Here is a 56699-nt window from a genome sequence, read left to right as displayed (position 1 = left end):
TCCGGATAGAGGTTGTACGCCTGCCAGGTGATGTCCGGCAGCAGCAGCAGGAGGTCGGCGGGGTGGTCGTCGCGGACCGTGAACGGCACGTGGGAGCGGTAGCCGTCGGCGGTGGTCAGGACGGCCACGTAGGCGCCGATGCTCCAGTAGGAGGGCACCTGGAGGCGCCAGGACAGCCACCAGTGGTGACAGGAGACCGTGCGATCGGCGGCCAGCGGCGGGGGCTGGACGATACCGGAGAGGCGGGGGCTGGTGGTGATCTTGGACGCGCCGTCGCCGCTGTAGTGGCCGATGCGGTAGATGTCCACGCTGAACTGCTGCGGCGGGTCGACCGTGACGTGGAAGTCGATCGCCTCGCCGGGCGCGACCGCGCCGTTCGAGGTGAAGCCCTTGATCTGGCGGTGCACATCGTCCGCGGAGCGGGGGCCGGACCCGGACGCGCGCGGCGCCGGGACGCGTGCGCGGTCGCCGCCGGTGAGCTGCTGCGGGCTGGGGTCGACGTACCACGGCACGACGTGGCCGGTGTCGTCGAAGTACGTCTCACTGCCGCGCAGCCAGGGCACCGGGCCCTGACCGAAGGGGTCCGTGACGGCGTGCGCGAGTGCTCCGGACTCCCAGCGGCGGATGTGGTCCGAGGCCATGGTCGCTCCCCTCCCTCATCAGGCCCCCGTGCCTGTCTCGCCGGTGCTCACTGGTCTCGCTGTGCTCGGTGTGCTCGGCCGTACTGTCGTATGTCGCGTGCCCTTGCCAAAGGCGTGGTCGGTCCCAGCACATCACATAACGCACGGGGACGGTCACTAGTCGTTGTGAATTGACCTGAACTGGAAGTCGCTTTTCCGGTACGGGGGCGGCTCGGGCGGACCGGCTCACCGTCCGGTCAGACGAGGCGTACGGGCTTCTCGGGGCGTATGCCGGACGCGGCCAGCCAGTCGCGCAGGGGACCCGGGTCCCCCTCCTCGATGAGGGTGAGGACCTTGGGCGCCAGGTCGGCGGCCCGCTCACCGCCCAGCAGCAGGGAGGGGCCGTCCAGCCAGTCCAGGGCGGGGACGGCGCCGGCGGTGTCCACGGCCGCGCAGCACACCATCGCCGTGACGTGCTCGGCGAGCAGTTCGCGGGCGGTGCGCTGGGGTTGCAGCGGGAAGGGGGGCAGCCCGCAGGCGAAGTCGTCCCACTCGGCACTCTCGGGCGTCCGCCGTCCCCCGGCGTCTCCGTCCACCACGGCGGCCTCCTCCCGGGCCAGTTCGGCGCTCAGCCCGGCGGCGAGAGCGGCACTGCGCTCGGTGGTGGGGTCCTCCTCTTCCCCGGGTTCCCCGAAGGGGAGCGGGGGCCCGGGCTCCGGAGTGACGGGGGCGGTGTCGGCATGGCCGGCGGCCCGGGGACCGGAGGGGCCGGGGACCGAGGCGCGCGTGGCACCGGGAGTGGAGCCGTCGGCTCCGGAAGCACCGGCCGCGGTGGCCGGGGCGTCCGCAGCCCCTGTACCGGCGGCGTCAGCCCCGGAAGCCATCGCGTCGGCCGCCGTGGAAGGGCCGCCGGACCCGGCATACGGGGCGCCCGCCTCCGGGTCGTCGTCCACCGTGCCCCAGACCTCGCCGTCGGCCGTGGCGGTGAGGTGGTCCAGGACCCGGGCCAGGGTGGGGCCGCCGGGGTCGGGGGTTTCGGGGTCCAGGGAGGGGCGGACGCCCAGCGTGTCCAGGACGCGGTGCAGACGGGCGGCTTCGGCGCGCCAGGTGCGGTCCACGACCTCCTCCGGGTACGCCTGCCAGTCCACCGGCGCCCAGTCGGGGCCCGGCTCGGCGGGACCCCCGTGGAAGAGCCGGGCGGCGAGGAGGGAGGTGGCCTCGTCGACCACGCCGGGCTCCTCCAGGAGATCGCACGCGGGCCGTTCGCCGAGCCGGGAGGCGAAGCCCTCGGCGAGCCGGTCCCGGCGGGCCAGCTCGGTGAGCGCCGCCACCACCCCCGCGTCGAGCCGGGACGGCCAGCGCCCCATGCGCCAGGCCGGCAACGCCACCCTGGTCAGCAGCCGGTCCCAGCCGGCGTACGCGAGACCGACCTGTTCCTGGGCGACGATCCGCAGGCCGTAGTCCACCGTCTGGGCGCGCTCGGCGGCCGCCGCCGCCACCCCGCGCTCCATCTGGGTGGCGTGTTCCCGGCAGCCGCGCAGCAGCAGCCGGGCCACCCAGCCGAGGGCGGCGCACACCCCGCGGGTCAGCGGACCGCGGCCGCTGTCCGAGGCGACGGCCACGGCCGCGTCCAGCCCGCGCACGAAGCGGCGGGCGGCGGCTATGTCCGGGTGCGCCGAGGGCCCCGTACCGGCGATGACCGGGGCGAGGACCGCGCGCAGCTCACCCACGCGCATCCACCACAGGAACGGGGAGCCGATGACGAGGACCGGTGCGACCGGGGTCCGGCGACGGCCGGGGTCCGCTATCTCGTCGGGCGCCGGACGCGGGGGCGGCCCGTGGGCCGAATGGGCCCGGTCCTCCAGCCAGCTGTCGCAGTCCGGGGTGAGCGCTATGGCCGAGGGCACCGGCACGTCCAGCCGGTCCGCGAGGTCGCGCACCATCCGGTACAGGTCGGGGGCGGACCCCTCCGGGATCGGCACCGTGGGACTCATGGCGGGGCGGGCCCGGGCCACGACCACCGCGATACCGGCCGCGGCCAGCAGGACCAGCGCCGCGAGCACGCCGACGACCCAGCGGGCGGCGTCCCAGCCCGGGCCGACGAGACGGCCGGTGGAGACGCCGGTCAGCAGGATCACCTCGGTGCCCGCGGGCAGCAGTGCCACGGCCAGCGCCCGGCCCCGGACCCGCAGCACGGCGACGGCCCGGGAGCGCGCGGCCTGCGCGCCCGCCTCCACACCGATTCCGCTCACGTGCCGATCTCGCCCCCTCCCTGGCGATCGCGTGCTGCCCTGGTCTTGCTCACTCCCCCACTGTGGCACCCGCCACTGACATCGCAATGCCGGTGGGCCAAGTGCCGGAACGCTTGCGCGGCACCCTAGTTGGGGCCCCGGCCCCCGTCAGCCATATGGGCGATTGCTCACTCGATGGAATGGCTTTGGTCAGAGCTGGGTGACAGAAAGCAAAGATGAGGCCCCGGATCGCCTCCGGGGCCTCAAGGGGGTGCGAGGGGCGGTACGAGGGAGCCGTACCGGCGTGGTCACGCCTGTGTCCGCGCCTCCTGGGCGGCCTTCGCCGCGATGTCGGTGCGGTGCTGCGAGCCGTCGAGCCGGATCCGGTCCACCGCCCGGTACGCCCGCTCGCGCGCCTCGGACAGGTCCTGGCCGGTGGCCGTGACGGACAGCACGCGTCCGCCCGCGCTGACGACCGCGTCGCCGTCCCGCTTCGTGCCGGCGTGCAGCACGTACGCGTGCGGGGCGTCCTCGGCGGCCACCTCGTCCAGACCGGTGATCGGGTCGCCGGTGCGCGGGGTGCCCGGGTAGTTGTGCGAGGCGACGACGACGGTGACGGCCGCGTCCTCGCTCCAGCGCAGCGGCGGGAGGTCGGCGAGGTTGCCGGTGGCGGCGGCCATCAGGACACCGGCCAGCGGGGTCCGCAGCCGGGCCAGCACGACCTGGGTCTCCGGGTCGCCGAAGCGGGCGTTGAACTCGATGACCCGGACCCCGCGCGAGGTGATCGCGAGACCGGCGTAGAGCAGCCCGGAGAACGGCGTGCCCCGGCGGCGCATCTCGTCCACGGTCGGCTGGAGCACCGTCTCCAGCACCTCGTCGACCAGCTTCGGGTCGGCCCACGGCAGCGGCGAGTACGCGCCCATGCCGCCCGTGTTCGGGCCCTCGTCGCCGTCCAGGGCACGCTTGAAGTCCTGGGCGGGCTGGAGCGGCACGACCGTCTCGCCGTCGGTGACGGCGAACAGGGACACCTCGGGGCCGTCGAGGAACTCCTCGATCACCACGCGCTCGCACCCGGCCGCGTGCGCCCTGGCGGCCTCGACGTCGGGGGTGACGACGACGCCCTTGCCGGCGGCGAGACCGTCGTCCTTGACGACGTAGGGGGCACCGAAGGCGTCGAGGGCCTCGGCGACCTCCTCGGCGGTGGTGCAGACGTAGGACCGGGCGGTCGGCACGCCGGCCGCCGCCATGACGTCCTTGGCGAAGGCCTTGGACCCCTCCAGCTGCGCGGCCTCCCCGGAGGGGCCGAAGACCGGGATGCCCGCGGCGCGGACGGCGTCGGCGACACCGGCGACCAGCGGGGCCTCCGGGCCGACGACGACCAGGTCGGCACCGAGGCCGGTGGCCAGCGCGGTCACCGCGGCACCGTCGAGCGCGTCGACCTGGTGCAGCTCGGCGACCTCGGCGATGCCGGCGTTGCCGGGGGCGCAGTGCAGCGCGGTGACGTCGGGGTCGAGGGACAGGGAGCGGCACAGGGCGTGTTCGCGGGCGCCGCTGCCGATGACGAGGACCTTCACGGGGTCAGCCTAATGGCAAGGTCGCCGAAGCCCGGGCGCCGGGTTTGTTGGACTTTCCTCCAAAGGGAGCCCGTTCCCGGCCGTTCCCCGTGCACCGCGGCCCTCACTCGTTGGAGAACTCCTCGACCACCGTGGCCCCCAGCTCCCGCACGATCAGCTCGTGGCCGGAGAGCGCCGACTCGTCGAGATCGGGGTCGTCGTCCTCCGGGATGTCGTCCTCGGGGGAGACGGGCGGCGGCTCGGGCGCGGCTGCGGGCCGGGGTGCCGGGGCGGGCGGGGCGGGGGTGCCGCTCTGCGGGGCGGCGGAGGGCGGCGGGGACGGCTGGGAGGCTCCGGGGCGGGGTGCGGCGGGGGCGCCGTAGCCACCGCCGCCGGGGGAGCCGCCGTGGCCACCGGCGGGAGGGCCGCCGTAGCCGCCGCCTCCGCCGTAGCCGCCCGCGACCGGTGGGGCGGAGCCGCCGCCCGACGGGTCGACGACCGCCTCGATCTTCCACTGCACGTTGAACTGCTCGGCCAGTGCCTGCCGCAGCACGTCCTCGCTGCCGCTGCCGGAGAAGTTGTCACGCGCGCCCGCGTTCACGAACCCGAGCTGGAGGGTCGTGCCGTCGAAGCCGGTCACCTGGGCGTTCTGGCTGAGCAGGATCCAGGTGAAGCGGCGGCGGTTCTTGACGGCCTCCAGGATGTTCGGCCAGAGCGCGCGCGGGTCGAGGCCGCCGACGGGGGCGGCCGGGGCCGAAGCCTGGGGCGCCGGGGCCGGGGCGGCAGGCGGCGCGGACGGGGCCGGCTGGGGCTGGGCCGGGGCCGCGCGGCCGGGGCCCTGTCCCTGCCCGGCACCCTGGCTCGGCCCCTGCCCGGCGCCCGGAGTGGTGGCCGTCGGCCAGCCACCGGGGCGTCGGCCGCCGCCGGCGGGTGCGGCGGTGGGCCAGGCGCCGGGAGCGGGGGCGGCCGGAGCCTGGGCGGCGGGAGCGGCGGCGGGCGTGGGCGCAGGGGCGGGGGCGGGGGGCGCGGGCGCCGGAGCCGCCGGGGCGACCGCAGCCGGCTCACCCGGTCCCGCCGGACCGGAGGGGCCGCCCGGACCGGCCGGAACCGCGGCGGGCGCACCGGGCCCGGCCGGTCCCGCGGCCCGGACCGCCGCGCGAGCCGCCGCGGGCCCTCCACCGGACGGCACGGACGAGGCACCGGCACCCGGACCGGCACCCGGTGCGAGAGCGCCGGCGTGGGCCTCGGGACCGGGGACGTACGCCATGGCCGGCGCACCCGCGCCGGCGGAGAAGCCGACACCGCGCTCCAGGCGGTCGAGCCGCGCCATCAGGGACCGCTGGTCGCCGTAGGCGGCGGGCAGCAGGACGCGGGCGCAGATCAGTTCCAGCTGGAGGCGGGGCGAGGTGGCGCCGCGCATCTCGGTCAGGCCCTCGTTGACCAGGTCGGCGGCGCGGCTCAGCTCGGCGGCGCCGAAGGTCTCGGCCTGGGCCTGCATCCGCTCCAGGACGTCGGCCGGGGCGTCGATCAGCCCCTTCTCCACGGCGTCGGGCACGGCGGCGAGGATCACCAGGTCCCGCAGCCGCTCCAGCAGGTCGGCGACGAAGCGGCGCGGGTCGTTGCCGCCCTCGATGACCCGGTCGACCACCTCGAAGGCGGCGGCTCCGTCACCGGTGGCGAAGGCCTCCACGACGGAGTCGAGCAGGGAGCCGTCGGTGTAGCCGAGGAGGGAGGTGGCCATGGCGTACGTCACACCGTCCGCCCCGGCGCCGGCGAGGAGCTGGTCCATGACGGACATGGAGTCCCGCACGGAGCCGGCGCCCGCGCGCACGACGAGCGGCAGTACGCCGTCCTCGACCGGGATGTCCTCCTTCTGGCACACCTCGCCGAGGTAGTCCCGCAGGGTGCCGGGCGGCACCAGCCGAAACGGGTAGTGATGGGTCCGCGAGCGGATGGTCCCGATGACCTTCTCGGGCTCGGTGGTCGCGAAGATGAACTTCAGGTGCTCGGGCGGCTCCTCGACGACCTTGAGCAGCGCGTTGAAACCGGCCGACGTGACCATGTGGGCCTCGTCGATGATGTAGATCTTGTACCGGCTGCTCGCGGGACCGAAGAAGGCCTTCTCGCGCAGCTCACGGGCGTCGTCCACACCACCGTGAGAGGCCGCGTCGATCTCGATGACGTCGATCGACCCGGGTCCGTTGCGCGCGAGGTCGCGGCAGGACTGGCACTCGCCGCAGGGCGTCGGGGTGGGACCTTGCTCACAGTTCAGGCAGCGGGCCAGGATGCGCGCGCTGGTCGTCTTGCCGCATCCGCGCGGACCGCTGAACAGGTACGCGTGGTTGACCCGGTTGTTCCGCAGCGCCTGCTGCAGCGGGTCGGTGACATGCTCCTGCCCGATGACCTCGGCAAAGGTCTCCGGGCGATAGCGGCGGTACAGCGCGAGAGACGACACGCATACGAGGTTAATGGGGCCCACTGACAACCGGCCCCGCCCGGGATCCACGCCCGCGGGCCCGGAACGCAAGGGCCCCCCACGCACCCGCCAGAGCCGACCTACCCTTGCTGCCTTCCGGCCCTGGGGGAGTTCAGTCAGATAGCGCCGCGTGAGGGGCTGTGCCCCACAGTACCCGATGGCGGGCACCGGTCCGAACCCGGCCGGCCCCGCGACCCCACCCCGGGACGGCCTGCGGGAACGAGTTCGCGAGCACTCCCCTCGGTCATGTAATGTTTCCGGCGGAGGATTCGCCTAGAGGCCTAGGGCGCACGCTTGGAAAGCGTGTTGGGGGCAACCCCTCACGAGTTCGAATCTCGTATCCTCCGCCAGTGCCTCACCGGGCACGATGTCGAAGGGCCCCACCGTTCGCGGTGGGGCCCTTCGACGTTGTCCGTCCCAGTTCGTTTTCCGGAGCTCCCACAGCGTGTCGCCGACCTGCTGCGCGACCTTGCGGCCGGCTCGTACGCCCACGTCCCGCAGAAGCCTCTTCCAGACGTGGAAGTCGGTGTTCGTATCCGCTCCCGCTCCCGGGCTTCCTGATGCCGGCGGAGAATTTCGATCAGCGGATCAGGCAGACCGATGGTGCGCCGCCCGTCCGGTGCGGCCCGAGCGCCTGCCCCGGGCGGACGCCCGCTGCCCGGCCTCCGGATGCGGCCCCTGGGGCGGAAGTGCACTGTGGTCTTCGAGGTTCTTTCGCTGGAGGTGAGGGCCTTGGGGCGTTCGTTGCCTGTGGTGGCCGCTGCCGTGGCCCTGGCGGTCGCCGTCGTCTCCGTGGGCGGTACGGCGTCCGCGGTGCCGGCCTCCGCCGCGGCGAGCCCGTGCGCGTCCCAGGACGCGTATCCGCCGGGCGGCGGCACCAACCTGGGCGGGGCCCCCAACCGGTTCACCTACGCGGACACCCCGTACGCCGGCGCCCGCTTCGACGGGTGCGCCAACACGCTGCGGGTGTACTACGGGGGCTATTCCAGCCCGCGCTACTCCTACTACGAGGTCCGGTACACGTATCCGTCACGGCTCGGCTGGTACAGCTGGCAGCTGCGCATGGGCGAGTACCGGGTCGCCACGGTCGACGCGCCCGCGCGCGGCGACTGGAACTTCAAGGTCAGGGCGTGCGCCGGCGCCGTCGACGAGGCGGGGCCCGGCAGCTGCACGGGCTGGTCCCCGCAGCTCTTCCTGCACACCCCCTGACCCCGCCGGCCCCTCGCCCCTACCGCGTCACCCGCACCGGTGCCGACACCGTCACCTGCTCCAGGTCCGACACGCGGACCGTCGCCTTCAACGTCCAGGTGCCGGGGAGGGGCACGGTGAAGGCGGGGGCCGACCAGTAGCCGCCGCGGTCGGTGAGCCCGGTGTCCAGGGGGCCCAGGCGCCGTGCCGGGAGCGTGAGGGTGACGCGGAGCTCGGGGACCGTGGCGAGGCCGCCGTCGGGGCCGTAGATCACCGCCTGGAGCGAGTTGGTGCCGACGCGGCCGGGGTCGAGGGTGATCTGGACCTTGCCGTGGCCGCCGGGGGCACCGGTGTCGAAGGGGATCGTGAGGACCGAGGCCGTCTGGACGCCCGCCGCGGCGGAGGGCGCGGCCGGGGCGGACTCCGTCGCCGCACGGCCGGGGACGGTGCTGGTCAGGAGGGTGGTCAGGGCAAGGACCAGCGCGGCGGCCACCGCTTCGAGGAGGACCGAGCGGCGCAGGAGGTGCAGGGGCGGGGCCGGGGGTGGTTCCGGCGGGAGGGCGGGGAGTGCGGGGCCCGTGGCCGGTTCGGGGACACGGGCGCGGACGGCGGCCTGCGCCGGCCGGGTCAGGCGGGCCGTCCAGGCACGGGAGCAGGCCGCCGCGAGGAGCAGCGCGGTGACCGCCGCCAGCTTCGCCAGGAGCGTGCGGCCGTACGTCGTGCCGATCAGCGCCTGCCAGGAGCCGAGGCCGCGCCAGGACTGGTAGACGCCGGTGACCACCAGGACCACCACCGACGTGAACGCCAGCCGGGAGAAGCGGGCCGGGACCGAGGCCGGCAGGGCGGTGGCCGTTCGCGGGGCGCGCCGCAGGGTCCACAGGAGCGCGGCCAGGCCGCCCAGCCAGGCCGCCGTCGCCAGCAGGTGCAGGGTGGAGGAGACGATCGCCGCCGGGACCTGGATGCCCGCCGAGGCGTGGTCGGACGCCGACCAGGTCAGGGCCAGGGCGACGGCGAGGGCGGTGGCCGCACCGAGGGTGGCGCGGCGCGGGAGCCTGACGCGGCGGGTCCTGAGGAGGGTCACGGTGGCCGCGGCCAGGAGCAGCAGGGCCAGGCGGAGGAGCAGGAGCCGGCCGGGGCGGGTCGTCGCCGTGTGGGTGAGGGCGGAGAGGGAGAAGGCGGTCGTCGGTGAGGCGGCCTCCTCGTAGGGGGCGCGCAGCAGGTACACGGCGAGGGTGGAGGCGACGAGCGTCACCGCGGCGGCCAGGGCGGGGGTGCGCAGGTGGGCCGTCGTCGGCGGGCGGCAGTAGGCCACGAACGCGGCGGTGCCCAGCAGGAGTGCCAGGGAGAGGTAGGCGAGGTAGCGGGCGATGGTGTGCAGGGCCGTGGTGGCCCCGTTCTCCGCGCGCTCCCGGGGCAGGGCCGCCGGGGCCGCCGTGCGTTTTCCCACCGAGAAGGTCAGCGCGCCGGACACCGGGTGGCTGTCGGCCGACACCACCCGCCAGGCGACCGTGTACGTCCCGGTGGCGAGCCGGGCGGGGAGAGTGACGCGGGCGGTGTCGGAGCGGCCGGCGGCGTGGCCGGCGGGGCCGGTGCGCAGGCGCCGGTTCCCGGGGTCGTACACCCGGAAGGAGTCGGTGAGCAGGCCGACCGACTCGGTGAAGGTGAGGGTGACGTGACGGGGGGCGGTGCGCAGGACGGTTCCGTCGGCGGGGTCCGTGGCGCGCAGGACGGCGTGCGCGGAGGCGGGCGTCGCCGTGCCGAGGAGGAGGGCGGGGAGGAGAGCGGGCAGGAGGAGTACGAGCAGGAACGTCCCCGCCGGGCCCCGCGACGGGCCGCGCCCTCCTCGCGGTCGCCGGCCGCCGTCCCGGGCTCGCGCACGGTCTTCGCCGTGGGCTCCTTCGTTGTCCGCGTCGCGCAGCACCGTCAGCCTCCGTTCCCGCCCGTGCACCCCTGCCTCCCTGTAGGTACGGGGGGAACCGGCCGCGTGCTCACCAGGCCGGACGGACCCTGCGCCGGGTAAGGCGATCGGCTCGCCGGGCGGCGTCACCCGGGGAAGGCCGCCGCCCGGTCCAGGAAGGCGAGTTGCGCGTGCTTCTCCGGCAGGTACACGTCGGGCAGGTCGACCTCGGGGAGGACGACGACCGGGCCGCGTTCGAAGCCCTGGCGTTCGAAGCGGGCGATCGCCTTGGCGTTGCGCACGTCGGGGTCGATCACGATCCGCCGGCGGTCCAGGACCAGCAGCACGTAGGACGTGATCGCCGTGAGCAGGGCGGACGTCCAGCCGGGGCGCGCGCCGGCGGGGCCGGCGGGGGCGAGGAGGAGGTGGACGCCGAGGTCGCCGGGGCGGACGTCGTAGCACTCGCCGACCCGGTCGGCGGACGGCTCGTACGTCTGGAGGAGCGCGGCCGGTTCACCGTCCACGGTGACCAGGTGGGCGTGGTGGGTGTCGAGCGTGTCCATGTGGGCGTAGATCTCGGCGACCTGGGCCCGGGTGAGGCCGTTCATCCCCCAGAACACGGCGCGTTCGTCGCCGGTCCAGGCGTGGACCAGGTCCGCGTCGCCCTCCGGGTCGAGGGGGCGGATGCGCACGGTGCCGTAGCCGTCGACGTGCTGGACGTGCGGATCAGTCATCGGATTCCTCGGTCTCCTGGGTTTCCTCGGGCGCGTTGGCGGGTTCGGGCGTGAGCCGGGTCCAGTCGGTGACCACGGGGACCAGTTCTCCGGCGGCCCACAGCGGGAGCTGGTCGCGGTGGTGGGCGGCGCCGGGTACGCCGTCGGCGCCGAACGGGACCACCCAGCGGCTGTGGGCGCGGTCGGCCAGGTCCCAGACGAAGCGGGCGGCCGGGCCGCGGGCGGCGCGGTCGGTGAGACCGGGGACGGCGGAGGTGCACAGCACGCAGTCGTGGTCGCCGGCGAGACCGGGTCCGTCCGCGCCGGGTCCGGGGGCCCGGCGGAGCGCCGTCCAGGGGGCCAGGCGGTGGGTGGCCGACCAGGGTCCGGTGGGGGGCGCGGCGGCGACCTCCTCCAGGGCGCTGCGGACGGCTGCCGCGCGGTCGATCCCGTACAGGTCCCCGGCGCGCAGGAGGTGTTCGAGGGCGTGGCCGACGCGCGGGACGAGGGCCAGCCAGGGCAGCAGGACGTCCGGGTAGGCCGGGGGCTCGGCGAGCGGGGCGAGGACCGGGTGCGCGGCGAGGTGCCGTACGACCGCGCCGCGCACCGCCGCGTACGCCGCCGCGTCCGTGCTGTCCGCCGCCATCCGGCGGTCCCAGGCGAGCAGACGGTCCCGCAGGGCCGCCGCGGCCGGGCCGAGGCCGGTGAGGGCGGCGAGGTGGTCCAGGAGGGCCGCGGCGGAACCGAGGTGGGTGTCGGTGTGGATCGCGGGCATGCCGTCGGCGGTCCAGGTGGGGCGCGCTTCGAGCAGGGCGCGGATGCGGGTGGCGCGGTGGGGCGGGGCGAACTCGACGCCGAGGGGGGCGGCGAGGCCGCGGGCGTTGGCCATCACCGCGATGCCGTTCTCGGTGGCCGGGCGGGCGTACGGCGTCTCGTGCGCGCCGCGCCATTCGTGGCCGGGTTCCCAGGCGGGGACCGGCTTGAGGCGGTTGGCCCCGGCACGCAGCGGGACGTGGCCGGCGACGCGGTGCAGGGTGCCCCCGGCGGTGTCGGCGGCCTGTACGACGTTGACCGGCTCCCGCCAGGCGTCCAGGGCGGTGTCGACGTCGGCGACCGTGCGGGAGCGGAGGAGGGGGAGGAGGGCGCTGAAACCGAGGTCCTCCGTCACGCGGGGCGGGTAGCGCAGGGCGAGTGCCTCGGCCGCGCCGTCGGCGTCCTCCGGTCCACCCGCGGGGCCCGGCCCGGCGGGTCCACCGGTCCGGCGCCCGGACGTACCGGCCGGGGTGGTGGCGTGGGCCGGCCAGGCGTCGGCGGCCACCCGGGCAGGGGGAGACGGTGCCGGGGAGACCGGCCCCGCGGCGATCGCCTCGAGTCCTTCCGGTCCCCCGGCGATCACCGGGCCCCGGGGCGTCTCGATGATCTCGATCTCGACGGGAGGTTCGCCCGCGATGCGGACGGTCTCGGTGTGGCGGGCGGCGCGGTGCCAGGCGCCGTCCGGGCCCAGGGCCTCGATGCCCGCGCCGGTGCGGCGGAGCCGTTCGCGGTAGAGGTCCTGGTAGTCGGCCATGGCGTTGGTGACCGCCCAGGCGACCGTGCCGGTGTGGCCGAAGTGGGCGATGCCGGGGACGCCGGGCACGGCGAGGCCGACGACGTCGAACTCGGGGCAGGAGAGGCGGATCTGCTGGTAGACACCGGGGTCCTCGATGAAGCGGTGCGGGTCGCCGGCGATGAGGGCGTACCCCGTGTCCGTGCGGTCGCCGGTGACCAGCCAGCCGTTGCTGCCCGCCGTGCCGGTCCCGTCGGTGGCGAACAGGCCGACCGCCCCGGGGCCGAGGTGCCGTACCGCCCGCTCGCGCCAGAGCTTGGCCGGGAATCCCGCGAAGAGGATGTGCGTGCCGAGCCAGACGGCGAGGGGCGTCCACGGCTGCCAGCGGCCGGGCGTCAGACCGGTACGGGCGAACTCGGGGGTGCGGCCGGCGCCGGCGGGCAGCCCCTCGTTGACCCCGTCGACGTACGCCCGTACCCAGTCGGCCGTTTCCGGGTCCCGCCGTTGCAGCGCGGCGAAGCAGCGGCGGGCGGTGTCGTCGAGCCGGGCCCGGCGGGCGAAGACGTCCCAGGAGAGCGCCTCGGCGCCGAGGAAGGCGGCCGAGGTGCCCTGGGCGCGGTGGCGTTCGACCTCCAGCTGCCAGGCCCGGTCGTGGGCGGTGACCCGGCCCTGCGCACGGGCGAGTGCACGGGCGCTGGACGCCCGCAGGTGGGGGATGCCCCAGGCGTCGCGGTAGGTCTCGATGGTCACCCGGGATCTCCTGCACTCTGTTCTTTAGGTTAGCCTTGCCTAAGTTTCTGTGGCGGAATCGTACGCGAACGGTGGAGGGGTCATGGGGCAGGGGCGGGGCTGGGAAGGCGCGGTCCTCAGACTGCTGGGCGCCAAGGACTTCACGCTGACCGTGCTCGAAGCGCAGGACGTGACGCCGCGGTACCGGCGGCTCCGGCTGAGCGACGGCGGGCTGCTCGCCGCGACCGGCGTCCACCCCACCATGTGGGTACGGCTGTGGTTCTCCGCGGACGGCCGGCCCCACCAGCGGGCCTACACCCTGGTCGACCCCGACCCGGCCGCCGGCACCTTCGGCCTGGAGTTCGCCCTGCACGAGGGCACGGCCTCCGACTGGGCGCGGGCCGCGCGGCCCGGCGACACGATCGAGGCCACCGTCCAGGGCACCGGCTTCCGGGAGCCCGAACCGGCGCCCTCCCACGTCGCCGCGATCGGCGACCCGGCCTCGCTGCCCGCGCTCAACTCGCTGCTCGGCGCGCTGGGCCGGGCCCCGGCCACCGTCTGGTTCGAGGGGGACCCGGCGGGGCTGCCCCGCCGTACCGGGCCCGGCTCGCACGAGATGCGGGCGGTACCGCGCCGCGACGCGGGGGCCCATCTGGTGGAACGGGTCCGCGCCGAGCTGCCCGCCGTCCTCGCCGGCACCCCGCACCCGTACGTCTGGATCGCCTGCGACACGGCGACCACCCGGGCGCTCGCGGCCTACGTCCGCAAGGACCTCGGTGTGCCCAGGCACCGGGTGCACGCCCTGGGGTACTGGCGCACGGAGTGAGCGGCGACGGCCGAGCGGGAGGCCACCGGGGGCGGGTGGCCGCCCGGCGGGCGGAGCCACCCCGCGCGCGGGATCATCGACGCATGGACGTCACCCTGCACCTCGCCCAGGACCCCGCGGCCGACGCGCTGCTCGGTCGCTCCGCGCTCGCCGCGCTGACCGGGATGCTGCTGGACCAGCAGATCCCCATGGAGTGGGCGTTCAAGGGGCCCCGCACCATCGCCGACCGGCTCGGCACGGACGACCTGGACGCGCACGAGATCGCGGCGATGGATCCCGAGGCCTTCGCCGCGCTGCTCTCCGAGAAGCCCGCGGTGCACCGCTACCCGGGCTCGATGGCGAAGCGGATCCAGCAGCTGTGCCAGTACCTCGTCGAGCACTACGACGGGGACGCGGAGGCGGTCTGGCGGGGCGTGGACGGCGGAGCCGCGCTGCTGCGGCGGCTGGAGGACCTGCCGGGCTTCGGCAAGCAGAAGGCACAGATCTTCCTGGCCCTGCTCGGCAAGCGGCTCGGCGTCGCACCCGAGGGCTGGCGGGAGGCCGCCGGAGCCTACGGCGAACCGGAGTCCTTCCGCTCCGTCGCCGACATCACCGGCCCCGACTCCCTGGCGAAGGTCCGCGCCCACAAACAGGAGACGAAGGCGGCGGCGAAGGCGGCCAAGGCGGCGAAGAGGTAAGCCGCGCCCCCGCCAGGCCCCGGCCGGCACGGTCGCCGAGGACGCCGAGGGCGCGCACCAGGTCGTCGCCGGCGGCCCGGACCCGTTCACCGTCACCGAGGAGATCGCCCGCGCCGCCACGGCTCCCTCGCCGTGGACCGCGAACCTCCGGCCCGCGCCGCCCTGTCGGCACCGGCGTCGGCGCGCACACCCCGCCGGTGGTGCCGCACCACGTCGCCGGCGACCGCGGCTCGACGGACATCCGGGCGTCCGACCTCGCACGGCCCACGCCGGACGGCCGCCGTCGCCCCGCCCCGTGCCCCCGTCACCCACTCGGCGCACCCCGCTGGCCCCCGCCGCGCGGCCGGTCTCAGCATGGGGCATGAGCGAGGTACCGAGCAGCGGTCCCGAGCGGGACCGGGCGTACGACGACCGGCATGTCCACGCGGGAGCCTCACCGGGCGGCCATCCCGCCGCGGCGGCACCCGGCACCACCCACCACGAACCGGAGCCGCCGTTCGAGGGCCCGCTGCACGCCCTGTCCCGGGCCGCCTGGCAGGTCGTCCTGCTCACCGGCATCGGTTCCCTGGTGCTCGGTGTCCTGGTGCTGGTCTGGCCGGGCCCGTCCCTGGTGGCCGCCGGTGTGCTGTTCGGGCTCTACCTGCTGTACAGCGGGGTCCTCCAGCTGGTGTCCGCCTTCGGCACGCACCGGGCGACCTCGCTGCGCGTCCTCGCCTTCATCAGCGGCGCGCTGTCCATCCTGCTGGGCCTGTTCTGCTTCCGCGGGCCGATGCAGTCGATCCTGCTGCTCGCCCTGTGGATCGGCATCGGCTGGCTGTTCCGCGGCATCACGCAGACCCTGGCCGCCGTGCACGACTCCCGGATGCCCGCCCGGGGCTGGCAGATCTTCCTCGGGATCCTGACCTTCATCGCCGGCATCGTGCTCATCGACTCGCCGCTCGACTCGGTCGCCGTGCTGACCCTCGTCAGCGGCATCTGGCTGGTCGCGGTGGGGATCGTGGAGATCGTGACCGCGTTCGGCATCCGCAGCCGGGCGCACCGCGTACCGCAGACGGTGTGACCACCGGCGCCCGCGCGTGCAGGCGGGGCCGGTCGCCGCGTACGGCGCCGGTCGCCTCCCTCGTCCCCCGGACGGGTGGATCTCGCCCCCCGCGTGCTGCGCTGTCCGCGTGCCGCGGGAAGAAAGCCGGTGTGAGCAGGAGCAGGAGCACGCCCCGGGGCCGTACCTGGCTACGCGTCCTCGTGCTGCTTCTCGCCCTGTGGGTGCCCGGCGCGCACGTGCCGGCCCAGGCGGCGCCGGATCTCGCCGTGGCCGCCGAGACGGCCGAGCACGACGTCCTCGACACGGCCCTGCGGCCGCCCGTCCGCGCGCTCCACCGGGCCGACGCGCCCGAGCGGCTCTCACCCCTGACCGTCCCGGAGCCCGCTGTCCGGGCGGCCCGCCCGCGTCCCGCCGCGCCCCGGGCGCCGCACACCGCGCCCCTGCTGCGCACCGTGGTCCTGCGCTGCTGACAGACCCGCGTTGTCCGCGAGGTCAGTTCGGCTCGACGCAAGGAGCAGCACAGCCATGCCCAAGGATCCCTACGCCGTCCTGCGCGCCCTGCTGCGCGCAGAGGCCCGGCGCGGTACGGCGCCCCGGCCGGACCAGCGCACACCGGAACCCCAGCGGTCGCCCGAGGAACGGGACCGTTGACCGGCACCGGCGGGGGCGGGCTACCGCCTCCGCCGGGCGGTGCCGAAGAGGGAACGGGTGATCTCACGGCCGAGCTGGGTGCCGACCGAACGGGCCAGCGACTTGAACATCCCGCTGCCCACGACCTGTTCCACCAGTGACGGCTCCTCCTCGCGAGCGCGCGCGGGAGCCTGCTTCGGCGGCGGCTCCGCAGACCTGGCGGCGCTCAGCCTCTCGTACGCCGACTCGCGGTCCACAGCCTGTGCATAACGGTCGTGGAGCGAGGAGTCACGGACCGCCCGGTCCAGTTCGCCGGGGTCCACCGGACCCATCAGGGACTGCGGGGCGCGCAGCCGGGTGGCGGCGACCGGGGTGGGCGCGCCGGTCTCGCTGAGCACGGTCACCACGGCCTCGCCGGTGCCCAGCCCGGTGAGCAGTTCCTCCAGGTCGTACGCCGACCTCGGGAAGGTCTGCACGGTCGCGCGCAGGGCCTTGTGGTCGTCGGGGGTGAAGGCGCGCAGGGCGTGCTGGACGCGGTTGCCGAGCTGGCCGAGGACGTCGCCGGGCACGTCCTTGGGCGTCTGGGTGACGAAGAAGACGCCGACGCCCTTGGAGCGGATCAGGCGGACGGTCTGGGTGATCGACTCCAGGAACGCCTTGGACGCGTCGTCGAACAGCAGATGCGCCTCGTCGAAGAAGAACACCAGCTCGGGCTTGTCGGCGTCGCCGATCTCGGGCAGGTCGTGGAAGAGGTCGGCGAGCAGCCACATCAGGAACGTCGAGAAGAGCAGCGGTTTGTCCTGGACCGCCGCGAGTTCCAGGACCGAGACGATGCCCCGCCCGTCCTCCGCCCTGCGCAGGAAGTCCGCCGTGCCGAACTCCGGCTCGCCGAAGAAGTCCGTCATGCCCTGCGCCTCGAAGGCCGTCAGGGAGCGCAGGATCACCCCGGCCGTGGCACCGGACAGGCCGCCGATGTCCCTGAGTTCGGCCTTGCCCTCGTCGGAGGTGAGGAAGGCGACGACCGCGCGCAGGTCCTTGAGGTCGATCAGCTCCAGGCCCTTGGTGTCGGCGTAGTGGAAGATCAGGCCGAGCGACTGCTCCTGGGTCTGGTTCAGCTGGAGCACCTTCGCCAGCAGCAGGGGGCCGAAGCTGGTGACTGTGGCCCGTACGGGGATGCCGTGGCCGAGGCCGCCGAGCGCGAAGAACTCCACCGGGAAGCCGGCCGGGGCCCACTCCTGGCCCACGTCGGCGGACCGCTTGCGCACCCGCTCGTTCGGCTGCCCCGGCCGGGCGATGCCGGACAGGTCGCCCTTGACGTCCGCGAGGAACACCGGCACGCCCTGCGCCGACAGCTGTTCGGCGATCAGCTGGAGCGTCTTGGTCTTGCCGGTGCCGGTGGCGCCCGCCACCAGTCCGTGCCGGTTGAGCACGGGCAGCGGGATGCGGACCGGCGCGTCGGCGCGACACGCCCCGTCCCACAGGAGGGCGCCGAGATCCAGCGCGGGGCCCGTGAAGGCGTACCCGGAGGCGATCTTCCGGGCCGCCGCGGGCAGTGCGGACGCTCCCTGCGGGCCGGCGGGCGCCACGGGCTCCTTGTCACTCATCTCCGACCCCTGTCCCTGTAGACACCCGTATGCCCGATTTGATCCATCTTTTCAAGCCTCGCACTCCGCCGCCATGGCTGCGCCCGGAACGTCTTGGCCGGTAGGCTTTCCGTGTGATCTTCAAGCGCATCGGAAACGGCCGGCCGTACCCCGACCACGGCCGGGAGAGCACCCGGCAGTGGGCGGACGTCGCGCCGCGCCCGGTCCGCCTCGATCAGCTCGTGACCACCAAGCAGCAGCTCGATCTGGAGACCCTGCTGGCGGAGGACTCGACGTTCTACGGCGACCTCTTCGCGCACGTCGTGAAGTGGCAGGGCGACCTCTACCTGGAGGACGGCCTGCACCGCGCCGTCCGCGCCGCCCTGCAACAGCGCCAGGTGCTGCACGCCCGCGTGCTCGAACTCGACTGACCCGGCGCGACAGGGCCGTTGGCCCTTTCGGGTTCCGCTGTACGGCATCGAGCGGCATCGACTGATCATCTGATAGGCATCGCCGCTCGCGCGCACTACGCTGCGCCCATGAGCATGCTGACTCCCCCCGGCATGGGCGGCCAGTACCGCATCACGGGGGACAAATACCCTCGGATGCGTCCGCCCCGGCGGCGCGGCAGGCTCGTGGCCGTCGTGGTGGCGTCCGCCGCCGCGCTCGGCCTGATCGGCTGGGGCACGCTCCAGCTCGTCGACGTCTTCAGCGGCGGCGGCGACAAGTACACGGCGAGCGGCTCCACCACGGGCTGCCGGACCAGGACCGAAGCGGCCCCCGCGGCCCGGGTGCACGCCCTGCCTGGACCCGGCCGGATCACCGTGAACGTCTACAACGCGACCAAGCGCCCCGGGCTCGCCAAGAGCACCGCGGACGAGCTGAAGAAACGCGGCTTCAAGATCGGCGACGTGGGCAACGCGTCGAAGCAGTACGACAAGAAGGTCAAGGGCACCGGGATACTCCTCGGCTCCGCCGCCGCGCAGGACACCTCACTGCGCGTCCTCGGCACCCAGCTGGCTGGCGCGCAGGCGCGCGCCGACATCCGCAAGGGGACCGACGTCGACCTCGTCATCGGCGACGCCTTCAAGGGACTGTCGGAGCCGGCGGCCGCGAAGCAGGCGCTGACGGCCCTGACCGCGCCGAAGCCCCCGGCCTCCCCGAAGAAGGGCTGCTGAGCAACCTCCGGAACGGAGCGCGGGGCATCGCGCGAGAACCGCTCGCGCCCCCGCACCCCCGAACGGCGACCGGGCCGCCCTCCGATGGGCGAAGACCTACTCCGCCGCCCCGTAGAGCCGGTCCCCGGCGTCCCCCAGCCCCGGCACGATGTACCCGAGCTCGTTGAGGTGGTCGTCGACAGCCGCCGTGACCACGGTGACCGGCGTCCCCGCCAGCTCCCGCTCCATGACCTCGACGCCCTCGGGCGCGGCCAGCAGGACCACCGCCGTGACGTCGTCGGCGCCGCGCTTGATCAGTTCCTGGATCGCCGCGACCAGCGTGCCGCCCGTGGCCAGCATCGGGTCGAGGACGTACACCTGGCGGCCCGAGAGGTCCTCCGGCATGCGCGAGGCGTACGTGGACGCCTGGAGCGTCTCCTCGTTGCGGATCATGCCCAGGAAGCCCACCTCGGCCGTCGGCAGCAGCCGGACCATGCCGTCCAGCATGCCGAGGCCGGCCCGCAGGATCGGCACCACCAGCGGGCGCGGGCGGGCCAGCTTCACCCCGGTGGTGGCCGCGACCGGCGTCCGTATGTCGACGGCCTCGGTGCGCACGTCCCGCGTGGCCTCGTAGGCGAGCAGGGTGACCAGTTCGTCGGCGAGTCGCCGGAAGGTCGCGGAGTCGGTGCGCTGGTCGCGCAGCGTGGTGAGCTTGTGGGCGACCAGGGGGTGGTCGACGACATGGAGACGCATGCCCCTAACGGTACCTGCGCCCCGAGCCGCCCTCGCGCTGGCGTCAAACCGGCCATCCGGGGGAAAGTGGGAAGGACGGACTGGGGTGGTGTGACGTGTCTGACCTGCCTGACCTGCCCGCGGACGCCTCCGGGCCCACCGGCGACACGGCCGGCCCCGCTGCGCGCTCCGCGCGGACCGATTCCGACAAGCCCGAGAGCGAGACGGAGCGCCGGCGCCGCCGAGCGCAGTTCCTGCGCGAACTCGCCGAGGCGCGTGCGCTGCGCGCCCGGGTCCAGCCCCGGCGCGCCAAGGCGGCACGGTTGCGCCACGCGATGCGCATGCGCACGTTCCGCTGGTAGTCGCGGGCCCGTTCGCGGGACGCGGGAGCCACGCCCGCGCCGGTGTCGGGAGTCGGCCGTGCGTGAACGCGGGGAAAAGCCGCGTACGATCCGCAGGTGGCGGCAATGAGCGCGCTGGTGAGCCGATCACGGATCCACGATCGAAACAGCCAGACACAGGGAGCCGAAGACGTCCCCTGGAGGCCTTCTTTCTGCCACGATTCCGAGTGGGTGGGGCTCGGAGCCCAGCTCTCTCCGCCCAAGTACCTCCGCCGGGGGGACCCCCAACCGGCACGCCTATGACCAGTGGGAGAGTCACGGTGTACTTCGCCGCACTGCTCGCGCGCACCGAAGACGGGTGGGAAGCGAGCGACACGGAGCTCGACGATGTGGAGACCCTGTCGGATCTGGCCGACCTGGCCCGGGAAGCCTCTCCCGACGAGGACACGGTGCTCGTCCTGATCGAGCAGGAGGACGCCTGGTTCGGTGTCGTCCGCGTGGACGGCGAGGAGGACCCTCGCATCTACGTCTCGGACGCCGCCGCCGCCCGGCGCAGCGCGTACGGGGAGCTGCTGCTCACCGACGAGCTGCTCGGCCGGGAGCCCGGCGCGGACGACGGCCCGGACCTGGACTCCCTGGACCTCGACGGTACCGAGGACGGCGAGTCCGACGACGACGAGGAGGAGGGTGCCGCCACCGACGCGGTGCCGCACAGCCCGGTGGGCGACAGCGAGATCCTCGACGACCTCGGCATCAGCGAGAAGGAACTGCGCGCCCTGGACGCCGACGACGCGCTGAACACCATCGCCGAGGCCCTCGGTGCCTCGGAGGTGCTGGAGACCGTCCGCTGACCACGCCACAGCGGACGCAGGGCACGCCTGACCCGGTGCGGGACCCCTGGCGCGCCGCGATGCGGCTCGCCCTGGACGAGGCCGGGCTGGCCGTCCGGGACGGGGACGTCCCGGTCGGCGCCGTCGTGCTGTCCCCGGACGGTACGACGGTGCTCGGTGCCGGGCACAACGAGCGTGAGGCCACCGGCGATCCCACGGCCCACGCCGAGGTCCTCGCGATCCGGCGGGCCGCCGCCCGGCTCGGGGAGTGGCGGCTGACCGGCTGCACGCTCGTCGTCACGCTGGAGCCGTGCACGATGTGCGCGGGCGCGCTCGTGCAGTCCCGGGTGGACCGGGTGGTCTACGGCGCCCGGGACGAGAAGGCGGGTGCCGCCGGCTCCCTGTGGGACGTGGTGCGCGACCGCCGGCTCAATCACCGGCCGGAGGTCATCGAGGGCGTGCTCGCGGCGGAGTGCGCCCGGCTCCTCACCGCGTTCTTCCGTGACCGCTGAGCCGCCGCCGGATACCGATTTCGAACCACGCCCCCCTGTGTTGTAGGGTCTCCCTCGGTAGCGTGTCCGAGCGGCCGAAGGAGCTCGCCTCGAAAGCGAGTGTGGCGCAAGTCACCGAGGGTTCAAATCCCTCCGCTACCGCTCACAGAAGGGCCCCGTCGACCGGCGGGGCCTTTCGTGCGTCGTCGACACGATCCGCGTCCGGCGGCGCACCGTCGGACGTACGCGAAGGCGTGAACGTTACACTCGCGGCCGGCAGGCAGCAGGGGCCCGAGGGGCACTGGCACAGGGGAGGCCGCGGTGGCGGTGAACGCCAAGAAGATCGCCGTGTACGTGCTCGTGGTCTTCGCGCTGTACGTGATCATCACGGATCCGGCCAAGGCGGCCGACTACGTCCAGATAGGCTTCGAGGGCATATCGGACGCCGCGAAGGCCATCGGCGACTTCATGACCTGGGTCGCCCACGGAGGAAAGAACTGAGGTACGCCCCATGATCCGCCACCTGGTCCTGTTCAGGCTCAACGAGGGCGTCGGGCGCGACGATCCGCGGGTCGTGGCGGGCGTGGAGGCCTTCCGGGCCCTGGGCGGGCAGATCGAGGAGCTGCGCTTCTGGGAGTGCGCCTGGAACATCAGCGACCGGCCGATCGCCTACGACTTCGCGATCAACTCGGCCGTCGAGGACGCCGACGCCCTCAAGCGCTACCTGGAGCACCCGGCCCACCAGGCGGGCGTCGCGCTGTGGCGCGAGTTCGCCACCTGGGTGATCGCCGACTACGAGTTCTGAGCCCCGCAGCGACGTGAACCCCTCGCCGTTCCGGCGAGGGGTTTTTCGTGGTTCCGGGGAGGGGTTTTTCCGGCGATGCGTACCCAACTCATAGGAGTTTGAACCACAACACGGGGTTATGCGGTGCTTGCACACAGTGCACATGTCTTGTGATGCTATGACCGCTTTTGACGGATGATTGACCGATGAAGAGGTGGCGTTGACCGTGTCGGCCAGTACTGCGCCGCCCCACGAAGAGGCGCCCACTCCGACCCCGCCGGCCCCCGAGAAGCGCCGCGGCGCGGACACCCGGGCCCTGACCCAGGTGCTGTTCGCCGAACTGAAGGAGCTCACCCCCGGCACGCCGGAGCACAACCGGGTGCGCGGAGCGCTGATCGAGGCGAACCTCCCGCTCGTACGCTACGCCGCCGCCCGCTTCCGCTCCCGCAACGAGCCCATGGAGGACGTCGTCCAGGTCGGCACCATCGGACTGATCAACGCCATCGACCGCTTCGACCCCGACCGGGGCGTGCAGTTCCCGACCTTCGCGATGCCCACCGTGGTCGGCGAGATCAAGCGGTACTTCCGGGACAACGTCCGCACGGTCCACGTCCCGCGCCGGCTGCACGAGCTGTGGGTGCAGGTCAACAGCGCCACCGAGGACCTGACCACGCTCTACGGCCGCTCGCCGTCCACCGCCGAGATCGCCGAGCGGCTCCGCATCGGCGAGGACGAGGTGCTCAGCTGCATCGAGGCGGGACGCTCGTACCACGCCACCTCGCTGGAGGCCGCCCAGGAGGGCGACGGCCTGCCCGGACTGCTCGACCGGATCGGCTACGAGGACCCGGCCCTGGACGGCGTGGAACACCGCGACCTGGTCCGCCATCTCCTCGTCCAGCTCCCCGAGAGGGAGCAGCGCATCCTCCTCCTGCGCTACTACAGCAATCTCACCCAGTCACAGATCAGCGCGGAGCTCGGCGTCTCGCAGATGCACGTCTCGCGCCTCCTCGCCCGTAGCTTCCAGCGGCTGCGTTCCGCGAACCGGATCGACGCATAACCGCAGCGGACGCCGAGGCGGCTGATGCACGGCGGGCGCACGGAAGCACGCCCCGAACGCCACTGCATCGCAAACCTGATCGAGCGTTAACCGGCGCGGGCGAATCGCTCACCAGCGCTGTTGCCGACAGTTCGGGCCCGAAAGGCCGTCAGACCCCTTGTTTGCAGGGCCGTTTCGGATCTCACGTGTCGACATGTCGGTACAGCGCGTTGCCGACATGTGACATTCTGCGGGAAGCGCGTTTGCCGGAGCTCCGGCGCCGGTATTCAGGTGAAGGCTGCGTTGCTCGCACAGGAGGGCGCCGCCGCGACCGTCCCGCGACCCAAAGGGGGTGGCATGTCCGCAGACCAGGGCAGCTCTAAGGTGCTGACGCCCGCGATGAGCGAGGCAGCGCCCAAGGAGCTCTACGCTCTCGACGTCCTCGACGGCTTCGAGGGTGTCACGGCCCTCGAAGCCGTGCCGTCCCCGGCCGCCGAACCGGCCGCCGAAGCTGTCCCGGCCGCGCAGGTCACGGCCACCATCGACACCCGCACCCTGTCCCGCTCGCTGTTCCTGCGCCTGGCCACGCTGGGCGAGGACAGCCCCGAGCGGGCCTACGTCCGGGACACCCTGATCGAGCTGAACCTTCCGCTGGTCCGCTACGCGGCCGCGCGGTTCCGCTCGCGCAACGAGCCGATGGAGGACATCGTCCAGGTCGGCACCATCGGCCTGATCAAGGCGATCGACCGGTTCGACTGCGAACGCGGCGTGGAGTTCCCGACGTTCGCGATGCCGACCGTCGTGGGCGAGATCAAGCGGTTCTTCCGTGACACCTCCTGGTCGGTGCGCGTCCCGCGCCGGCTCCAGGAGCTGCGCCTGGCCCTCACCAAGGCCAGCGACGAGCTGTCCCAGAAGCTGGACCGCTCCCCCACGGTGACCGAGCTGGCCGCCGTGCTGGGTGTCTCCGAGGAGGACGTGGTCGACGGCCTCGCGGTCGGCAACGCCTACACCGCCTCCTCCCTCGACTCCCCGGCCCCCGAGGACGACGGCGGCGAGGGCTCGCTCGCCGACCGGCTCGGCTACGAGGACACGGCCCTGGAGGGCGTGGAGTACCGGGAGTCCCTCAAGCCGCTGCTGGCCAAGCTCCCGCCTCGGGAGCGCCGGATCATCATGCTGCGCTTCTTCGCCAACATGACCCAGTCGCAGATCGGCGAGGAGGTCGGCATCTCCCAGATGCACGTCTCCCGCCTGCTGACCCGGACGCTGGCGCAGCTGCGGGAGGGTCTGATCTCGGACTGACGCCGGCCGTCCGCTGCCTGCCTGACGAGGTGTCCGTCACCATGCCCGGACGCTGCGTACTGGGACGGTTCGTACGACGACATGGACGCGTGGCCGCCGAGGCGCCGTTACGGCAGCGTCGGCGGCCGTCGTGTGTCTGGGCGGCCCGAGCGCCGTAGCGCCGTCCGGACCGGTGTTCCTGGTGCCGCTCGGCCGGGAGAAGCTGGGAGAAACGGTCCGGCGACCGCGGGGGACGTCCCCCGCGGACCGGTCCCACCGCCCGCGCACGCCGACCGGCGAGGGCAGCCCCGGCACCCCCTCGGCCCGGGCACCCGGCGGCACGTTCGGTGCCGGTGACCTTCGGCGCGCGATCGAGACGCGGGACGTCTCCGTCCGGTGGGAGTGAGTCCTACTTGACCGCCAGATAGGCGACGCCGGCGACCACCAGGAGCGCCACGATCACGCCGATGATCAGCCCGACCCGGGGGCCGGAGGAGGCCGCCTGCTGCTGGGGGCCCTGGGGGGCCTCGTCGACGAACGCGCGGAACATCTGGGTGCTGCCTGCGGGGTCGTAATTGCCCTGGGGGCCCTGGGTGTTAGCCATGGCCCGAGACCCTAGCGAATCCCGGTGACCGACCCAAGTGCGGGGCCACCGGGACAGACGGGGGCACGCCACCCGCAGTCACCTGGGTGTTTACGGTCGCAATACTTGCCTTTGCCAAGTTTTTGCGCCGCCGACCCCTCGCTTGTTTGCCTTCAGCAACCAAGCAGTCTTATGGTTGCCCCAAGCAACGAATACGGGAGGTGTGATGGCCGAGCAGGCGCAGTTCGAAGAGCTGGCGCGTCAGCTCAGTGCCGTCGGAGCCGTGAAACGGGACATGGGGCGGATCCTGCCGCCGGACTGCCCGGCCGGTTCGGCCGCCGTGCTGACCCTGCTCGGCCGCCACGGCGACATGCGCATGAGCAAGCTCGCGGAGCTGCTCGCCGTGGACATGTCGGTCACCAGCCGGCACGTCGCGCACGTCGCCGCGCGCGGCTGGATCGAGCGGCACCCCGATCCGGCGGACAAGCGCTCGCGCATCCTGCGTCTGACGCCCACGGGCCTGCACCAGCTGGACGACCTGTCCCGGCGGACCACGCACCTGCTGGCCGAGCGGCTCGCGGACTGGACCGACGAGGACGTCGACGAGCTGATCCGGCTGATGACGCGTCTACGCGCGTCATTCGGAGACTGCCGGTCCGCCCCGCTGCGGCTTCCCGCTCCCGTAGACGAACAGACCACCCGTACACCCGCAAGCACGTAAGAAAAGGAAGCCCATGGCAACGACCACACCAGCCGGTGTGCGGGCTCACGCCAAGCACGGGGGAGGCTCCCACGGCGACGCCCCGATGACCCACCGGCAGATCATGGAGGCACTGTCCGGGCTGCTGCTCGGCATGTTCGTGGCGATCCTGTCGTCCACGATCGTCTCCAACGCCCTGCCGCACATCATCGGGGACCTCGGCGGCGGCCAGTCCGCCTACACCTGGGTGGTCACCGCCGCCCTGCTGTCGATGACCGCGGCCACTCCCCTGTGGGGCAAGCTCGCCGACCTGTACAGCAAGAAGGCTCTCGTCCAGATAGCCCTGATCATCTACGTGGTCGCCTCGATGGCGGCCGGTCTGTCGCAGAACCCCGGCATGCTCATCACCTTCCGGGTGTTCCAGGGCATCGGCGTGGGCGGTCTGTCCGCCCTGGCGCAGATCGTCATGGCCGCGATGATCTCCCCGCGTGAGCGCGGCCGGTACTCCGGCTACCTGGGCGCCACCTTCGCCGTCGCCACCGTCGGCGGCCCGCTGCTCGGCGGTGTCATCACCGACACCTCCTGGCTGGGCTGGCGCTGGTGCTTCTACGTCGGCGTCCCCTTCGCCGTCCTCGCGCTGATCGTGCTGCAGAAGACCCTGCACCTGCCCGTGGTCAAGCGGGAGGTCAAGGTCGACTGGGGCGGCGCGACCCTGATCTCCGCCGCCGTCTCCCTGCTGCTGGTCTGGGTCACCTTCGCCGGTGACAAGTACGACTGGCTGTCCTGGCAGACCTACGCGATGGTCGGCGGTTCGATCGTCCTCGGCGCGCTGTTCGTGCTCGTCGAGTCCAAGGCGAGCGAGCCGATCATCCCGCTGCGCCTGTTCAGGAACCGCACGATCACGCTGGCGTCGCTCGCCTCGCTGTTCGTCGGTGTCGCGATGTTCACCGGCACGGTGTTCTTCAGCCAGTACTTCCAGCTGGCCCGCGACAAGTCCCCGACCATGTCGGGCGTCCTGACCATCCCGATGATCGGCGGCCTGTTCGTCTCCTCGACCGTCTCGGGTCAGTTCATCACCCGCACCGGCCGCTGGAAGGCGTGGCTGGTCAGCGGTGGCGTGCTGGTCACGGCCGGCCTGCTGCTGCTCGGCGGCATCCGGTACGACACCGCCTACTGGAAGATGGCCGTCTTCATGGCGCTGCTGGGTCTCGGCATCGGCATGATGATGCAGAACCTGGTCCTCGCCACGCAGAACCAGGTCTCCCCCGCCGACCTCGGCTCGGCCAGCTCCACGGTCACCTTCTTCCGTTCCCTCGGCGGTGCGGTCGGCGTCTCCGCGCTGGGTGCCGTGATGTCCCGCCGGATCACCCACTACGTCCAGGACGGCGTCGCCGACCTGAGCCCGAAGTACCAGAAGGCCCTGGCCGGCGGCTCCGGTTCGACCGACACCATCCCGGACATGAACGCGCTGCCGAAGCCCATCCGGACCCTGCTGGAGAGCGCCTACGGCCACGGCATCGCCGACGTCTTCCTGATCGCCGGCTGCCTCGCCGCCGTCGCCTTCCTGATCACGCTGTTCATCAAGGAGGTCCCGCTGAAGACCAAGGGCGCGCTCGCGCAGGCCGCCGAGGGCGAGGCCCCGGTGACCGACCCGGCCGCCACGCCCGCCGTCGCCGAGGCCCAGGCCCCGGTCGCCGCACCGGTCCCGGCCGCGGTCGCCGCCTCCACCGAGGCCGCCTCCGACGGCACGGCCACCGCCACCCGGCCGATGGCCGCCGTCGCCACGGTCGCCGAGCCCGCCGGCTCCGGCGGCACCCCGGTGCACGGCTTCGTCCGCGGCGCCGAGAGCGCCCCGGTCCCGCAGGCCGCGGTCACCCTGATCTCGCTGTCCGGCCGCCAGCTGGGCCGCGCGGTCGCCCAGGGCGACGGTTCCTACGCGCTCGACGCGCCGGGCACCGGCAGCTACGTCCTGATCGCCTCCGCCGACGGCTACCAGCCGCAGGCCTCCACCGTCGTGGTGGGCGAGGAACCGCTGTCGTACGACATCCTGCTCAGCGGCACCAGCGGTCTGACCGGTGTGGTCCGGGCCGCGGGGAGCGCGCTGCCGGTCAAGGACGCGATGGTGATCGTCACCGATGTGCGCGGTGACCTGCTGGCCACCGCCGCCACCGGCGAGGGGGGCGACTTCGCCCTCACCGACCTGGTGCCCGGCACCGTGACCGTCGCGGTCAACGCGAGCGGGTTCCGGCCGCGCGCCCTGCCGGTCGAGGTCGGCGCCACCGGTGTCACCCGGATCGAGGTCGACCTGGACGCCGGCGCCCGGCTCCAGGGTGTCGTCCGGGCCCCGCACGGTCCGCTGGCCGACGCCCGGGTGACCCTGGTCGACCAGGCCGGCAACGTGGTCGGCACCGCCACCACCGGCTCGGACGGGGCGTACGCCTTCACCGACCTGGACAGCGGCGAGTACACCGTCATCGCGACGGGTTACCCGCCCGTGGCCACGGCCCTGACCGTCTCCGGCACCGGAGTCGACGGCCACGACATCGAACTCGCCCACCCCGGCGAGTAGTTCACCCCCGGCCCGTGGCGGCGCGTGCCCTGAGCGGAGGGCGCGCCCGCCACGGGCCGGTCTCATACGACCATTTTTTGAGCATTTCGCAGGGAGAAACGGGATGGGACTGACCGCGAAGATCCGTACGCGGGACGGGTGGGCCGTGTCGCACGCGGTCGTCACGGTGACCGACATGACCGGTACGCAGGTGCTGCGGGCCGAGGCGGACGCCGAGGGGGCCGTACGGGACACCACCGAGCTGGCGCCGGGGGCGTACACCGTGATCGTGACCGCCGTCGGCTACGCGCCCGCCGCGTCCAGCGCGATCGTCACCGCGAGCGGCCGGGCCGAGGTCGGCACGGTCACGCTGGCCCGGCAGGGCGGCACCGAACTGCCGCCGCCCGGCCCCTGGACCATCGACCCGGCGCACTCCTCCGTCGCCGCGGTCGCCCAGCACCTGGGCATCTCCAGCGTGCACGGCCGGTTCACGGAGTTCGGCGGCACGATCGAGATCGCGCCCGACGACGTCACCAAGTCCCGGGTGGAGGCGGTGATCAGAGCCGCGTCCATCGACACCGGCAACGGCATGCGGGACACGCACCTGCGCTCGGCGGACTTCCTCGACGTCGAGAACAACCCCGAGATCACCTACCGGTCCACGGGACTGACCCAGGCCGGCCCCGACCGCTGGACCGTGCACGGCGAACTGTCCCTGCACGGGGTCGTACGACCCGTCGACCTGGACCTGGCCTACCTCGGCACCGGCGCCGACCCGTGGGGCGGCACCCGCGCCGCGTTCCGGGCCAGCACCGAACTGCACCGCGAGGACTTCGCGATGAACTACAACCAGGTCCTCCAGGCGGGCATCGCCGCCATCGGCACCACGCTGAAGGTGGAGCTGGACATCCAGGCCGTGCAGGGCGACTCCCTGCCCCAGGCGTAGACATAGGCACAGCAGGGTCAGCCACCGGGGCACGCGCTGCCCCTAGGCTGCCCTCCATGGCACCGAACATCGCTACCAACACCCGTGTGTCGCTGGACGAGCTGCTGGACTTCGTGCGTCCCCGGCACCGCGCCCTGCTGATCACGCGCCGGGCCGACGGCTCCCCCCAGGCGTCCCCGCTGACCTGCGGCGTCGACGACTCCGGCCGGATCGTCGTCTCGACCTACCCCGAGCGGGCCAAGACCCGCAACGCCAAGCGGGACCCCCGGGTCACCCTGGTCGTCCTCAGCGACGACTGGGACGGCCCCTGGGTCCAGATCGACGGCACGGCCGAGGTCATCGACACGCCCGACTCGGTGGAACCGCTGGTCGAGTACTACCGCAACATCGCCGGCGAACATCCCGACTGGGACGAGTACCGCCAGGCGATGATCAAGCAGGGCAAGTCCATCATCCGGGTGACCCCGGACCGCTGGGGCCCGATCGCCACGGGCGGCTTCCCGGCCCGGCTGGTCTCCGAGTAACCCCCGCCCCGGCCTGCCGTCGTGACGCGCGGCGGGCGGACGGGTGGTCAGCCGCGGGTGACCATCGCTTCGATTCCCGCGACCAGCAGGTCCAGGGCGAAGGTGAAGTCGCGGTCCAGCATCTCGGCCACCGTGTCGCCGCCGCGCGCCGCCATGAGGTCCTTGGACTCCCTCATCACGTCGGCGGTGCCGGGGACCTCGTCCACCAGGGACATGGCCTGCTCGAAGTACTCGTCGGCGCTCAGCCCGGTGTCGGCTATCCGGGTGCGGAAGTGACCTTCGATCGTGCCGAAGCCGTACACGAACTGGAAGACGGCCGAGATCGCCCCGGTCACCCCGTGCGCGGGCAGCCCGGCCCGGCGGACGACCCGCTGCACCACCCGGGAGAACGCCAGGGAGTTCGGGCCGATGTTGAGGAAACGCCCCGCCAGCGGGGACAGCCACGGGTGGCGGATCAGCAGCCCCCGGTACGCGGTGGCCAGCGCGCGCAGCTGCTCCCGCCAGTCCTCGTCCGCGTTCTCCGGGTCGGGCAGCCGCAGTTCGGCGTAGGTGGCGTCGAGGGCGAGTTCGAGCAGGTCGTCCTTGGTGTCGACGTACCAGTACAGGGACATCGCCGTGACGTTCAGCTCGGCCGCCAGCCGCCGCATGGAGAACTTGGCGAGGCCCTCGGCGTCCAGCAGCCGCACGGACGCCGCGGTGATCCGCTCCCGGTCCAGCCCGGACGGCTGCCCACTGCGCCCACCGCGCCGGGCCCTTCCCTCCAGCCACACGCTGTCCCGCGCCGACCGACCTGCTGCCTTCGCCACCGGCGGCCCTTCCTCGTTTGCGCTCACTGTCCCAACCTAGGGGCGCGAGGAACTGCGCGACCAGCCACAACGCACCCACAGTCGCCCGACTACCCCATCCCCCGAACTGCTAGGCGGACACCCTCTCCGCCCGCCGGAGCAGTCCGGCGGCCAGGAAGCCCCCGACGAGCACCGCGACGGCGCCCACCAGCTGACCCGCGCCCAGCGCGGCCGACAACGGCTCCCCCGACGCCACGGAAGAGCTGAGCACGGCGCCCAGCACGGCGACGCCGAGCCCGTTCCCGAACTCCGCCAGCGTGCCGTTGATCCCGGCGCCCACCCCCGCCTTCTCCGGGGGAATCGCCCTCATGATGGCGTGCGCCATCGCCGGATTCGCCACCGCGCACCCCGCACCGATCAGCAGCAGCCCGAGCAGCGTCCCCGCGTAACCCCCGGAGTCCACCTCCGCGATCGACACCAGGCCCCCGGCCATGCACACCATCCCCAGCGCGATCGACACCGGCGTGCCCAGCCGCGCCGACCACTTCGCCGACAGCCCGGTGAAGTTGAGCGCCACCACGGTCAGCGCCAGCGGAGCGGTCCGCAGGCCGGCCTCCAGCGGCCCGTACCCGAGCACGAACTGGAGGTGCTGTGTCAGCAGGAACAACGCGCCGCCCATGCCGAACACGATGAGCACGGCCCCGGCGACCGCCCCCGTGAACCGCGGGTCCCTGAAGAAGTGCGGGTCGAGCATCGGCTCGTCGGTCCTGCTCTCCCACCAGGCGAAGGCGCCCAGCACCAGCACCGCCACGGCCGCCGTGCCGAGCACGCGCGCCGACGTCCAGCCGTGCGCCGGCCCGGAGATGATCGCGTACACCAGCGCGGCCATGCCGATGGTGGACAGCACCGCTCCCGGCAGGTCCGGGCGGTCACCGCGTGGGTTCTTCGACTCCGGTACGAGCACCGCCACCGCGACCAGGCCGAGCACCGCGACCGGGATGTTGATCAGGAAGATGGCACCCCACCAGAAGTGGTCGAGCACGAAACCGCCGATCAGCGGACCGCCGGCGAAGCCCAGCGCGTTGACCGCGCTCCAGATGCCGATCGCCTTCGGCTGCTCCTCGGGGGAGAAGATCTGCATCGCCACGGCCAGCGTGGTGGTCACCAGCAGCGCGCCGCCGACGCCCATGCCGGCCCGCGCGGCGATCAGCTGACCGGTGCCGCCGGCGAGTCCGGCCACGAGCGAGCCGACGCCGAACAGGGCGAGCCCGGCGATCAGCATCTTCTTGCGGCCGTAGCGGTCGGCGGCGCTGCCCGCGGTGAGCAGCAGACCGGACTGCACCAGGGAGTACGCGTTGATCATCCACTGGATGTCGGAGGTCTCCGCGTGGAGTTCCCGGGTCAGGGAGGGGATGGCCACGTTCAGGACCGTGTTGTCGAGCAGCACGGTGAGCTGCGCGAGACAGATGACGCCGAGGATCAGCCAGCGTCGGGGGTGGCCTTGGGGAGCGGACATGCCGTACACCGTATAGCCGTGGCTATACGGTGTACAACGCATGTCCCGGCCAACCGGCCGCCCTCAGCCGCTCGCCTTCCGCGTGAGGTCGTAGAAGGTCGCCGATCCCACCGTCACCTTCTTGAAGGTGCTCTGGACCCACGAGCTGATCTGCGAGGCGGTGCCGCTGTTGCCGCCGCCCACGCCGCCGCCGGCGATGAAGTAGTGGATCCTGCCCTCCTCGACGTACTTCTTGAACCGGGCGAGCGTCGGGGACGGGTCGGTGCCGTTGAAGCCGCCGATCGCCATCACCGGGTCACCGGTGGCGAGCTGGTAGGCGGCCGCGTTCTGGGAGCCGACGGACGCGGCGACCCAGGTGTACCGCGAGGCGTCCTGCTCCAGCAGCCTCCTGGCCTCGGACGACACGCTCGCGCCGTTCAGCAGGCCGCCGACACCACCGGCGCCGCCCATACCGCCCTCACCCGTCCGGCCGCCGCCGGGGAAGCCGAAGCCGGTGCCGTCGCGCTGCCCCTGCTGACCCGGCTGCGCCGGGGCGCCCCCGCCGAAGCCCCCGCCGCCCGGGAAACCATTGCCCTGCTGGGGCCGCCCCTGACCGCCCGGCAGTTCACCGCCGAAGCCGCCCCGCACACCGCCACGGGGACCTCCGCCCCGGCCGCCCGTCACGCTCGCGCCCGCCGGGCCCGCCGTGACGATCGAACCGGTGTGGCCCTCCTGGACCGTGCTCAGGGTGTACGCCGTGGGTCCCGCCAGCGCGGCCACGAGCCCCGCCGCCGCCGCGCCGAGGGCCAGTCGCCGGGAGATGCGGCCGGCGAAGACCAGGCCGAGCGCCGCGGTCAGACCGCCGATCAGGACCAGCCACTTCAGCCAGGGCAGATAGTCGGGGGTGCGGTTGAGCAGCACGTACCCCCAGGCCGCCGAGGCGACCACGGACGCGGCGAGCGCGATCGACGCCCACGGCTCCCGCCGCCGCTCCCACAGCAGTCCGGCGCCCATGCCGACGACGGCCGCGAGGTAGGGGGCGAGGGCCACGGTGTAGTACTGGTGGAAGATGCCCGCCATGTAGCTGAAGACCACCGTGGTCATCAGCAGCGAGCCGCCCCAGACCAGGAACGAGGCACGGGTGACGGACGTCCTGCGGGCCTTGCGCGTGGCCACCAGACCGGCGACGAGCAGGATCAGCGCGGCGGGCAGCAGCCAGGAGATCTGGCCGCCGGTCCCGGAGTCGAACATCCGGTCCCAGCCGGTCTCGCCCCACATACCGGAGCCGCCCGCGCCGCCACCGCCGCCCACGCTTCCGGTCTCCTCGCCGTTGAGACGGCCGAGCCCGTTGTAGCCGAAGGTCAGCTCCAGGAAGCTGTTGTTCTGCGAGCCGCCGATGTACGGGCGGGACGACGCCGGCCACAGCTCGACGACCGCGACCCACCAGCCCCCCGAGACGACCAGTGCGACCGTCGCCGCGGCCAGCTGCCCGAACCGCTTCCTCGGCGACACCGGCGCGCACACCGCGTACACGACCGCCAGCGCCGGCAGGATCAGGAACGCCTGGAGCGTCTTGGCGAGGAACGCGAAGCCGATCACGACCCCGGCCCACACCAGCCACTTCGTACGGCCGTCCGCCAGCGCCCGCAGGACGAGGTAGCAGGCCACCGACATCAGCAGGGCCAGCATCGCGTCCGGGTTGTCGAACCGGAACATCAGCGCCGCGACCGGCGTGAGCGCCAGCACCGCACCCGCGACCAGACCGGCCACCGGGCTGAACCGGAAGCGCACGGCCGCGTACACGACGGCGACCGCCGCCACGCCCATCAGCACCTCGGGTACCAGGATCGCCCACGAGTTCAGGCCGAAGACCCTGACCGACAGTTCCATCGGCCACAGCGAGGCCGGCGGCTTGTCCACCGTGATCGCGTTGCCCGCGTCCAGCGAGCCGAAGAAGAACGCCTTCCAGGACGTGCTGCCCGCCTGGACGGCCGCCGAGTAGAAGGAGTTGGCGTAACCCGACGCGCCGAGGTCGTACAGGTACAGCAGAAGGGTGGTGGCCAGCAGGCCGAGGAGGGCCGGGCGGACCCAGCGGGGGTCCTCGGGCCGGCCGCGCCACAGTCTCCGTACGAACGGCTGCCGCGGCTCACCGGCCCGGGGGCCCGGCGGGGGCGCTGCCGGGGGCGGGCCCCAGTCGGCCGCGGCGCCGTGCCCGGTCGTCGGCGGGTCGTCGTGCGTGGTCATCGGGCATCCCCCGGGTCGGTGTCATGAGGGCGCACCTGCTGCGGCCGCGCGGTCGCGTCGGTGCCGCCGCTCCAGTTGCCGTCCGCGGCTCCACCGGCGCGGAACTGGGTGGTCCGGTACGGCCGCTGCGGGAGCGGCGCGGTCGCGCGGTGGGCCGGGGCGGACGGAGCCGTCGTACGGTGGGCTGGGGCGGCCGGTGTGTGCGGGGCGGCCGGCGGGCACGGGACGGACTCCCTCCGCTCCGGGAAGACCCAGGCGCGCAAGAGCAGGAACCGCAGCACGGTGGCCGCCAGGTTGGCCGCGACGAGCACCGCCAGTTCCGTGGAGTGCGCCGGGCTGTCCGTGGCCGCGTCCAGGGCGGCGAGCGAACCGCTGGTCAGCGCGAGACCGATGCCGAACACGACCAGGCCCTGCGCCTGGTGCCGTACCGCGCCGCCCCGGCCGCGCACCCCGAAGGTGAGCCGGCGGTTGGCGGCCGTGTTGGCCACGGCCGAGACCAGCAGCGCGAGCGCGTTGGCGGGCTGCGAGCCGCAGAACTGCCGGAAGGCGCTGTACAACAGCAGGTAGAGGAGGGTCGACAGGACGCCCACCACGCAGAAGCCGACCAGCTGGCGGGCGAGTCCCCGCGGCACGCCGGTCAGTTCACGGTCGCGCGGGTCGTCACCGAAGGGCCGGGTCAGCCGGTCCAGCGGCAGCGAACCGGTGGTCAGCGCCTTGCCGACCCGCCACACGCCCTTCAGGTCGTCTGCCGCGGTCCTCACGATGCGCACGGTGGAGTCGGGGTCGTCGACCCAGTCGACCGGCACCTCGTGGATCCTGAGCCCGGCCCGCTCGGCGAGCACCAGCATCTCCGTGTCGAAGAACCACCCGGTGTCCTCCACCAGCGGCAGCAGCACCTGCGCCACCTCGCGCCGGATCGCCTTGAACCCGCACTGGGCGTCCGAGAAGCGGGCCTGGAGCGAGCCGCGCAGGATCAGGTTGTAGGCCCGGCTGACGAACTCCCGCTTGGGGCCGCGCACGACCCGGGAGGCGCGGGCGAGCCGGGAGCCGATCGCCAGGTCGGAGTGACCGGAGATCAGCGGCGCCACCAGCGGCAGCAGGGCGTTGAGGTCGGTGGACAGGTCGACGTCCATGTAGGCGAGGACCGGCGCCTCGGACGCGGACCACACGGTCCGCAGGGCCCGTCCGCGTCCCTTCTGCTCCAGGCGGAAGCCGGCGACCTCCGGGAACTCCGCCTCCAGCCGCGCCGCCACCAGCGGGGTGGCGTCCGTGGACGCGTTGTCCGCGATCGTGATGCGGAACGCGTACGGGAAGGTCCGCGTGAGGTGCTCGTGCAGTCTGCGGACGCACGGCTGGAGGTCCTTCTCCTCGTTGTGGACGGGGACCACTACGTCCAGGACAGGGGTACCGGCGTCTCCGGCCGGGAGGTGCTCCCGCGCCGGCAGGGTGCCGGGAGAAGAGTCGGTTCGCATGGGACCGACTCTTCTCAACTGCCCTGTCGCACCCGTGTGTTCGCACTGTGCTGTGCCTGTGAGTCCGGCCGCCGGCCCGCTCCGGGGCGCTGCCGGGGCACGGCCGGGCCGAGGGCGGGCAGGTGCACGGTGAACACCGTGCGGCCGGGGACGCTGTCCACGGTCACGGCACCGCCGTGCGCGGCGGCCACGGCCTGCACGATCGCGAGCCCGAGACCCGTGGACCCGGTGGCGCGCGAGCGCGCGGAGTCCCCGCGGGCGAACCGCTCGAAGACGTGCGGGAGCAGCTCCGCCGGGATTCCCGGCCCGTTGTCCTCGACGTCCACGCACATCCACGGCCCCCGCCGCTGCACCCGCGCGGTGACCGTCGTACCGGGCGGGGTGTGGTTGCGGGCGTTGCCCAGCAGGTTGACCAGCACCTGCTGCAACCGGGCCGCGTCCGCCGGCACCGGCGCCGGCCCGTCGGGCAGGTCGAGCCGCCAGAGGTGGTCCATGCCGGCCGCGCGGGCGTCGCTGACGGTGTCCACGACGAGCGGGACGAGATCGGTCTGCTCGAACTGCAACGGCCGCCCGGCATCCAGCCGGGCGAGCAGCAGCAGGTCCTCCACCAGGAGGGTCATCCGCCCCGCCTCCGACTCGATCCGCCCGAGCGCGTGCCGGGTGTCGGGGCCCACCTGCTCCCGCCCGCGCCGGGTCAGCTCGGCGTACCCCCGGATGGAGGCGAGCGGCGTCCGCAGTTCGTGGCTGGCGTCGGCGACGAACTGCCGTACCCGCGTCTCGCTCCGCTGCCGGGCGTGCAGGGCGCCGTGGACGTGGTCCAGCATGCGGTTGAGCGCGGCACCGACCCGGCCGACCTCGGTGTGCGGATCGCACTCCGACTCCGGGACCCGCTCGCTGAGGTTCACCTCGCCGGTGTGCAACGGCAGTTCGGACACCCGGGTGGCGGTGGCGGCGACCTTGCGGAGGGGGCGGGTGGCGACGCCGACGAGCACATGGCCCGCGATGCCGGCGGCGACGAGACCGGCGGCGGTGACGCTGATCTCGACGAGGATCAGGGTGCTGATCGTGTTGCCGACCGTCTCGGTGGGCAGGGCGACGTAGTAGGTGCCCTCGGCTCCGGTGAACAACCGCGCCAGGTACTCGCCGAGGCCCGGGATGACGACGGTGTGCGTGCCCCGGGCGGGCACCTTGTTCAGGGCGGCCTTCTGCTCGTCGCTGAGGGCGACGACGTCGTTGCGCTGGAACGGGCCGTTGTCGGTGTCGGGGCGCCTGGCGATGACCGCCCGGGTGACCGTGCCGCCGGGCCCGACCTCGGCGGCGATGGTCTTCGGCTGCGTCGGCCCCTTGACGAAGCCGGTGAGCCGGTCCGCCGGCCCGGAGTCGTTCATGCCGCCGGGCTTCATGGGCCCGGACAGGCGCTTGCCGGCCTCCGTCACCTGCCTGTCCAGCTGTTCGTACAGGTGCGAGCGCAGCGCCAGCGTGGTGACCGTGCCGATCACGGCGCACACCACGGCGATCAGCGTCACGGACGCGACGACGAGCCGCGTCCGCAGCGTGCGCGGCTGTCCGGCCCGTCGCCTGCGCCGCCGCTGCGGACCCGGCAGGCGCCGTCCGCTCACGACGCGGCGGGCTTGATCAGGTAACCGGCCCCCCGCCGGGTGTGGATCATCGGCTCCCGCCCGGCGTCGATCTTCCGCCGCAGATAGGAGATGTACAGCTCGACCACATTGGCCTGCCCGCCGAAGTCGTACGACCACACGCGGTCCAGGATCTGCGCCTTGCTCAGCACCCGCCGGGGGTTGCGCATGAGGAAGCGCAGCAACTCGAACTCGGTGGCGGTCAGATGGATGTTCTCGCCGCCCCGCGACACCTCGTGGCTGTCCTCGTCCAGGGTCAGATCACCCACGACGAGCACGGAGTCGGACCGCCGGTCGGCGGCCCCGGACCGGCGGATCAGCCCGCGCAGCCGCGCGACGACCTCCTCGAGGCTGAACGGCTTGGTGACGTAGTCGTCCCCGCCGGCCGTGAGCCCGGCGATACGGTCCTCCACCGCGTCCTTGGCGGTGAGGAAGAGGACCGGCACATCGGGCAGGTCACGCCGCAGCCGGCCGAGGACGGTCAGCCCGTCCATGTCCGGCAGCATCATGTCGAGCACGACGGCGTCGGGCCGGAACTCACGGGCCGTCCGGATGGCCCCCTGCCCGTCGCCCGCGCTCCTGATCTGCCAGCCCTCGTAGCGAAGAGCCATGCTCAGCAGCTCGGTGATCGACATCTCGTCGTCCACCACCAGCACCCGGACGGGGCTCCCGTCCGGCCTCAGCAGTTCGGTGCGCCCCTGGGGCGAGGTCGTGGTCATGCTGGACACCTTGTCGGCGCCCTCTGAGAACACGCTTTCACGAATCTGTGATTTCCCTGAGAAACCCACAGGCGCCTCCCAGGGAACACACGGGTCAGAACAGCCCGTCCGGTTCCCTCCTGAACTCCCGCACGGGAAAGGCGCATCCGGCCGCCACCGACTCCGGCGGCAGCAGCTCCCAGCCGGTCATCAGCCGCGTGTCCAGCACGACGGCGCCGCGACCCCCGACCGCCAGATGCAGGTCGGGTCCGGCGACCGCGACCAGTTCACCGCTCACACCTGCGCCGGGCACGAGTGCGACCACCTCCCCGAACGCCTCCGGCCCCGCACCAAGCCCGAAGACCCCGACGTGGTCGACCACTTCACAGGGCTCGGGCCGCAGGGACTCCGGCCACCCGGCGAGCGCGACGGCCCGCGCGTGCAGCCCCCGCACCTCGGCGGCCCGCTCCGCCTCCGTCCCCGGCAGCGCCGACCGCACCGCCCGCTTCTCGGCGTACGGAATCCGGTCCGGCACCCGCAACGCGGCCCGCAACAGCTCCTCGGTGCGCCGGGCGGCCATCAGCGGACCGGTGCCGAGCCAGCTGAAGCAGACCGCGCCCTGCTCCAGCAGCCGCGCCGGACCCCGCTCGACGGCGGTGATGCCGACCTTCACCATGCCCGGCCCGAACCACGCCAGGTACACGCGGTACGGCCGTGGATCGTCGGCGATCGTGTCGGCGGCCACGGAGTGCGCCCGGTCCAGCCGCGCGCACTCCTCGCACCGGGCCCCCGTGCTCCGCCCCGGCACGGCGGCCCGCACCGGACAGGCATGCCCCCGCGCCCCCACGCACTCGCGCACGCCTCCCTCCGGCACCGCGAAGGCGACCCGCTTCCCCCGGGGCAGCGCACTGCGCCGCCCGCCGTCCCACTCCAGCACCGGACCACCTGCCGCCCACCGCAGTCCCGCGCACTTCCAGACCTGTGCCATCACTCGTGAGGGTAGGACGTGGGTCTGACAACGGCCCGAGGGCGACGGGTGGGGGTACGGTGAGCGAAGGCCCGAAGCCGCAACTTTGGTTTGCGGCTTCGGGCCTTCCTCCGTCACTCGGCTACGGCAGCACGTACACCGGCATCCCCCCGGCCCCCACTCCCGTCTGCCGCATGCAGCCCCGCTTGATCAGCATGCGCACGCAGTCGTGGACCCGGTCGAGCGTGAGCCCCGTCCGGTCCGCGATCTCCTCCAGCCGGCAGTGCACCGGCCCGCGTACCAGCGCCGGGGCCAGACAGGCGGCCACGGCGTGCACGTCCTCGGTGACGACGAGGTTCTTCGCCCGCCAGGTCGCGAGGAGCTGCTGAGGGGTCACCGCCGGACGGACGGGCCCGGGCGGCCGCAGCCGGTCCGCGACGAGGTCCAGCGTGTCGGCGATCCGTCCGAGGACGTCGTGCACCCCACCGACCCGGTCGACGAGAGCCCCGAGGTGGTCGTCGACGCGGCCGAGCCGGTCGTTGGTCCGGTCCAGCTGATCGGTGACCCGCCCCAGGTGCTCGTTGGTCCGGCGCATCTGCTCGATCCGCTCGATCTGCGCGACCGCCAGCTCCTCGTCCGCCCGGATGTTCCGCTCCTCCAGCCGGACGATCGCGTCGGCGACCTGCCGGGGCATGAGGTAGGCGGTGGCGCCGTCCGGGGCGGGTTGTACGGGGGCGGGGTCGAGGGAGTAGGAACCGTCTCGCTGGACGGTCTCGATGACCTCGCAAACCCACGCCTTGAAGGGGGCGCACTCGGGCTTGGTGCAGGCGTTGACGAGCTGGATGAGCCCCTTGAGATTCACCATCTTCATCGAGCGTTGGAGCCGGTGACCTGCAAGTTTGCGCAGGGTGTCTGCTGTACAGACGCCTTGTGCAATCTCACGCAGGGTGCTCTGCCAGTTTGCGGAGACGTGCATGCCCAGGGCCTGCCGCGTGTTCGCGTACCCCAGGTTGCCCGCCAGATCCGTCGCCGGGAACCAGTGCTCCCCGTCAGGCAGCGTCAGCCTCCGTACCCGCGCCCCCGTGGCCGCGAACACGAAGTCGTTGATGTCGATCGCGTCCCGCTTCGCTCCCGCCGGCTGCTCCGGCGGGGTGTCGTTCTGCTCGTTCACCGAGCATCACCTCCACCCCGGAAGCTAGGGTCGGCGATCGGCAACTGTCGTTCGAAGAAAGCCCGTTCACTCGATAGGGGACAGAGGGATCGATTCGGCAGGAATCGCACCCGGCGTCGGGACAAGCGCCTCGGCCGACCGCTTCCGCCCCCGCCCCGCCAGCCGGCATCCGACGCACCCCGGGTGCCCGTCCCGCGCCCGCGTGTCCCGGACCCGCATCCCCCATTGCTCGCGCGGCCGCACCCCGGGCGGCTTGCCCCAGCCGGACAGATGCAGGGCCCAGGTCACCAGGACGCTCACCGCCACCACGGCCAGCCCGGCGCCGGCCACGGAAAGGGAGGCCGTACACACGCCCAGCCCCACCACGGCGCTTCCCGCGGTCGCGATGGCGACGCCGGTCCAGCCGGCGATCGTGTGACCCTCGTCGTACAGACTCATGGAACCGCCTCCGGGGGACGAACCCAGTTCCCTCACGGGCTAAGGAATTTACACCCCGAATATCTCACGACCTAAGGGATTTTCACAGATGCACGGCACGCCGCGCCCGCCCGCCACTCCGACCCAGGCGCTGTCGGCGATGGACCACCTCATCGCCGCCCACCTCATCGGACAGCAGGAGCTGGCCCGGCGGCTGGGACTGAACGTCACCGACCTGACCTGCTTCGGCTTCGTCCTGGAGGCCGGCGACGACCTGCTGACGGCGGGCGACCTCGCGGCCCGCGCCCATGTCACCACCGGTGCGGTGACCGGCATCCTCAACCGCCTGGTACGCGCCGGCTACGTCACCCGCCGCCCCGACCCCTCCGACCGCCGCCGGGTCCGGGTGGCCGCCGTGCCGGACGCCGTCGCCCGCGTCGAGGCGGTGTACGCGGGCCACTACAAGCGCCTGACGGCCCTCTTCTCCGACTACTCCCCGGAGGAACTGGCGATCATCACCGACTGGTTCACCCGCGCCACGAGCCTGGCCCACGAATACCTGGAGAAGCTGAACCGCGACGACCCGGCCGAGGAGTGCTGACCGCGGAACCCGCCGAAGGGCGTGGCCCGTCAGGAGGTGACGACGGAGATGCCGTCCCCCAGCAGTTTCAGCCCGAGGACGAAGAACAGGACGGCCATCACGGCGACATTGTGCTGGGCGGCCCAGTCCTTCCAGTTCCCGAGCGTGGTCCTGGCCCGTCCCCCTCCGAGCAGGAAGACGCCGAGCGGGACCAGCAGGCCGAGCGTGGCGATCACGACGAAGACCGCCAGTGATGCGATCTGCTGCCCGACCGGAAGACCGGCCGAGCCGATGGCGGACCCCGCGGCGATGGTCAGCGGGGCGTTCTTCGCGTTGAGTGCGGCCAGGCCCGTGCCGAGTCCGAAGACCTTGACCGGTGTGAGACGGTCGACCGCGCCCATCCACTTCGGCAGCCTCGCCTGCGCGGGGTCCTTCGGGCGCCGCCGCCACTGCCGGGCACCGAAGCAGAGGAGGAGCAGCCCGAGAGCGAGCTTGAGCGCCCCGACCCAGGTGGCCGGGTGCTTGTGCGCGGAGGCACCCGCCGGGGACGCGATCGCCAGCATCACGGCGCCCAGTGCCGCGAGCCCGAGGATCCAGCCGGCGGTGAAGAGAATCCCGTTGAGACGTCCCCGGGGCGTGGCGAGGATGAGGATGAGGGCGATGACCGGAAGCGGGCTGACCGCGACGCCGGCCGCGAAACCCAGCACGTCACCGAGAACTGCGCCCATGGCTGCCTCCAGCTGAGGTCAGGGTGGCGTTCTTGTGCGCAAGGCCGCGCCGCGGCTCCACGGCCGCGTGGAGACGGCGGAGCCGAGACGGTGACGGCCCCGTGCCCGGCACGCACGCCCGGTCTCCATCTTCCTGCGCAGGGCTCGATCTGTCCTCGGCGACCGGGACGACTGCGAGGCACGAGCGAGCGAGCGGGTCCCTGTTCGGCAGGTCCACGAGGACCACCGCGTGGAGGAGGCGTTCGAAGAGGTGCCGGACCTCCCGGAGTTCCTCCCGCCCGGGCCTGAGGTCGATCGACTCCGAGCGAGGGAGGGAATACGTCGAAGGCCCCGGATCTCTCCGGGGCCTTCAATCCGTGTGCACTCGGCAGGATTCGAACCTGCAACCTTCTGATCCGTAGTCAGATGCTCTATCCGTTAAGCTACGAGTGCTTGTTCTTTTGTTTTGCCTCCGCTCCCGGCCCTTTCGGCCCGCTCGCGGCGACAGGAAGAACATTACATGACTGCCGCCGTCATGTGAAATCCGATCCGCGCACCCCTTGTGACCTGCGAAAACGCCGACGAGGGGTGCCGAGACGGCGGAGGCCGGTGAACGCCGAAGCCCCGGTCCTGGGGACCGGGGCTTCGGGATCGGGGCGGAGGCGGAGGGATTTGAACCCTCGATGGGCTTTAAGGCCCAAACCGCATTAGCAGTGCGGCGCCATAGACCGGACTAGGCGACGCCTCCAGCACAACCGCTCACGCGAGCGCGCGAGTGGTGCGTGCAGATGATGACACAGGCGAGCGCCGCGTCACCAATCGCCCCCCACGGTACTAGGCACCTGGGCCGCAGGGCAAAGGGCTATCCCTCCGGCGGGGCGGGCGGGCGAAGAGGCCGGGAGAGCTCCGGGCGCAACGTCCGGGGCGGGGGCGCGTTGGAAGGGGCATGGACTCTGTGCTGCCGGGCGCCGGGCGGCGCCTTCTGCTCGCGTCGCTCTCCGTCGCCGCTTCCCTCGTCCCCCTCACCGCCCTGCCCGCCGCCGCGGCCGGCGCCGTGCCGCCGCCGGACCGGCCGGAGGACCAGGGTGATCACCTCACCGTCGTCGTCCGGCACGCCGGGGCGGGGCGGGACGGGACGTACGAGGTGCGCTGCCATCCCGGCGCGGGCCGGCATCCGGACGTCGCCGGGGCCTGCCGGGTGCTCGACGAGCACACGCGGTGGGGGCGGGACCCCTTCGCGCCGGTCCCCGACGGCACCGCCTGCACCATGCTCTACGGGGGCCCGGCCACCGCCCGTGTCACCGGGACCTGGGCCGGACGCCCGGTGGACGCCTCGTACGACCGCGGTGACGGGTGCGAGATCGGGCGGTGGGACCGGATGGTCCCCCTGCTGCCGCGCATGGGCGGGCCGGCGTAGCGGGCGGTGGACGGACGCACCGGTTCCGTAAAGGTCCCGGGGAGGAGTCGGGGAGCCGGCGCATACGGTCACCCGTTCGCCGTCACTTCCTCGTGGGACCTCCCTCTCATCCGGCGCCGCGGGCGGGACCCGTGCGCTTAGACTCCCTCGCGTGACACGTCGCGGGCCGGTTGGCAAGATGGCCCGAGCGGTCGGCAAGGTGCGGTAACAGGGAGGAAGGCGTCTCGTGAGCAGCAGGCCATCCCGAGGCGCTGCTCGCCTCGCAGCCATACTCGACGCGCTGCCGGACGCGTTGGTCCTGGTCAACGCCAACGGAACCGTCGTCAACGCCAACACCATCGCGCTGGAGGCCTTCGAGACGCCCGGCACGGCTCTCGTGGGGCGCGGGCTGCTCGATCTGCTGCCCGAGTTCGACTCCCGGCTCATCCCGGGCTCCATGCGGCGGCCCGATCACATGGATCCCACGGGACGGACCAAACCGACCCGGATGGTCGCGCGGCGGACCGACGGGGCCGAGTTCCCGGTCGAGGTCACCAGCGCGAACCTGGAGAACGGGCAGCAGGCGTACGACGGTTACGGCTACACCGGCGACGAGCTGCTGATGATCGTGGTCCGGGACCTGTCCGGGACCGTGGACACCGAGGCGGAGCTGGCCCGGTCGCAGCGGCAGACCGAGATGATCCTGCGGGCGGCGGCGGAAGGTGTCGTGGGCACCGACACCGACGGACGGATCGTGCTGGTCAACCCGGCCGCCGCCCAGATACTGGGGTACCGGGCCGGTGAGCTGGGCGGCAAGGAGCTGCACACGCTGGTGCTGCACTCCCGCGCCGACGGCTCTCCCTTCCCGTACGACGAGTCGCCGCTCGCCGACACCCTGCGCTCCGGACGCAAGCACCGGGTGCGGGGGCAGGTGCTGTGGTCCAAGGGCGACCGGAAGGTGCCGGTCGACCTGACCACCGCGCCGGTCCGCGACGGCGACCAGCTCGTCGGCGCCGTGATGACCTTCACCGACCGGCGGCCGTACGACGCCCTGGTGGAGGAGAAGGCCGCGCTGGAGAAGGCGCACGCCGAGGAGCTGGAACGGCTCTCCGAGGAACACGCCTCCGACCTGACCGCGCTGCGCCAGCAGCACGTCGCCGAGGTCGAGGAGCTGCGCGAGAAGCACACGGAGGAGCTCGCGGCGGGCGAGGAGCGGTACGCGGCGCTCGCCGAGCGGGAGAAGGACCGGTACGAGGCCCTCGCCGGGCGGCACGAACAGCTGCTCACGCTGCTCGGGCAGTCGCTGCGCGGGCCGCTGGACGAGCTGCGCCGCGAGCTGTCCGCGCTCGCCGCCGACGACGCCGGGCAGCTGTGGCCCGAGGCCAACCAGGTGCTGCACCACCTCTCCGCCGGGTACTCGCGGATCACCACCCTCATCGACAACGTCCTCGGCTATCAGCGGCTGGACGCCGGCAGCGAGGACATCACCCGTACGAAGGTGATGCTGGACGCCGTCGTCGCCGCCGGTGTGGACGGTGCCGTCGAGCTCATCGGGCCGGGACGCGTGCAGTTCGCCGTCCACGCGCCGCCCATCGAGGCCGAGGTCGACCCGCAGCGGCTCGCCACCGCGCTGGCGCACCTGGTGGCGGACGTCGCCGGGGTCGACGCCACCGGCAACACGCCTGTCTCGGCGGGCGGTTACCTGGACAACACCGTCGTCGTGGCCGCAGCGCAGCGCGGCGAGGTCGCGCGGATCGAGGTGCGCGGCCCGTACGCCGGCGGGGACCCGGTGCACGAACCGATCGTGCGCGGGATCGTGCGGGCCCACGGCGGTGTGCTCCAGACGCACGAGGTGCCGGGCATGAGCGGCAGCGCGTACGTGCTCGAGGTACCGCTCGGCGGCGGGGCGGGCGCGGTCGCGGCGGGGGCGGCGACGGCCGCCGCGGCGCCGGTCGCGGTGCGGGTGCCCGACGGCGGTGAGGGCGGCACGGACGACGCCGGTGCGGCCGGGCAGGGTCCCGTCGGCGGCCGGCGGCGGGCCCGGCGGTCCTCCACGGACGCCTTCCTGGACAGTGACGTGGCCGACGCGGGCGACACCGGTGACCCGGAGGCGCCCGCGCCGACCGGACGGCGCCGGCGGCGTGCCGCCGCGCCGGCCGAGGACGGTGCCGCGCTCCCGGCCGAGGGCGCGGAGAGCGCGTCCGGTGGGACCGGGCGCCGCCGCGGCCGGCCCGCGGACAACGCCGAGGGAGTGTCCGAGGGGTCCGTGATGACCTCCGCCGAGCAGGGCGCGGGAGCCGCCGCCTCGGGTACGGGACTCGGTGGCACCGTGCCTCCGCAGGGCGTGCCCGTGCCGACGGGCCGACGTGCCCGCCGCGACTCGGGCGCCCCGCAGGCCGCGCTGCCTCCGGCGCTTCCGGCGGCGGGTGGCGAGCCGGGTGCGCGGGCGGTGCCGGCCGAGGGTGCATCCGTGGTGCCGGCACAGGGCGGCGAGGCGGTTCCGGCCGACGGTGCGCAGCCGACGGGACGGCGCCGACGGGCGCTGGCCGCGGCGGCGGAGCGGGCCGCGGCGGCGGAGCGGGCCGCGGCGCAGGAGGCGGGCGGTGCCCGCACGGTCTTCGCCCTGCCGCCGGCCGAGGCGGACCGGTCCCCGGACGGCCCGGGTCCGGAGGGCCACGCGGCCGACGCCATGGGTACGGGTGCGGGGAACGGTACGGGCCCGGGTGCCGGGGTCGCCGTGGCCGGCGGCCTAGTGGCTCCCGGTGCCGGTGTTCCGGTGCCTCCCGGTGCCGGGAACCAGGCGGCTCCCGCTGCGGGCGCCCCCGTCCCTCCGGATGCCGGGGGTCGAACGGCTCCGGGTGCCGGAGTTCCCGTCGCGCCTGCCGGCCCGCAAGCCGGTGTCCCCGCCGGTGCCCCGGTGGCTCCCGGTACTCCCGTCCCCGCCGGTGGCCCTGTGGCCCCCGTCGGCACGGCCCCCGTCCCCCCGGGTGCCGGTGCACCCGTGCCTCCGGGCGCCGTCGCCCCGGCCGCACCCGGTGCGGGTCCCGCCGCCGACGGGCCCGGTGTCGCCGGTCCGGTGGCCGGTGCGGGGCCGTTGCCCGGTCAGGTGCGGGTTCCCGCCCAGATGCCGGTGCCCGCGCAGGGCGTCGCCGGTGACGACGGCCGGCACGACGCCGTACCGCTCGACCAGGCCGAGGACCACACCCCGCCGCAGCCGCATCCCACCACCGCCCCGACCGGCCGGCGCCGCCGGGCCGTGGTCCAGCCCGCCGAGGCCGCCCAGGCGGTGGCGCCCGCGCCCGGGCAGACCCCGCCGCAGCCCCTTCCGGCACCGGCCGCTTCCGGCCAGGTCCCGCAGGGTACGGCCGTACCGCCGGCCCCCGGTCAGGGGGCCCCGGCGCACGGCGTTCCGGCGCAGGGCAGCCCCGTCCAGGCCGGTCCCGTCGCCCAGGCGCAGGGTGCCGTGCCCGCGGGCCCGGGCGCCCAGCCCGGTGCCGCCGCGCCGGCCCCGGGGACGCCGGGCCACTCCGCGCCCGCCGAGGCCACGCCCACCCACGGCACGCCGGTCCAGGGCGTGCCCGGCCCGGCCCCGCAGGGCCAGGGCACCGCCCCCCACCTCACTCCCGCCCAGTCGGGCGTCCCGGCCGCCGGTACGCCCGCGGCGTCCCCGGGTGCGCTGCCGCTGCCCGCCGAGGCCGGCACCGGTCAGGCGCCCGCCGGGGCGCAGGGGGCCCAAGCCGCCCCGGTGCCGCCCGGCGTCCCGCAGCAGTGGCCGGGCTCCGGGGACACCTCCGGTGCGGGAGTCCCCGGTCAGGCTCCGGGCACCCCTGCCGCCGGCGTCCCGCAGCAGTGGCCCGGCTCCGGGGACACCTCCGGCAGCGGGATCCCCGCCCCCGGCGCCCCGGCCGGTGGCCGGCCGCAGCGGGTCGCGATGCCGCTGCCCGCCGAAGCCGCCGGTGGCGGCCCCGTGGACCCGGACTCGACGCAGGGGCGGGCGATCAGCGTCCGTACGCTCGGGCAGGGCGTGCCGTTCGCGCGGCAGGCCGCCCAGGTGCAGCAGCCGACGGCGACCCCGCCGCCGCACGCGCCGGGCGGTTCGGGCCGGCGGCGCAAGCTGGGCACCCGCCCCGACCCGGCCCCCGCGGGCCAGGAGCAGCAGGACCAGGCGGCCCGGCCGCACCCGGCCGCCGAACCCGCGCCCGCGCACCCCGCGACGGCCGGGCAGCCGTCCCTCGGCGGCCAGAACCCGCTCGCCGGGCAGCCGTCCCCGGCACACCCCTCGCCCACCGCCCCGGCGCCCGTGCCGCAGCCCTCGCTCGGTGGGCAGGCGCGGCCGGCGCAGGGCACCGAGGGCGCCGGGCGGTCGTACGCCATAGGCGCACCGGGGCCCGACGCCGCCGAGGGGCCGGAGCCGCTGGACGGTCCGGGTGGGGCCGTGGAGGTGGCGGACACCCCGCGTCCGCAGCCGCTGGACGACGAGCTGCCCCCGGAGCCGCTGGACAACCCGCGCCGGCTGCTGGTGTGGCCCGCGCCGGACGTGACGACCCAGCAGGCGCTGAGCGACCGTGGCTACCGGCCGGTGATCGTGCACTCGCGCGAGGAGGTCGACGCCCAGATCGCGGCCTTCCCCGCCGCGCTGTTCGTGGACCCGCTGACCGGTCCGATCACACGGACGGCGTTGCAGTCGCTGCGGCAGGCCGCCGTGGCCGCCGAGGTGCCGGTACTGGTCACGGCCGGGCTCGGGCAGGCGACACGTGAGGCGGCGTACGGCGCCGATCCCGCCGTACTGCTGAAGGCGCTGGCTCCCCGGGACAGCGAGCAGCATCCGCCGCGGGTGCTGCTCATCGAGGAGCACGCGGAGATCGCGCTCGCGCTGACCGCGACGCTGGAGCGGCGCGGGATGCAGGTGGCGCGGGCCGCGAACGACAACGACGCGGTGACGCTCGCGGGGCAGTTCCGGCCGAACCTGGTGGTGATGGACCTGATGCAGGTGCACCGCCGGCGGGCCGGGATCGTGGACTGGCTGCGCGCGAACGGGCAGCTGAACCGCACCCCGCTGGTCGTCTACACCGCCGCCGTCGACCCGGCGGACCTGCCCCGCCTGGCCTCCGGCGAGACCGTGCTGTTCCTCGCCGAGCGGTCGACCAGCGGTGAGGTGCAGTCACGGATCGTGGACCTGCTGGCCCGCATCGGCACGAACTAGGGCCTTTCGTCGGCCCTAGCACCCCGTCACCGACGAGGGTCCGCGGGCCGTCTCCTTCCGGGGAGGCGGCCCGCGGGGGTCTTCAGAGCCGGGTGACGTCCAGCCGCCCGTCCGCGTACTGCCGCCGCAGCACCTTCTTGTCGAACTTGCCGACGCTCGTCTTCGGCACCGACTCCACGACCGTCCAGCGCTCGGGGAGCTGCCACTTGGCGATGTGGGCCTCCTCCAGGAGGAAGGCGCGCAGGGTCTCGAAGCCGGCGGTCGCGCCCGGCCGCAGGACGACCGTGGCCAGCGGGCGCTCGCCCCACTTGTCGTCCGGTACGGCGACCACGGCTGCCTCGGCGACGTCCGGGTGGGACATCAGCGCGTTCTCCAGCTCGACGGAGGAGATCCATTCGCCACCCGACTTGATGACGTCCTTGGCTCGGTCGGTGAGGGTGAGGAAGCCGTCGGGGGAGATGGTGCCGACGTCTCCCGTCTTCAGCCAGCCGTCCTCGCTGAACTTGTCGGCGGGGCGCAGGGGTTCGGCGCCGGGGCCGTTGTAGTAGGCGCCCGCGATCCAGGGGCCGCGCACCTCCAGCTCGCCCGCCGACGCGCCGTCCCAGGGCAGGCGTTCGCCGCCGGGGCCGGTGAGGCGGGCCTCGACGCCGGCCGGGAAGCGGCCCTGGGTGAGGCGGTAGGCGAACTCCTCGTCGGTGCCCGCCGCGTGGGCCGGCGGGCGGGCGACCGTGCCGAGCGGGGAGGTCTCCGTCATGCCCCAGGCGTGGCAGACCCGCATGCCGAGTTCGTCGAAGGCCGCCATCAGGGAGGGCGGACAGGCCGAGCCGCCGATGGTGACCTGGGTGAGGGAGGAGACGTCACGCGGTGTGGCGTGCAGCTCGCCGAGGAGGCCCTGCCAGATGGTGGGGACGGCCGCCGCGTGGGTGGGCCGTTCGCGTTCGATCATCTCGGCGAGCGGGGCGGGCTGCAGGAAGCGGTCCGGCATCAGCATGTTGACGCCGGTCATGAAGGTGGCGTGCGGCAGGCCCCAGGCGTTGACGTGGAACTGCGGGACGACCACGAGGGAGGTGTCCTGGTCGGTCAGGCCCATCGACTGGGTCATGTTGACCTGCATGGAGTGCAGGTAGATGGAACGGTGGCTGTAGACCACGCCCTTGGGGTCGCCGGTCGTGCCGGAGGTGTAGCACATGGCGGCGGCCCGGCGTTCGTCCAGCTCGGGCCAGTCGTAGCCGGCCGGCCGGCCGGCGAGCAGTTCCTCGTACTCGTGCACCCGGGCGGTGACGTCCCGGAGCGGGGCGCGGTCGCCGGGTCCGGACACGACGATGTGCTCGACGGTGGGCAGCCTGGGCAGCAGCGGCGCGAGCAGCGGGATCAGGGAGCCGTTGACGAGGACGACCTTGTCGGCCGCGTGGTTGACGATCCACACCAACTGGTCGGCGGGCAGCCGCAGGTTGAGGGTGTGCAGCACCGCGCCCATGGACGGGATCGCGAAGTACGCCTCGACGTGCTCGGAGTTGTTCCACATGAGCGTGGCGACCCGGTCGTCGCCGGTCACGCCCAGCTCGTCCCGCAGGGCGTGCGCCAGCTGGGCGGCGCGGGACCCGATCTCGGCGAAGGTGCGCCGGTGGGGCTCGGGTTCCCCGGTCCAGGTGGTCACCCGCGACGAGCCGTGGACCGTCGACCCGTGGGTCAGGATCCTGGAGATCAGCAGCGGTACGTCCTGCATGGTGGCCAGCACGGCGTTCCTCCCGGGCGACATTGCCTACGCGGTAGTAGGGGGGTGCGCTGATTCTGCGCACATACCGCGCGGTATGTCACTAGGGGGTGGGTCACTGGGCGCAGGAAAATCCCGGCCGGGGGCGGAGGAGCCCGGCAGGATCCGAGCGCAAGACCCTAGCGGGCCAGCTCCAGTTCGGGGTCCTCGCGCAGCTTGCCCAGCGCGCGGGACACCGCCGACTTCACCGTGCCCACCGACACGCCGAGCACCTCGGCGGTCTGGGCCTCGCTGAGGTCCTCGTAGTACCGCAGGACCACCATCGCCCGCTGACGGGCCGGCAGCCGCAGCACCGCCCGCCACATGGCGTCGCGCAGGGCCTGCCGCTCGGCCGGGTCGTCGCCGCCGGGCACGGGCTCCGGCTCGGGCAGCTCGTCGCAGGAGAACTCGTCCACTCTGCGCTTGCGCCACTGCGAGGTACGGGTGTTCACCAGTGCCCGGCGCACATAGCCGTCGAGCGCCCGCTGGTCCTCGATCCGCTCCCAGGCGACGTAGGTCTTGGCGAGCGCGGTCTGCAGCAGGTCCTCGGCGTCGCTCGGGTTCGCGGTCAGCGAGCGCGCGGTGCGCAGCAGGACCGGCTGACGGGCCCGCACGTACGAGGCGAACGACGGGTAGGCGGGCGTCTGCCGCCCGGGTGCGGCGGCGGCCGAGGCGCTGGTGCAGACGGGTGTGGTCATGGCTCCACGCTAGGAGGGCGGCCCGGGGCGCGGATCGGCCGCAGGTCCCGAAGGCGAGTCCCCCTCAGGTTGTAGGGGTGGGGCTGCCTCCACCTCCTGAAGGTGGAGTGCGGGTGTGACCCGTCTGCGGGTACGACCCCGAGGAGATCGCCCGTCCGCCGTCAGGACCAGGCCGGACGCCGGCACCCCGGTACCGGCCCTCACCGGGGTGCGGGCCGCCCCGGGCCCTGGTGCACGACCGTTCCCCGCAGCCGGCGGACCGACTCGGCGACGCCGTTCAACCGCGCGGGTACGCCCCCGAGCCGGCCCCGCAGGGGCGTGGGAAACGCCGGCGCGGCGGCACCGAGGCACCGCCGCGCCGACGTCTCGCGACCCCGAAGCACACCCCACGAGGGCCCACCTCACGAGAGCCCTCGCCCCCGGCTCACCAGAGCGGGGTGAAGTGGACGTGGACGTTCTCGTCGCCCTGCCGGACGGCCGTGAACGCGGAGCCGTTGACCTGGGCGGTGTTGCTCCGGTTCGAGGCACCGGAGCCGGCCGCGTTCTGGTTCGTGGTGGACGAGTTGCCGCTGTTGTCGTCACCGACCCCGCTGCCGAGAACCGCCGCCACGCCCGAGTTCGATCCGTCGTCCGCGAGGGCGCCGTTGTCCGCCGTCGCGACGCCGGCGAAGAGGGCGGCCGCGAGCGGGAGAGCGGAGACGGCGGCGAGAACGCGGGCGGTACGGATGCTTGCCATGTGTTCCTCCAGAATCAATCACTCTGCGGCCCTGGGGCCGCGAGCGCGTGAACCATCGGCTGTCGCCGGGGCGGTTGGCCGACCGCCCCGGCTGTCGTGGACGACGTCGCGCCTCCACAGTTGCCCACCGGGGCTTCGGAGAACCGTGCGGGAAGCCGCGATTCGCACGCAAGCGTGATGACAAGTCGATAAACCCTCATCGCCGCTTTTCCGTGCATCCACTCCCAGACCACTCTCTACGTCTTATCCCGACCTCAAGCGACATAAGGGGTGAATCGTTCCGGCGTTCTTCCGGGCCCCTCCGCCTGGTACCGGCGCGTCACCCTGTCCCGCCCTTCCCATTTTCGAACGCGTGTACGAACATAGAAGCATGGCCACCATCGACCGGCAGGCCACGACGCTGGCCCTCGCGCACGCCCTGTCAGCCGCCGAACGCGGACTGGCCGTGATCCCCCTGTCCCGGACGAAGCTCCCGGCCCTGCGCTCCCCGCACCGCGAGGACCCGGCCCCGGCGGGGCGGCCCTGCCACGGTGGGTGCGGCCGCTTCGGCCACGGCGTGTACGACGCCTCCACCGACCCCGGCCGCATCCGCGAGCTCTTCGCCGCCGCGCCCTGGGCCACCGGCTACGGCATCGCCTGCGGGCTGCCCCCGTACCACCTGATCGGCGTCGACCTGGACACCAAGTCCGGCACGGACTCCTCGGCCGCCCTGAGGGAACTGGCCCTGCGCCATCTGTTCACGATCCCGGAGACGGTCGTCGTCCGCACCCCCAGCGGCGGCCGCCACCTCTGGCTGACCGGCCCGCCCGACACCGTCGTGCCGAACTCGGCCGGCCGGCTCGCCCCCGGCATCGACATCCGGGGCGCCGGCGGCTATCTCGTCGGCCCCGGCTCCCGCACCGACCACGGCGTCTACACGGCCGTGCCCGGCACGGCCGACCTCGCCCCGGCCGCCTGCCCGCCGTCCCTCCTGCGGCTCCTCCTCCCCCCGCCCCGCGCGCCGCACCCCACCCGCCCGGCCATGGGAGGCCACGGCCAGGGACTCGTCCAGTTCGTGCTCGCGGCGCACGAGGGACAGCGCAACACCCGCCTGTTCTGGGCGGCCTGCCGCGCCTACGAGAACGGTCTCGGACCCGCCCTGACGGACCCCCTCGTGGCCGCCGCCCGCGACACCGGCCTGACCGAACGCGAGGCCCGCGCCACGATCGCGTCGGCGGCCCGGCTGACGGGACACCTGCCGTGAGGGCCGGACGCCGACGGCCGGACGGGGCCGCCATGGGGTGACCTCCCAGCCTGGCCGGCCGTGCCCTTCCCGTGCCCGGCCGGATGGGAACCAGCGGGCGCCGAGGGGTGTCGCGCATGACGACGGCCCCTGACCGCGGTGCTGGTCAGGGGCCGTTCTCCCGTGCGGTGGGTGTGGGATTTGAACCCACGGTGACTCGCGCCACGACGGTTTTCAAGACCGTTCCCTTAGGCCGCTCGGGCAACCCACCTTGACCCCTGCCCACCTGGGGCGGAGCGGGTACAGCGTACCGGGATCGGGCGCCGTGCGGGTGCTGTGGTCCCCACGGGGTCCACTGTCCCTGGCTCGACCCACGATCACTGTGGAGCGATCAGCCGAGGTAGGGCCGCTCACGGTGCTCCATGAAGTGCCGGATCCGGAGCCGCTGCGTGTGGTGCATCGGCAGCTGATCGATCTCCTCCGGCTGGACGAACCGAAGCTCCGTTGACTCGTCCGAGATTGCGAGCCGGCCCCCGACCACGCGGGCGGTTGTGGTGGCATGGGTGCGCACCTCGATGTCAGGTATCCCGGCAAGCGGGCGGTAGTGCATAAGGGCGAGTCGGCAACGGGACTCGATCCCGTGGCCGAACCTCTCCTCCGCGCCGCGGAGGGCGTGCGGTTCCCTGACGCCCGTCGCTCGCCGCCCATGTCGCGATCGGCGGGCGCACACAAAAGAGACCGGACCACCCCTCAGCCTGGACAGCGAACCGAGGTGGTCCGGTCGGGGAATCCCTGGTCAGGACCCCGGTGCCGATGGCACCCGGGGGGCGGCGTGCCCGAACGCGGGTGCGGCTGCAACCCCCTTGACCCGACGTGAAGTTACGGTTTTCAAGACCGTTCCCTTAGGCCGCTCGGGCAACCCATTCACCCCTGCCCACCTGGGGCAGAGCGTCGTTCGTCCGCGGCTCACGCCGGTTCGGCGTCAGCCTGCTGGCGTGCCGGCCACACCCTTTCCCACGTGGACTTCATCGGAGCGGGGCCCCTCACGGCGTGAGGACGACCTTCTCGCAGTGGTCCTTCTTGTTCTTGAACAGGTCGTAGCCGGTCGGTGCCTCGGTCAGGGGCAGTCGGTGGGTGATGATCCGGGTGGGGTCGATCTTGCCCTGCTCGATCATGCCCAGCAGCGGCTTCATGTACTTGTGCACGTGGCACTGCCCGGTGCGCAGGGTCAGGGACCTGTTCATCCAGGCACCCGCCGGGAACTTGTCGATCAGCCCGCCGTAGACGCCGATGACCGACACGACGCCGCCGCTGCGGCAGGACATGATGGCCTGGCGCAGGGCGTGCGGCCGGTCCGTCTCGGAGCGGACCGCCTGCTTGGCGCGGTCGTAGAGGTGGACGTGGGAGGCGCCGTGGGTGGCCTCCAGGCCGACCGCGTCGATGCACTTGTCGGGGCCCCGGCCGCCGGTGAGCTCGAGCAGGGCCGAGCGTACGTCGGTGTCCTCGAAGTTGATGGTGGTGTAGCCCTGGGAGGCGGCCATGTCGAGCCGGTAGGTCTCCTTGTCGATCGCGATGACCTTCTCCGCGCCCAGGACCCGGGCACTGTCCATGGCGAACTGGCCGACCGGACCGGCGCCCCAGACGGCGACGACGTCGCCTTCCTGGATGTCGCACATGTCGGCACCCATGAACCCGGTCGGCAGGATGTCGGACAGGAACAGCACCTGCTCGTCCGTGAGGTCCGACTCGATCTTGAGGGCGTTGGCGTCGGCGAGCACCACGCGGGCGTACTCGGCCTGACCGCCGGCGAAGCCGCCGGTGAGGTGGGAGTAGCCGTAGATGCCGGCGGTGGGGTGGCCGAACAGCTTCTCCGAGATGCCGGCGTTGGGGTTGGTGTTCTCGCAGCAGGAGTACAGCTCCGCGCGACAGGACGCGCAGGCGCCGCAGGCGATGGGGAACGGCACGACGACCCGGTCCCCGACGCGCAGTGTGCCGTCGCTGATGCCGGAGCCGACCTCGACGACCTCCCCCATGAACTCGTGGCCCATGATGTCGCCCTTTTGCATGGTGGGGACGTAGCCGTCGAGCAGGTGGAGGTCGGAGCCGCAGATCGCCGTCGAGGTGATCTTCACGATGGCGTCGCGGCTGTTCATGATCGAGGGATCGGGGACGTCCTGCACCTCGACCGAGTTGCGTCCCGTCCAGCAGTTCGCCTTCATGCGAGGGCCTCCTTCAGCTCTTCCTCGGTCAGCGGTCGCGCCGGGTGCTGCGGGAACTCGCCGCGGGCCCGCTTGCCGCCGGGTGCGCCCTCGGAGCGGACGACCTCGCCGGTCTCCACGATCTGCTTGAAGCGGCGCAGGTCGTCGTCCAGCTGCTGGTGCGGTTCCTCCCCGAAGTAGCGCGCCGCGGCCTGGCCCAGCGCCCCGCCGGGCAGGTCGTAGCGCAGGGTCACCCGGATCTCCGTGCCCCGGCCGCCGGGGGCGGGCTCGAAGCGGACCTCGCCGGAGTTGTCGATGTCGGCGCCGTCCACCGACCGCCAGGCGATCAGCCGGCCGGCGACTTCCTGCGTGGTCTCGGCGTCCCATTCGACCGTCTTGCCGAACGGCGCGCTGGCCCGCCAGTGACTGGTGCGCGGCCCGGTGACGCGCACCTCCTCCAGGTGCGCCATGAAGTCTGGCAGCCGCTCCAGGTCCCTCCAGAGGGCGTAGACCTCGTCCGGGGGCCGGCCGACGGTGGTGGTCGCGGTCAGTTCCATGGGGGTGCTCCTACGGGTGCGGGTCACGGCCGCGTAGACGTCGGTGACCGTGAGGGCGGTGACCGCGGCGGTCGCGGCGACGGTGCGCCCCACGCCGCGGCCGTTGTGGTTCCTCAGGGCGCGGGTCAGCATCGTCAGGTCCATGAGGTCGCCGCCGACGCGGCCCCAGAGCCAGGCGGGGTGCGGTCGCCCCAGCAGCCCGGACGCCGCCGCCAGCTCGCGCACGCCGACGGCGGTCGTCGCCGAGCGGTGCCGGACGGCGTCACCGACGCCCAGGGCCCGGGCGAAGCCGGCCGGGGCGACGACCTGGGGCACGCCGAGGAGCGCGCTGGCCCAGCCGAGGCCGCGGACGAGCGGATCGTGCTGGAGGCGGGAGGTGGAACGGGTGTCTGTCTTCATGAGTGCTCCCCACGTGCGGTGAGGTGAACGGAAGGCGGGCCGCTCGGGCGAGGTGAGAGGTGCGGAGTGGACAACGGCGGAGTTTCCGCGTGGCCCGCATCCAATCCTCGGCTTCCGTCACCCACCGGCGCCGCGGTGGTGAGCCGGACACGGTCGATCGCCGCTGCCAGGTACAGGAGCGCAGGCGGCGGCTGCCGTCCGACCCCGGCCGGAGCCGGGGTCGGACGCCGTTGGTCGGCCGGCCCGGTCTTGGGAGGGCAGGCGGGCGGCGGCCCTGTGCTCCCTACTTCTTGTGGCCGTTGCCGTGTCCGTCGGGGTGCAGGACGACCTTGGTCCAGCCCTCGTCACGGGCGTCGAAGTGCTCGTAGGCGGTGGGGGCCTCGTCCAGGCCGAGCTCGTGGGAGACGACGAAACTCGGCTTGGCCTTCCCGCCGGCGATCAGGTCCCGCAACGCCCGGTTGTACTTCTTCACCGGCGCCTGACCCGTCCCCATCTGCTGGCCCTTGAACCACATCATCCCGAAGTCGATCGGCACCTTGCCCTGGGCCTCCAGCTCACCCTGGGCTTCCTCGCCGCCCGGATCCTGCGGCAGGAACACACCCACCACGCCGATGTGACCGGTGAACCGGACCGAGTCGATCAGCCCGTTGAGCGTGAGACTGGCGTCCTCGTGCCCCTGGGGATCGTGTGCCTGATAGCCGAC

General features: G+C 73.4%; 48 protein-coding genes, 5 tRNA genes, 1 other RNA gene and 3 pseudogenes (1 of these 57 running past the window's edge). 25 read left to right on the top strand and 32 right to left on the bottom strand.

What is annotated here, in order from left to right; genetic code table 11:
• From AB0946_RS33780 to ffs, 5 genes are all read right to left on the bottom strand, one after another.
• A protein-coding gene (locus AB0946_RS33780; protein WP_366764494.1) for a N,N-dimethylformamidase beta subunit family domain-containing protein crosses the window boundary here: on the bottom strand, window positions 1–641 show its start. Its footprint begins 859 nt before the window's first position; the window shows 641 of its 1500 coding nt (coding positions 1–641); it begins with the start codon at window positions 639–641; its stop codon lies off the left edge, out of view.
• Window positions 642–877: 236 nt separating this feature from the next.
• Window positions 878–2872, bottom strand: a complete 1995-nt coding sequence (locus AB0946_RS33775) for a hypothetical protein (protein WP_366764493.1) — start codon at window positions 2870–2872, stop codon at window positions 878–880.
• Window positions 2873–3159: 287 nt separating this feature from the next.
• A complete protein-coding gene (gene purD / locus AB0946_RS33770) occupies window positions 3160–4425 on the bottom strand; it encodes a phosphoribosylamine--glycine ligase (protein WP_366764492.1) in 1266 nt (421 codons plus the stop codon).
• A 103-nt stretch (window positions 4426–4528) separates the two neighbouring features.
• Entirely contained in the window at window positions 4529–6859 is a 2331-nt protein-coding gene (locus AB0946_RS33765; RefSeq protein WP_366764491.1) for a DNA polymerase III subunit gamma and tau, read from the bottom strand.
• A 67-nt stretch (window positions 6860–6926) separates the two neighbouring features.
• Window positions 6927–7023, bottom strand: an RNA gene (gene ffs / locus AB0946_RS33760) — signal recognition particle sRNA small type.
• A 119-nt stretch (window positions 7024–7142) separates the two neighbouring features.
• Between ffs and AB0946_RS33755 the strand changes: the two genes are divergently transcribed.
• Window positions 7143–7230 (top strand) — tRNA-Ser (locus tag AB0946_RS33755).
• Between the two features lie 403 nt (window positions 7231–7633).
• Entirely contained in the window at window positions 7634–8089 is a 456-nt protein-coding gene (locus AB0946_RS33750) for a hypothetical protein (RefSeq protein ID WP_366764490.1), read from the top strand.
• Between the two features lie 19 nt (window positions 8090–8108).
• On the opposite strand, the gene AB0946_RS33745 is transcribed toward AB0946_RS33750, so the two are convergent.
• The 3 genes from AB0946_RS33745 to AB0946_RS33735 all read right to left on the bottom strand — a co-directional run bounded on the left by AB0946_RS33745 (window position 8109) and on the right by AB0946_RS33735 (window position 12974).
• A complete protein-coding gene (locus AB0946_RS33745; RefSeq protein ID WP_366764542.1) occupies window positions 8109–9989 on the bottom strand; it encodes a copper resistance protein CopC in 1881 nt (626 codons plus the stop codon).
• A 122-nt stretch (window positions 9990–10111) separates the two neighbouring features.
• Window positions 10112–10699, bottom strand: coding sequence for a GNAT family N-acetyltransferase (locus tag AB0946_RS33740; RefSeq protein WP_366764489.1), 588 nt, complete (start codon window positions 10697–10699; stop codon window positions 10112–10114).
• On the bottom strand, window positions 10692–12974 hold the full coding sequence (locus AB0946_RS33735) for a penicillin acylase family protein (protein WP_366764488.1): 2283 nt from the start codon (window positions 12972–12974) through the stop codon (window positions 10692–10694). Before AB0946_RS33735 ends, AB0946_RS33740 begins: the two co-directional genes overlap by 8 nt.
• Window positions 12975–13056: 82 nt before the next feature.
• Here AB0946_RS33735 and AB0946_RS33730 point away from each other — a divergent pair, with 82 nt between their 5' ends.
• The 5 genes from AB0946_RS33730 to AB0946_RS33710 all read left to right on the top strand — a co-directional run bounded on the left by AB0946_RS33730 (window position 13057) and on the right by AB0946_RS33710 (window position 16149).
• Window positions 13057–13779 (top strand): siderophore-interacting protein, encoded by a 723-nt coding sequence (locus tag AB0946_RS33730; RefSeq protein WP_366764487.1) that lies wholly within the window; start codon window positions 13057–13059, stop codon window positions 13777–13779.
• 83 nt (window positions 13780–13862) lie between these two features.
• Window positions 13863–14456, top strand: a complete 594-nt coding sequence (locus tag AB0946_RS33725; protein ID WP_366764486.1) for an HhH-GPD-type base excision DNA repair protein — start codon at window positions 13863–13865, stop codon at window positions 14454–14456.
• Between the two features lie 361 nt (window positions 14457–14817).
• Window positions 14818–15516 carry an HdeD family acid-resistance protein gene (locus AB0946_RS33720; RefSeq protein WP_366764485.1) on the top strand — a complete coding sequence of 233 codons (699 nt, stop codon included), beginning with the start codon at window positions 14818–14820 and terminating at the stop codon, window positions 15514–15516.
• 131 nt (window positions 15517–15647) lie between these two features.
• Window positions 15648–15968 (top strand): hypothetical protein, encoded by a 321-nt coding sequence (locus AB0946_RS33715; RefSeq protein ID WP_366764484.1) that lies wholly within the window; start codon window positions 15648–15650, stop codon window positions 15966–15968.
• Between the two features lie 55 nt (window positions 15969–16023).
• Window positions 16024–16149, top strand: a complete 126-nt coding sequence (locus AB0946_RS33710) for a hypothetical protein (protein WP_014673632.1) — start codon at window positions 16024–16026, stop codon at window positions 16147–16149.
• Between the two features lie 20 nt (window positions 16150–16169).
• Here AB0946_RS33710 and AB0946_RS33705 read toward each other — a convergent pair whose 3' ends face one another.
• Entirely contained in the window at window positions 16170–17732 is a 1563-nt protein-coding gene (locus AB0946_RS33705) for a helicase HerA-like domain-containing protein (RefSeq protein ID WP_366764483.1), read from the bottom strand.
• 113 nt (window positions 17733–17845) lie between these two features.
• On the opposite strand from AB0946_RS33705, the gene AB0946_RS33700 reads away from it, so the two are divergent.
• Both AB0946_RS33700 and AB0946_RS33695 read left to right on the top strand, forming a co-directional pair.
• Window positions 17846–18142, top strand: a complete 297-nt coding sequence (locus AB0946_RS33700) for a type II toxin-antitoxin system VapB family antitoxin (RefSeq protein WP_004943146.1) — start codon at window positions 17846–17848, stop codon at window positions 18140–18142.
• Window positions 18143–18250: 108 nt separating this feature from the next.
• Window positions 18251–18889 (top strand): LytR C-terminal domain-containing protein, encoded by a 639-nt coding sequence (locus AB0946_RS33695; RefSeq protein WP_366764482.1) that lies wholly within the window; start codon window positions 18251–18253, stop codon window positions 18887–18889.
• 96 nt (window positions 18890–18985) lie between these two features.
• On the opposite strand, the gene upp is transcribed toward AB0946_RS33695, so the two are convergent.
• Window positions 18986–19621 (bottom strand): uracil phosphoribosyltransferase, encoded by a 636-nt coding sequence (gene upp / locus AB0946_RS33690; RefSeq protein ID WP_366764481.1) that lies wholly within the window; start codon window positions 19619–19621, stop codon window positions 18986–18988.
• A 95-nt stretch (window positions 19622–19716) separates the two neighbouring features.
• Between upp and AB0946_RS33685 the strand changes: the two genes are divergently transcribed.
• The 8 genes from AB0946_RS33685 (at window position 19717) to AB0946_RS33650 (ending at window position 24381) form a co-directional block, all read left to right on the top strand.
• Window positions 19717–19962, top strand: coding sequence for a hypothetical protein (locus AB0946_RS33685; protein WP_014673636.1), 246 nt, complete (start codon window positions 19717–19719; stop codon window positions 19960–19962).
• Window positions 19963–20261: 299 nt separating this feature from the next.
• A complete protein-coding gene (locus tag AB0946_RS33680; protein ID WP_366764541.1) occupies window positions 20262–20792 on the top strand; it encodes a hypothetical protein in 531 nt (176 codons plus the stop codon).
• A 59-nt stretch (window positions 20793–20851) separates the two neighbouring features.
• Window positions 20852–21283: a tRNA adenosine(34) deaminase TadA gene (tadA, locus tag AB0946_RS33675; protein ID WP_225808801.1), complete on the top strand. Its 432-nt coding sequence runs from the start codon at window positions 20852–20854 to the stop codon at window positions 21281–21283.
• 56 nt (window positions 21284–21339) lie between these two features.
• Window positions 21340–21424, top strand: a tRNA-Ser gene (locus AB0946_RS33670).
• 159 nt (window positions 21425–21583) lie between these two features.
• Window positions 21584–21763 (top strand): hypothetical protein, encoded by a 180-nt coding sequence (locus tag AB0946_RS33665; protein ID WP_171154861.1) that lies wholly within the window; start codon window positions 21584–21586, stop codon window positions 21761–21763.
• Between the two features lie 10 nt (window positions 21764–21773).
• Complete coding sequence (locus AB0946_RS33660) at window positions 21774–22067, top strand: Dabb family protein (RefSeq protein ID WP_366764480.1); 294 nt, start codon at window positions 21774–21776, stop codon at window positions 22065–22067.
• Between the two features lie 199 nt (window positions 22068–22266).
• Window positions 22267–23103, top strand: a complete 837-nt coding sequence (locus AB0946_RS33655) for an RNA polymerase sigma factor SigF (RefSeq protein ID WP_366764540.1) — start codon at window positions 22267–22269, stop codon at window positions 23101–23103.
• 336 nt (window positions 23104–23439) lie between these two features.
• On the top strand, window positions 23440–24381 hold the full coding sequence (locus tag AB0946_RS33650; protein WP_366764479.1) for an RNA polymerase sigma factor SigF: 942 nt from the start codon (window positions 23440–23442) through the stop codon (window positions 24379–24381).
• A 388-nt stretch (window positions 24382–24769) separates the two neighbouring features.
• On the opposite strand, the gene AB0946_RS33645 is transcribed toward AB0946_RS33650, so the two are convergent.
• Entirely contained in the window at window positions 24770–24964 is a 195-nt protein-coding gene (locus AB0946_RS33645; RefSeq protein ID WP_059263728.1) for a hypothetical protein, read from the bottom strand.
• A gap of 205 nt (window positions 24965–25169) precedes the next feature.
• Here AB0946_RS33645 and AB0946_RS33640 point away from each other — a divergent pair, with 205 nt between their 5' ends.
• The 4 genes from AB0946_RS33640 to AB0946_RS33625 all read left to right on the top strand — a co-directional run bounded on the left by AB0946_RS33640 (window position 25170) and on the right by AB0946_RS33625 (window position 29661).
• Window positions 25170–25664: a MarR family transcriptional regulator gene (locus AB0946_RS33640; RefSeq protein ID WP_171154851.1), complete on the top strand. Its 495-nt coding sequence runs from the start codon at window positions 25170–25172 to the stop codon at window positions 25662–25664.
• Window positions 25665–25677: 13 nt separating this feature from the next.
• Entirely contained in the window at window positions 25678–28212 is a 2535-nt protein-coding gene (locus AB0946_RS33635; RefSeq protein ID WP_366764478.1) for an MFS transporter, read from the top strand.
• 103 nt (window positions 28213–28315) lie between these two features.
• The gene (locus AB0946_RS33630) at window positions 28316–29137 is read left to right on the top strand and encodes a YceI family protein (protein WP_366764477.1); all 822 of its coding nucleotides are present in this window, start codon (window positions 28316–28318) and stop codon (window positions 29135–29137) included.
• 56 nt (window positions 29138–29193) lie between these two features.
• A complete protein-coding gene (locus tag AB0946_RS33625; protein ID WP_366764476.1) occupies window positions 29194–29661 on the top strand; it encodes a PPOX class F420-dependent oxidoreductase in 468 nt (155 codons plus the stop codon).
• 47 nt (window positions 29662–29708) lie between these two features.
• Here AB0946_RS33625 and AB0946_RS33620 read toward each other — a convergent pair whose 3' ends face one another.
• The 9 genes from AB0946_RS33620 to AB0946_RS33580 all read right to left on the bottom strand — a co-directional run bounded on the left by AB0946_RS33620 (window position 29709) and on the right by AB0946_RS33580 (window position 40568).
• Complete coding sequence (locus AB0946_RS33620; RefSeq protein WP_366764475.1) at window positions 29709–30467, bottom strand: TetR/AcrR family transcriptional regulator; 759 nt, start codon at window positions 30465–30467, stop codon at window positions 29709–29711.
• 109 nt (window positions 30468–30576) lie between these two features.
• On the bottom strand, window positions 30577–31962 hold the full coding sequence (locus AB0946_RS33615; RefSeq protein WP_366764473.1) for an MFS transporter: 1386 nt from the start codon (window positions 31960–31962) through the stop codon (window positions 30577–30579).
• Between the two features lie 63 nt (window positions 31963–32025).
• The gene (locus AB0946_RS33610; RefSeq protein ID WP_366764472.1) at window positions 32026–34185 is read right to left on the bottom strand and encodes a glycosyltransferase family 39 protein; all 2160 of its coding nucleotides are present in this window, start codon (window positions 34183–34185) and stop codon (window positions 32026–32028) included.
• Window positions 34182–35657, bottom strand: coding sequence for a glycosyltransferase (locus tag AB0946_RS33605; RefSeq protein WP_366764471.1), 1476 nt, complete (start codon window positions 35655–35657; stop codon window positions 34182–34184). Before AB0946_RS33605 ends, AB0946_RS33610 begins: the two co-directional genes overlap by 4 nt.
• A gap of 14 nt (window positions 35658–35671) precedes the next feature.
• Window positions 35672–37276: a HAMP domain-containing sensor histidine kinase gene (locus tag AB0946_RS33600; protein ID WP_366764470.1), complete on the bottom strand. Its 1605-nt coding sequence runs from the start codon at window positions 37274–37276 to the stop codon at window positions 35672–35674.
• Window positions 37273–38013 (bottom strand): response regulator transcription factor, encoded by a 741-nt coding sequence (locus tag AB0946_RS33595; RefSeq protein WP_366764468.1) that lies wholly within the window; start codon window positions 38011–38013, stop codon window positions 37273–37275. Before AB0946_RS33595 ends, AB0946_RS33600 begins: the two co-directional genes overlap by 4 nt.
• Window positions 38014–38107: 94 nt before the next feature.
• Window positions 38108–38980: a DUF2797 domain-containing protein gene (locus tag AB0946_RS33590; protein ID WP_366764467.1), complete on the bottom strand. Its 873-nt coding sequence runs from the start codon at window positions 38978–38980 to the stop codon at window positions 38108–38110.
• A gap of 121 nt (window positions 38981–39101) precedes the next feature.
• On the bottom strand, window positions 39102–40130 hold the full coding sequence (locus AB0946_RS33585) for a Bro-N domain-containing protein (RefSeq protein ID WP_366764466.1): 1029 nt from the start codon (window positions 40128–40130) through the stop codon (window positions 39102–39104).
• 66 nt (window positions 40131–40196) lie between these two features.
• Window positions 40197–40568, bottom strand: coding sequence for an HGxxPAAW family protein (locus AB0946_RS33580; protein ID WP_366764465.1), 372 nt, complete (start codon window positions 40566–40568; stop codon window positions 40197–40199).
• Between the two features lie 88 nt (window positions 40569–40656).
• Here AB0946_RS33580 and AB0946_RS33575 point away from each other — a divergent pair, with 88 nt between their 5' ends.
• On the top strand, window positions 40657–41148 hold the full coding sequence (locus tag AB0946_RS33575; RefSeq protein ID WP_366764464.1) for a MarR family transcriptional regulator: 492 nt from the start codon (window positions 40657–40659) through the stop codon (window positions 41146–41148).
• A gap of 29 nt (window positions 41149–41177) precedes the next feature.
• On the opposite strand, the gene AB0946_RS33570 is transcribed toward AB0946_RS33575, so the two are convergent.
• The 3 genes from AB0946_RS33570 to AB0946_RS33560 form a co-directional block, all read right to left on the bottom strand.
• On the bottom strand, window positions 41178–41855 hold the full coding sequence (locus AB0946_RS33570; protein ID WP_366764463.1) for a GAP family protein: 678 nt from the start codon (window positions 41853–41855) through the stop codon (window positions 41178–41180).
• 359 nt (window positions 41856–42214) lie between these two features.
• A tRNA-Arg gene (locus AB0946_RS33565) sits at window positions 42215–42287 on the bottom strand.
• Window positions 42288–42491: 204 nt separating this feature from the next.
• Window positions 42492–42582: transfer RNA gene (locus AB0946_RS33560), tRNA-Ser, on the bottom strand.
• A gap of 198 nt (window positions 42583–42780) precedes the next feature.
• Between AB0946_RS33560 and AB0946_RS33555 the strand changes: the two genes are divergently transcribed.
• Both AB0946_RS33555 and AB0946_RS33550 read left to right on the top strand, forming a co-directional pair.
• Window positions 42781–43251: an SSI family serine proteinase inhibitor gene (locus AB0946_RS33555; protein ID WP_366764462.1), complete on the top strand. Its 471-nt coding sequence runs from the start codon at window positions 42781–42783 to the stop codon at window positions 43249–43251.
• A 226-nt stretch (window positions 43252–43477) separates the two neighbouring features.
• Window positions 43478–48433: a PAS domain-containing protein gene (locus tag AB0946_RS33550; RefSeq protein ID WP_366764461.1), complete on the top strand. Its 4956-nt coding sequence runs from the start codon at window positions 43478–43480 to the stop codon at window positions 48431–48433.
• A gap of 82 nt (window positions 48434–48515) precedes the next feature.
• Here AB0946_RS33550 and AB0946_RS33545 read toward each other — a convergent pair whose 3' ends face one another.
• The 3 genes from AB0946_RS33545 to AB0946_RS33535 all read right to left on the bottom strand — a co-directional run bounded on the left by AB0946_RS33545 (window position 48516) and on the right by AB0946_RS33535 (window position 51620).
• Window positions 48516–50171 carry a long-chain fatty acid--CoA ligase gene (locus AB0946_RS33545; protein ID WP_366764539.1) on the bottom strand — a complete coding sequence of 552 codons (1656 nt, stop codon included), beginning with the start codon at window positions 50169–50171 and terminating at the stop codon, window positions 48516–48518.
• A 155-nt stretch (window positions 50172–50326) separates the two neighbouring features.
• Window positions 50327–50884, bottom strand: coding sequence for a SigE family RNA polymerase sigma factor (locus AB0946_RS33540; RefSeq protein WP_366764460.1), 558 nt, complete (start codon window positions 50882–50884; stop codon window positions 50327–50329).
• Between the two features lie 424 nt (window positions 50885–51308).
• Entirely contained in the window at window positions 51309–51620 is a 312-nt protein-coding gene (locus AB0946_RS33535; RefSeq protein ID WP_366764459.1) for a hypothetical protein, read from the bottom strand.
• Window positions 51621–51990: 370 nt separating this feature from the next.
• Between AB0946_RS33535 and AB0946_RS33530 the strand changes: the two genes are divergently transcribed.
• Window positions 51991–52863, top strand: a complete 873-nt coding sequence (locus tag AB0946_RS33530) for a bifunctional DNA primase/polymerase (protein ID WP_366764457.1) — start codon at window positions 51991–51993, stop codon at window positions 52861–52863.
• Between the two features lie 165 nt (window positions 52864–53028).
• Here the strand turns inward: AB0946_RS33530 and AB0946_RS33525 are convergent.
• From AB0946_RS33525 to AB0946_RS33500, 6 genes and pseudogenes are all read right to left on the bottom strand, one after another.
• Window positions 53029–53113, bottom strand: a tRNA-Ser gene (locus AB0946_RS33525).
• Between the two features lie 120 nt (window positions 53114–53233).
• Window positions 53234–53392 (bottom strand): annotated as a pseudogene (locus tag AB0946_RS33520) (DNA mismatch repair protein MutT); the annotation flags it as partial.
• A pseudogene (locus AB0946_RS33515) lies at window positions 53393–53509 on the bottom strand (XRE family transcriptional regulator); the annotation flags it as partial. It abuts the pseudogene before it with no gap.
• A gap of 376 nt (window positions 53510–53885) precedes the next feature.
• Entirely contained in the window at window positions 53886–55061 is a 1176-nt protein-coding gene (locus AB0946_RS33510) for a zinc-dependent alcohol dehydrogenase (protein ID WP_366764456.1), read from the bottom strand.
• Window positions 55058–55996, bottom strand: coding sequence for an SRPBCC family protein (locus tag AB0946_RS33505; protein WP_366764455.1), 939 nt, complete (start codon window positions 55994–55996; stop codon window positions 55058–55060). Before AB0946_RS33505 ends, AB0946_RS33510 begins: the two co-directional genes overlap by 4 nt.
• Window positions 55997–56279: 283 nt before the next feature.
• Window positions 56280–56699, bottom strand: a pseudogene (locus AB0946_RS33500) (aldehyde dehydrogenase); the annotation flags it as partial.

It is taken from the genome of Streptomyces sp. NPDC046870 (assembly GCF_040704595.1).
Lineage (GTDB): Bacteria > Actinomycetota > Actinomycetes > Streptomycetales > Streptomycetaceae > Streptomyces > Streptomyces argyrophylli.
Note: the sequence above shows the minus strand (reverse complement) of the source record. Positions and strands in the feature narration are given on the sequence as shown.

What these genes read in the sequence shown, in the direction of transcription:
- AB0946_RS33725 (WP_366764486.1), top strand. Translation starts at nt 13,863, where the DNA reads ATGGACGTCACCCTGCACCTCGCCCAGGACCCCGCGGCCGACGCGCTG.
- AB0946_RS33540 (WP_366764460.1), bottom strand. Translation starts at nt 50,884, where the DNA reads ATGACCACACCCGTCTGCACCAGCGCCTCGGCCGCCGCCGCACCCGGG.
- AB0946_RS33615 (WP_366764473.1), bottom strand. Translation starts at nt 31,962, where the DNA reads ATGTCCGCTCCCCAAGGCCACCCCCGACGCTGGCTGATCCTCGGCGTC.
- AB0946_RS33605 (WP_366764471.1), bottom strand. Translation starts at nt 35,657, where the DNA reads ATGCGAACCGACTCTTCTCCCGGCACCCTGCCGGCGCGGGAGCACCTC.
- AB0946_RS33555 (WP_366764462.1), top strand. Translation starts at nt 42,781, where the DNA reads ATGGACTCTGTGCTGCCGGGCGCCGGGCGGCGCCTTCTGCTCGCGTCG.
- AB0946_RS33660 (WP_366764480.1), top strand. Translation starts at nt 21,774, where the DNA reads ATGATCCGCCACCTGGTCCTGTTCAGGCTCAACGAGGGCGTCGGGCGC.
- AB0946_RS33570 (WP_366764463.1), bottom strand. Translation starts at nt 41,855, where the DNA reads ATGGGCGCAGTTCTCGGTGACGTGCTGGGTTTCGCGGCCGGCGTCGCG.
- AB0946_RS33630 (WP_366764477.1), top strand. Translation starts at nt 28,316, where the DNA reads ATGGGACTGACCGCGAAGATCCGTACGCGGGACGGGTGGGCCGTGTCG.
- AB0946_RS33595 (WP_366764468.1), bottom strand. Translation starts at nt 38,013, where the DNA reads ATGACCACGACCTCGCCCCAGGGGCGCACCGAACTGCTGAGGCCGGAC.
- AB0946_RS33705 (WP_366764483.1), bottom strand. Translation starts at nt 17,732, where the DNA reads ATGAGTGACAAGGAGCCCGTGGCGCCCGCCGGCCCGCAGGGAGCGTCC.
- AB0946_RS33590 (WP_366764467.1), bottom strand. Translation starts at nt 38,980, where the DNA reads ATGGCACAGGTCTGGAAGTGCGCGGGACTGCGGTGGGCGGCAGGTGGT.
- AB0946_RS33575 (WP_366764464.1), top strand. Translation starts at nt 40,657, where the DNA reads ATGCACGGCACGCCGCGCCCGCCCGCCACTCCGACCCAGGCGCTGTCG.
- AB0946_RS33695 (WP_366764482.1), top strand. Translation starts at nt 18,251, where the DNA reads ATGAGCATGCTGACTCCCCCCGGCATGGGCGGCCAGTACCGCATCACG.
- AB0946_RS33645 (WP_059263728.1), bottom strand. Translation starts at nt 24,964, where the DNA reads ATGGCTAACACCCAGGGCCCCCAGGGCAATTACGACCCCGCAGGCAGC.
- AB0946_RS33535 (WP_366764459.1), bottom strand. Translation starts at nt 51,620, where the DNA reads ATGGCAAGCATCCGTACCGCCCGCGTTCTCGCCGCCGTCTCCGCTCTC.
- upp (WP_366764481.1), bottom strand. Translation starts at nt 19,621, where the DNA reads ATGCGTCTCCATGTCGTCGACCACCCCCTGGTCGCCCACAAGCTCACC.
- AB0946_RS33505 (WP_366764455.1), bottom strand. Translation starts at nt 55,996, where the DNA reads ATGAAGACAGACACCCGTTCCACCTCCCGCCTCCAGCACGATCCGCTC.
- AB0946_RS33610 (WP_366764472.1), bottom strand. Translation starts at nt 34,185, where the DNA reads ATGACCACGCACGACGACCCGCCGACGACCGGGCACGGCGCCGCGGCC.
- AB0946_RS33510 (WP_366764456.1), bottom strand. Translation starts at nt 55,061, where the DNA reads ATGAAGGCGAACTGCTGGACGGGACGCAACTCGGTCGAGGTGCAGGAC.
- AB0946_RS33710 (WP_014673632.1), top strand. Translation starts at nt 16,024, where the DNA reads ATGCCCAAGGATCCCTACGCCGTCCTGCGCGCCCTGCTGCGCGCAGAG.
- AB0946_RS33640 (WP_171154851.1), top strand. Translation starts at nt 25,170, where the DNA reads ATGGCCGAGCAGGCGCAGTTCGAAGAGCTGGCGCGTCAGCTCAGTGCC.
- AB0946_RS33530 (WP_366764457.1), top strand. Translation starts at nt 51,991, where the DNA reads ATGGCCACCATCGACCGGCAGGCCACGACGCTGGCCCTCGCGCACGCC.
- AB0946_RS33720 (WP_366764485.1), top strand. Translation starts at nt 14,818, where the DNA reads ATGAGCGAGGTACCGAGCAGCGGTCCCGAGCGGGACCGGGCGTACGAC.
- AB0946_RS33740 (WP_366764489.1), bottom strand. Translation starts at nt 10,699, where the DNA reads ATGACTGATCCGCACGTCCAGCACGTCGACGGCTACGGCACCGTGCGC.
- AB0946_RS33580 (WP_366764465.1), bottom strand. Translation starts at nt 40,568, where the DNA reads ATGAGTCTGTACGACGAGGGTCACACGATCGCCGGCTGGACCGGCGTC.
- AB0946_RS33730 (WP_366764487.1), top strand. Translation starts at nt 13,057, where the DNA reads ATGGGGCAGGGGCGGGGCTGGGAAGGCGCGGTCCTCAGACTGCTGGGC.
- tadA (WP_225808801.1), top strand. Translation starts at nt 20,852, where the DNA reads ATGCGGCTCGCCCTGGACGAGGCCGGGCTGGCCGTCCGGGACGGGGAC.
- AB0946_RS33635 (WP_366764478.1), top strand. Translation starts at nt 25,678, where the DNA reads ATGGCAACGACCACACCAGCCGGTGTGCGGGCTCACGCCAAGCACGGG.
- AB0946_RS33650 (WP_366764479.1), top strand. Translation starts at nt 23,440, where the DNA reads ATGTCCGCAGACCAGGGCAGCTCTAAGGTGCTGACGCCCGCGATGAGC.
- AB0946_RS33625 (WP_366764476.1), top strand. Translation starts at nt 29,194, where the DNA reads ATGGCACCGAACATCGCTACCAACACCCGTGTGTCGCTGGACGAGCTG.